The sequence below is a fragment of the Modicisalibacter xianhensis genome, assembly GCF_900113605.1.
In the GTDB taxonomy this organism is placed as follows: domain Bacteria; phylum Pseudomonadota; class Gammaproteobacteria; order Pseudomonadales; family Halomonadaceae; genus Modicisalibacter; species Modicisalibacter xianhensis.
Window position 1 is genome coordinate 1 of record NZ_FOPY01000017.1, and the last position, 57671, is coordinate 57671.

The 57671-nt window shown below is 61.2% G+C and carries 51 protein-coding genes and 1 pseudogene; 45 read left to right on the top strand and 7 right to left on the bottom strand.

Translation table 11 applies throughout. The features are described from left to right. Window positions 1-136: 136 nt before the first annotated feature. The gene (locus tag BM194_RS17385; RefSeq protein WP_092849456.1) at window positions 137-1135 is read right to left on the bottom strand and encodes an IS5 family transposase; all 999 of its coding nucleotides are present in this window, start codon (window positions 1133-1135) and stop codon (window positions 137-139) included. A 49-nt stretch (window positions 1136-1184) separates the two neighbouring features. Between BM194_RS17385 and BM194_RS20510 the strand changes: the two genes are divergently transcribed. Continuing rightward, window positions 1185-2012 (top strand): hypothetical protein, encoded by an 828-nt coding sequence (locus tag BM194_RS20510; RefSeq protein WP_143097620.1) that lies wholly within the window; start codon window positions 1185-1187, stop codon window positions 2010-2012. Window positions 2013-2037: 25 nt separating this feature from the next. Further along, a pseudogene (locus tag BM194_RS17390) lies at window positions 2038-2220 on the top strand (fructose-1,6-bisphosphate aldolase); the annotation flags it as partial. Between the two features lie 67 nt (window positions 2221-2287). Here the strand turns inward: BM194_RS17390 and BM194_RS17395 are convergent. Then, a complete protein-coding gene (locus BM194_RS17395; RefSeq protein WP_092849459.1) occupies window positions 2288-3208 on the bottom strand; it encodes a D-2-hydroxyacid dehydrogenase family protein in 921 nt (306 codons plus the stop codon). A gap of 138 nt (window positions 3209-3346) precedes the next feature. Between BM194_RS17395 and BM194_RS17400 the strand changes: the two genes are divergently transcribed. Beyond that, the gene (locus BM194_RS17400) at window positions 3347-4744 is read left to right on the top strand and encodes an SLC13 family permease (RefSeq protein ID WP_092849462.1); all 1398 of its coding nucleotides are present in this window, start codon (window positions 3347-3349) and stop codon (window positions 4742-4744) included. Between the two features lies 1 nt (window position 4745). Here the strand turns inward: BM194_RS17400 and BM194_RS17405 are convergent, their stop codons facing one another. Continuing rightward, entirely contained in the window at window positions 4746-5033 is a 288-nt protein-coding gene (locus BM194_RS17405; protein WP_092849466.1) for a DUF4235 domain-containing protein, read from the bottom strand. Between the two features lie 160 nt (window positions 5034-5193). On the opposite strand from BM194_RS17405, the gene BM194_RS17410 reads away from it, so the two are divergent. The 4 genes from BM194_RS17410 to BM194_RS17425 all read left to right on the top strand — a co-directional run bounded on the left by BM194_RS17410 (window position 5194) and on the right by BM194_RS17425 (window position 7445). Continuing rightward, window positions 5194-5553 carry a hypothetical protein gene (locus BM194_RS17410; RefSeq protein ID WP_092849470.1) on the top strand — a complete coding sequence of 120 codons (360 nt, stop codon included), beginning with the start codon at window positions 5194-5196 and terminating at the stop codon, window positions 5551-5553. 106 nt (window positions 5554-5659) lie between these two features. Further along, on the top strand, window positions 5660-6241 hold the full coding sequence (locus tag BM194_RS17415; RefSeq protein ID WP_177223458.1) for a COG4315 family predicted lipoprotein: 582 nt from the start codon (window positions 5660-5662) through the stop codon (window positions 6239-6241). A 114-nt stretch (window positions 6242-6355) separates the two neighbouring features. Further along, window positions 6356-6718: a CidA/LrgA family protein gene (locus tag BM194_RS17420; protein ID WP_092849574.1), complete on the top strand. Its 363-nt coding sequence runs from the start codon at window positions 6356-6358 to the stop codon at window positions 6716-6718. Continuing rightward, window positions 6711-7445, top strand: coding sequence for an LrgB family protein (locus tag BM194_RS17425; protein ID WP_092849476.1), 735 nt, complete (start codon window positions 6711-6713; stop codon window positions 7443-7445). The genes BM194_RS17420 and BM194_RS17425 overlap by 8 nt, the downstream gene beginning before the upstream one ends. Here BM194_RS17425 and BM194_RS17430 read toward each other — a convergent pair. Next, window positions 7439-8239, bottom strand: coding sequence for an HpcH/HpaI aldolase family protein (locus BM194_RS17430; protein WP_092849478.1), 801 nt, complete (start codon window positions 8237-8239; stop codon window positions 7439-7441). The two genes, BM194_RS17425 and BM194_RS17430, sit on opposite strands and share 7 nt — an antisense overlap. Window positions 8240-8409: 170 nt before the next feature. Between BM194_RS17430 and BM194_RS17435 the strand changes: the two genes are divergently transcribed. The 12 genes from BM194_RS17435 (at window position 8410) to BM194_RS17490 (ending at window position 19462) form a co-directional block, all read left to right on the top strand. After that, complete coding sequence (locus BM194_RS17435) at window positions 8410-9441, top strand: LacI family DNA-binding transcriptional regulator (protein WP_092849480.1); 1032 nt, start codon at window positions 8410-8412, stop codon at window positions 9439-9441. Between the two features lie 28 nt (window positions 9442-9469). Then, entirely contained in the window at window positions 9470-10261 is a 792-nt protein-coding gene (locus BM194_RS17440) for a sugar phosphate isomerase/epimerase family protein (RefSeq protein ID WP_092849482.1), read from the top strand. Window positions 10262-10295: 34 nt separating this feature from the next. Then, on the top strand, window positions 10296-11264 hold the full coding sequence (locus BM194_RS17445; protein WP_092849485.1) for a sugar kinase: 969 nt from the start codon (window positions 10296-10298) through the stop codon (window positions 11262-11264). Between the two features lie 25 nt (window positions 11265-11289). Continuing rightward, a complete protein-coding gene (locus BM194_RS17450) occupies window positions 11290-12279 on the top strand; it encodes a 2-hydroxyacid dehydrogenase (RefSeq protein ID WP_092849487.1) in 990 nt (329 codons plus the stop codon). Window positions 12280-12467: 188 nt separating this feature from the next. Beyond that, window positions 12468-13559: a LacI family DNA-binding transcriptional regulator gene (locus BM194_RS17455; RefSeq protein ID WP_092849489.1), complete on the top strand. Its 1092-nt coding sequence runs from the start codon at window positions 12468-12470 to the stop codon at window positions 13557-13559. A 35-nt stretch (window positions 13560-13594) separates the two neighbouring features. After that, complete coding sequence (locus tag BM194_RS17460; protein WP_092849491.1) at window positions 13595-14620, top strand: TRAP transporter substrate-binding protein; 1026 nt, start codon at window positions 13595-13597, stop codon at window positions 14618-14620. 58 nt (window positions 14621-14678) lie between these two features. After that, entirely contained in the window at window positions 14679-15263 is a 585-nt protein-coding gene (locus BM194_RS17465) for a TRAP transporter small permease (RefSeq protein WP_092849493.1), read from the top strand. Continuing rightward, window positions 15260-16567, top strand: a complete 1308-nt coding sequence (locus BM194_RS17470) for a TRAP transporter large permease (RefSeq protein ID WP_092849495.1) — start codon at window positions 15260-15262, stop codon at window positions 16565-16567. The genes BM194_RS17465 and BM194_RS17470 overlap by 4 nt, the downstream gene beginning before the upstream one ends. Window positions 16568-16787: 220 nt before the next feature. Further along, window positions 16788-17462: an HAD family hydrolase gene (locus BM194_RS17475; protein WP_092849497.1), complete on the top strand. Its 675-nt coding sequence runs from the start codon at window positions 16788-16790 to the stop codon at window positions 17460-17462. Between the two features lie 84 nt (window positions 17463-17546). Beyond that, window positions 17547-17921 (top strand): translation initiation factor Sui1, encoded by a 375-nt coding sequence (locus BM194_RS17480; RefSeq protein WP_092849499.1) that lies wholly within the window; start codon window positions 17547-17549, stop codon window positions 17919-17921. Between the two features lie 50 nt (window positions 17922-17971). After that, the gene (locus BM194_RS17485) at window positions 17972-18385 is read left to right on the top strand and encodes a YbaY family lipoprotein (protein WP_177223459.1); all 414 of its coding nucleotides are present in this window, start codon (window positions 17972-17974) and stop codon (window positions 18383-18385) included. A gap of 78 nt (window positions 18386-18463) precedes the next feature. After that, on the top strand, window positions 18464-19462 hold the full coding sequence (locus tag BM194_RS17490) for an aldo/keto reductase (protein WP_092849503.1): 999 nt from the start codon (window positions 18464-18466) through the stop codon (window positions 19460-19462). A gap of 125 nt (window positions 19463-19587) precedes the next feature. On the opposite strand, the gene BM194_RS17495 is transcribed toward BM194_RS17490, so the two are convergent. Then, on the bottom strand, window positions 19588-20460 hold the full coding sequence (locus BM194_RS17495) for an NAD-dependent protein deacetylase (RefSeq protein WP_177223460.1): 873 nt from the start codon (window positions 20458-20460) through the stop codon (window positions 19588-19590). 158 nt (window positions 20461-20618) lie between these two features. Between BM194_RS17495 and BM194_RS17500 the strand changes: the two genes are divergently transcribed. Continuing rightward, entirely contained in the window at window positions 20619-21530 is a 912-nt protein-coding gene (locus BM194_RS17500; RefSeq protein WP_092849505.1) for a nuclease-related domain-containing protein, read from the top strand. On the opposite strand, the gene BM194_RS17505 is transcribed toward BM194_RS17500, so the two are convergent. Next, window positions 21527-22306: a ribonuclease T2 family protein gene (locus BM194_RS17505; RefSeq protein WP_092849507.1), complete on the bottom strand. Its 780-nt coding sequence runs from the start codon at window positions 22304-22306 to the stop codon at window positions 21527-21529. The genes BM194_RS17500 and BM194_RS17505 overlap by 4 nt on opposite strands. Before the next feature lie 152 nt (window positions 22307-22458). Between BM194_RS17505 and BM194_RS17510 the strand changes: the two genes are divergently transcribed. The 3 genes from BM194_RS17510 (at window position 22459) to BM194_RS17520 (ending at window position 25146) form a co-directional block, all read left to right on the top strand. Beyond that, on the top strand, window positions 22459-23265 hold the full coding sequence (locus BM194_RS17510; RefSeq protein WP_092849509.1) for an ATP-grasp domain-containing protein: 807 nt from the start codon (window positions 22459-22461) through the stop codon (window positions 23263-23265). A 265-nt stretch (window positions 23266-23530) separates the two neighbouring features. Continuing rightward, the gene (locus BM194_RS17515) at window positions 23531-23839 is read left to right on the top strand and encodes a helix-turn-helix domain-containing protein (RefSeq protein WP_092849511.1); all 309 of its coding nucleotides are present in this window, start codon (window positions 23531-23533) and stop codon (window positions 23837-23839) included. Next, window positions 23839-25146 (top strand): HipA domain-containing protein, encoded by a 1308-nt coding sequence (locus tag BM194_RS17520; RefSeq protein ID WP_092849513.1) that lies wholly within the window; start codon window positions 23839-23841, stop codon window positions 25144-25146. Before BM194_RS17515 ends, BM194_RS17520 begins: the two co-directional genes overlap by 1 nt. A gap of 9 nt (window positions 25147-25155) precedes the next feature. Here BM194_RS17520 and BM194_RS17525 read toward each other — a convergent pair whose 3' ends face one another. Next, window positions 25156-26493 (bottom strand): deoxyguanosinetriphosphate triphosphohydrolase, encoded by a 1338-nt coding sequence (locus tag BM194_RS17525; RefSeq protein ID WP_092849515.1) that lies wholly within the window; start codon window positions 26491-26493, stop codon window positions 25156-25158. A 550-nt stretch (window positions 26494-27043) separates the two neighbouring features. Here BM194_RS17525 and BM194_RS17530 point away from each other — a divergent pair. The 22 genes from BM194_RS17530 (at window position 27044) to BM194_RS17640 (ending at window position 57493) form a co-directional block, all read left to right on the top strand. Then, window positions 27044-28231 carry a hypothetical protein gene (locus BM194_RS17530; protein WP_092849517.1) on the top strand — a complete coding sequence of 396 codons (1188 nt, stop codon included), beginning with the start codon at window positions 27044-27046 and terminating at the stop codon, window positions 28229-28231. A gap of 181 nt (window positions 28232-28412) precedes the next feature. After that, complete coding sequence (locus tag BM194_RS17535) at window positions 28413-29237, top strand: PRC-barrel domain-containing protein (RefSeq protein ID WP_092849519.1); 825 nt, start codon at window positions 28413-28415, stop codon at window positions 29235-29237. Between the two features lie 469 nt (window positions 29238-29706). Then, the gene (gene tssB / locus BM194_RS17540; protein WP_092849521.1) at window positions 29707-30213 is read left to right on the top strand and encodes a type VI secretion system contractile sheath small subunit; all 507 of its coding nucleotides are present in this window, start codon (window positions 29707-29709) and stop codon (window positions 30211-30213) included. A 34-nt stretch (window positions 30214-30247) separates the two neighbouring features. Continuing rightward, the gene (gene tssC / locus BM194_RS17545; RefSeq protein WP_092849523.1) at window positions 30248-31729 is read left to right on the top strand and encodes a type VI secretion system contractile sheath large subunit; all 1482 of its coding nucleotides are present in this window, start codon (window positions 30248-30250) and stop codon (window positions 31727-31729) included. Window positions 31730-31744: 15 nt separating this feature from the next. Beyond that, window positions 31745-32176: a type VI secretion system baseplate subunit TssE gene (gene tssE, locus BM194_RS17550; protein ID WP_092849524.1), complete on the top strand. Its 432-nt coding sequence runs from the start codon at window positions 31745-31747 to the stop codon at window positions 32174-32176. A gap of 55 nt (window positions 32177-32231) precedes the next feature. Further along, on the top strand, window positions 32232-33995 hold the full coding sequence (gene tssF, locus BM194_RS17555; protein WP_092849526.1) for a type VI secretion system baseplate subunit TssF: 1764 nt from the start codon (window positions 32232-32234) through the stop codon (window positions 33993-33995). Then, window positions 33959-34960 carry a type VI secretion system baseplate subunit TssG gene (gene tssG, locus BM194_RS17560; RefSeq protein WP_092849578.1) on the top strand — a complete coding sequence of 334 codons (1002 nt, stop codon included), beginning with the start codon at window positions 33959-33961 and terminating at the stop codon, window positions 34958-34960. Before tssF ends, tssG begins: the two co-directional genes overlap by 37 nt. A gap of 18 nt (window positions 34961-34978) precedes the next feature. Beyond that, window positions 34979-36307 (top strand): type VI secretion system-associated FHA domain protein TagH, encoded by a 1329-nt coding sequence (tagH, locus tag BM194_RS17565; RefSeq protein WP_092849528.1) that lies wholly within the window; start codon window positions 34979-34981, stop codon window positions 36305-36307. Further along, window positions 36304-36828 carry a type VI secretion system lipoprotein TssJ gene (gene tssJ, locus BM194_RS17570; protein ID WP_092849530.1) on the top strand — a complete coding sequence of 175 codons (525 nt, stop codon included), beginning with the start codon at window positions 36304-36306 and terminating at the stop codon, window positions 36826-36828. The genes tagH and tssJ overlap by 4 nt, the downstream gene beginning before the upstream one ends. Next, the gene (gene tssK / locus BM194_RS17575) at window positions 36828-38159 is read left to right on the top strand and encodes a type VI secretion system baseplate subunit TssK (protein WP_092849532.1); all 1332 of its coding nucleotides are present in this window, start codon (window positions 36828-36830) and stop codon (window positions 38157-38159) included. The genes tssJ and tssK overlap by 1 nt, the downstream gene beginning before the upstream one ends. Window positions 38160-38161: 2 nt before the next feature. Beyond that, entirely contained in the window at window positions 38162-38956 is a 795-nt protein-coding gene (gene icmH / locus BM194_RS17580) for a type IVB secretion system protein IcmH/DotU (RefSeq protein ID WP_092849533.1), read from the top strand. A gap of 9 nt (window positions 38957-38965) precedes the next feature. After that, on the top strand, window positions 38966-41635 hold the full coding sequence (tssH, locus tag BM194_RS17585) for a type VI secretion system ATPase TssH (protein WP_092849535.1): 2670 nt from the start codon (window positions 38966-38968) through the stop codon (window positions 41633-41635). Between the two features lie 6 nt (window positions 41636-41641). Beyond that, entirely contained in the window at window positions 41642-43195 is a 1554-nt protein-coding gene (locus BM194_RS17590) for a sigma-54 interaction domain-containing protein (protein ID WP_092849537.1), read from the top strand. After that, window positions 43192-43836 carry a type VI secretion system-associated protein VasI gene (gene vasI / locus BM194_RS17595; protein WP_218155421.1) on the top strand — a complete coding sequence of 215 codons (645 nt, stop codon included), beginning with the start codon at window positions 43192-43194 and terminating at the stop codon, window positions 43834-43836. The genes BM194_RS17590 and vasI overlap by 4 nt, the downstream gene beginning before the upstream one ends. Window positions 43837-43843: 7 nt before the next feature. Next, window positions 43844-45283, top strand: coding sequence for a type VI secretion system protein TssA (gene tssA, locus BM194_RS17600; protein WP_092849539.1), 1440 nt, complete (start codon window positions 43844-43846; stop codon window positions 45281-45283). 29 nt (window positions 45284-45312) lie between these two features. Further along, window positions 45313-48990, top strand: coding sequence for a type VI secretion system membrane subunit TssM (gene tssM / locus BM194_RS17605; RefSeq protein ID WP_092849541.1), 3678 nt, complete (start codon window positions 45313-45315; stop codon window positions 48988-48990). Further along, entirely contained in the window at window positions 48974-49576 is a 603-nt protein-coding gene (locus BM194_RS17610; protein WP_092849543.1) for a GNAT family N-acetyltransferase, read from the top strand. The genes tssM and BM194_RS17610 overlap by 17 nt, the downstream gene beginning before the upstream one ends. Before the next feature lie 39 nt (window positions 49577-49615). After that, the gene (locus BM194_RS20805; protein WP_218155422.1) at window positions 49616-50500 is read left to right on the top strand and encodes a type VI secretion system PAAR protein; all 885 of its coding nucleotides are present in this window, start codon (window positions 49616-49618) and stop codon (window positions 50498-50500) included. Then, the gene (locus tag BM194_RS17625) at window positions 50494-50970 is read left to right on the top strand and encodes a hypothetical protein (RefSeq protein WP_092849545.1); all 477 of its coding nucleotides are present in this window, start codon (window positions 50494-50496) and stop codon (window positions 50968-50970) included. The genes BM194_RS20805 and BM194_RS17625 overlap by 7 nt, the downstream gene beginning before the upstream one ends. A 57-nt stretch (window positions 50971-51027) precedes the next feature. Next, the gene (locus BM194_RS17630) at window positions 51028-53091 is read left to right on the top strand and encodes a type VI secretion system Vgr family protein (protein WP_092849547.1); all 2064 of its coding nucleotides are present in this window, start codon (window positions 51028-51030) and stop codon (window positions 53089-53091) included. A gap of 8 nt (window positions 53092-53099) precedes the next feature. Beyond that, window positions 53100-54002 (top strand): DUF4123 domain-containing protein, encoded by a 903-nt coding sequence (locus tag BM194_RS17635; protein ID WP_143097621.1) that lies wholly within the window; start codon window positions 53100-53102, stop codon window positions 54000-54002. 11 nt (window positions 54003-54013) lie between these two features. Further along, window positions 54014-57493 (top strand): toxin VasX, encoded by a 3480-nt coding sequence (locus BM194_RS17640; RefSeq protein WP_092849551.1) that lies wholly within the window; start codon window positions 54014-54016, stop codon window positions 57491-57493. Window positions 57494-57671 lie beyond the last annotated feature (178 nt).

Below are 57671 nucleotides of genomic sequence, written 5' to 3' on the forward strand. Positions count from 1 at the left end.
AGGAACCGCTGAACAATTCAGTTCTGTTCAGCTGAACCGTTCAGCCTGACCAGATTATCGTCTCAGCAGTCTTTACATGACCGCGTCAAGTGGCCTGTTTTCCTGGCAACCGGGTTTTCCGGCTGCCAAGCCAAATTCAAGACGCACTAGCCCCGTTAGCATGCCCCTGACATCTTCCCGCTAGCACCAGGTTGCCGAGGGCGAACAGGGTGAACAACTGCGCCTGGTTCTTGGCCAGCCCCCTGTAGCGAACCTTCCGGTAGCCGAAGAGGTTCTTGATGACATGAAACGGGTGCTCCACCTTGGCTCGGATGCTGGCCTTGGCCTTCTCAATTGCCAGCAACAGCGTCTTCACGGAGCTATCCTCCATCTTCTTGAGGGTGCCGCGCTTGGCAGCGATACAGCATCGAGAGTCCGGGGCATCCTTCTCTTCGTCCAGATACTTCCACAAGCCGGTGTAACCCGCGTCGCCGTATACCCGCTTGTCATCCTCCCGGACCAGAGCACCGGCCATGGTGACATCGGCAACGTTGGCCGAGGTGGCGGCAACACTGTGGGTCAGTCCGGTGACTGCATCGACGCCGATATGGGCCTTCATGCCAAAGAAATACTGGTTGCCCTTCCTGGTCTGCTTCATCTCGGGGTCACGCTGCCTGGCCTTGTTCTTGGTGGAATGCGCGGCTGCCACAATGGTGGCGTCGACGATGGTGCCCTCGCGCATGAACAGGCCTTGCTCAGCCAGGCTGGCGTTGATTTCCTCGAAAATCCGCTGGGTTAGAGCATGCTTCTCCAGCAGGTGGCGGAAGCGCAGCAAAGTGGTTGCGTCCGGCACGCTCTCGACGGCCAGATCGATACCAATGAAGTCACGCATGGCCTGGCTGTCGTAGATGGCATCTTCGAGGGCCTCATCGGCAAGTGCGTACCACTGCTGCAGGAAGTAGATCCGCAGCATACGCTCCAGGCCGATGGGTGGCCTGCCGCGCTTGCCCGCTGCGTTGGGGAAGTAGGATGACGACAGCGCCTCGATCAGCTGTTGCCAAGGCACCAGGGCATCCATCTGGGCCAGGAACCGCTCGCGGCGGGTAACCTTCTTCTTGTTCTGATGCTCTGCCTGGGCGAACGAGATCTGCTTCATCGGGTGGCTCTGTCAGACGGTGGCGGTGTGGCCAGATTTTACCCCGTCGGTGTTGATCAGGCAGCTGCAGTGGGATTTATGCAGCGTTTCCTATAAAACCAGTCATCCTCACCCAACTATACCTGACACTCCGTACTTTTCTTTCAGATCAGAAACCCATTTTATCTTAAATTCCTTACACCTCTTAAAAAAAGGTGGATATCTTTGCGCCATCCTTCCTGAAACCCTTTTCACAGGTGTAAGAAACGAATGGTTTACTTCGTTAATAAAAAAGAAACACACTATTGAAAAAATTATTTTTTGCGAGGAAAAGTTTTTAAAAACCGAAGCAAAAGTGTGCATTGCGTATATAAAGAACTCCCTTCCCAGCAAACACAAAAAAACAGAAATAAAAAATATCTCCATCAACTCAGTGGGCTATATTAATCACCAAGAAATAAGCCCAAAAGTAATAACTGACGCCATGTGGAATTCGGCCACTTCTATGGTAAGAAATACCATACTAGGAGATATAGCCATTATTACACGCGGCAGGCTAAGCGCAAAAAAACTACATGAAGTTGGAAACCCTTTTTATCACTCTACTGGCTTAGTTGGCAGCATAAGTCAATATAGCAAAGTTCAATCTTCAAAAAATAAGATCCTTATTTGCCGCGTAGGTAAACGAAGCGCAGGAAAAATTGTAGAGACATCGCCTTACGAAATACCTACAAGCGATTGCATTTTCTCCCTTGATTTTAATGACAAAAGAAGCATGGATATTTTTATAAGGGCATGGAGTTCAAAAAAAGCAGATCAGTGGAAGAGCATATTTACAAAAGGAGTCTGTTCGCGATATTTAACTCTAGAAGATATAAAGAACTTCCCTATAGCCTAAATTGGTTGCGCAATAGCGTTAGCCACACCCGGCCGAGCTCGACCCGCGCAAGTACCTCAAGGAATCGGTCAGCGCGATGCGCGAGCTGTGTATCGCCCGCTACGAAGCCTTCGGCACCGCCGGCAATGCCAGCCGGATCAAGCCGCTCAGCCTGGATGCCATGTTCGAGCGCTACGCGCGCGGCGAACTGGACCCGCAGGTGAACTGAGCGTTCCCCAGGCTCGATTCCCAAGCCCCTTCATTTGAAGGGGCTTTTTTACCTGACAGGCTGTCGATCACTGCATCGCAGCCAGCAGGTTGTCGAAGGCATCGGCGAAGTAGCGCTCGTAGGTATCCTTCTCCACATAGCCCAGATGCGGAGTCGCGACGAGATTGGGCAGCGCCAGCATGGGATGCTCGAGCAGTGGCTCCCGCTCGAAGACATCGACCCCGGCGCGCCCCGGCCGCCCCTGGCGTAGCGCCGCTTCAAGCACGCCGGGGCCGATCAGTTCGGCACGGCTGGTGTTGATCAGCATGCCATCGGGCGACATCGCAGCCAGATCCTCGGCGCCGACGATGCCGCGCGTGTCATCGTTGAGGCGCAGGTGCAGGCATAGCACGTCGGCGCGTTCGAACAGGTCACGCTGACTGTCGGCCACATCGAGCCCCGCATCGCGTGCCCGCTCCTGCGAGCCCTCGCGGCCCCATACCAGCACCGACATACCGAACGCCTGCCCATAGCGAGCCACCAGGCTACCGATTCGCCCCAGCCCGAAGATGCCCAGGGTGCGGCCATGCAGGGCAGCCCCCAGCGTGCGCTGCCAGCGCCCGGCCTTGAGGTTTTCGACCTCCTGGGGCAGGTGGCGTGCCGTCGCCAATACCAGCGCCCAGGTCAATTCCGCAGCGGCGTGCGGCAGCCCGGTCCCGGTGACGACCTGCACGCCATGACGCTCGCAGGCCTGCCTGTCGATGTGGGCAGCGCCGCCGCCGGTCTGGCTGATTACTTTCAGGTCGGGCAGACGCGACAGCAACGCTTCGTCGATGCGCGTGCGCTCGCGAATCAGTACCAGCCCCTCGACGCCGACCAGCCGCTCGGCCAACGCTTGCGGGTCACGGCAGGTATCGTTGAAGACCAGCACCTCATGCCCGGCGAGACGAGCGAAGGCATCCAATGTACGTACCGCATCCTGATAATCATCGAGAATGGCAATTTTCATGGCGAACCTCATAAAGTCGGGGTAACGGGGCGGGGAAAACGCCAACTGCCTACGACACAGTACGAGCCGGATGGTTTGCCTGCTACACTTCGGCCCTTGCCGTTTCGCGGAGCCACCTTTCGATGCGTAGGACATAGCATGGTTTCATCTTCCCAGTCTCTTCATCCTTCGCTAACGCTGCGTCACGGTGCCTGTCTGGCCGCCATGCTCGCCGTTCTGGGCTACCTGCTGTTGGGTCCGGCAGAGCCTATGCTATGGCGGGCCAGCGTTATCATTGCGCTTTCCATTGCACTGTGGGCCACGGGCTGGCTACCCCAGTGGCTGACGGCATTCGTGTTCTTCACGCTGTGTACGGTCGCCGGCGTCGCTCCGGCCGGTACGGTGTTCGAAGGCTTCGCCTCGGCGGCGACCTGGCTGGTGTTCTCGGGGCTGGTTATCGGTGGGGCCATCCATCACACCGGACTGGGCAACCACCTGGCCAACCGGGTAGGGCCCCGACTCTCGTCGTCGTATACCACGGCGATCGTCGGCGTGGTAACGCTGGGGGTGCTGATGGCGTTCGTCATGCCGTCGGGCATGGGGCGCATCGTGCTGATGGTACCGATCCTGATCACGCTGGCCGATCATCTCGGCTACGCACCCGGCCGCCAAGGACGCACCGGCATCATCCTGGGCGGGATCATGGGTACCTTTCTGCCCACCTATGCCATTCTGCCTGCCAACGTGCCCAATACCGTGCTGATGGGAGCGGCCGAAGCCGTTCTCGGCGAGCCGCCGACCTACAGCGGCTACCTGCTGCTGCACTTCCCCGTGCTCGGCCTGCTGAAGGCGATACTACTGACGGGGCTGTTACTGAAACTCTATCCCGATAGCGATCCGACTCCCCTTTCCCGGCCCACGCCCGATAGCGACTCGCTGGGATGGCATGAACGTGCCTTGGCGCTGCTGTTGGGCATCGCCGTCGTACTGTGGTTCACGGATAGCTGGCACGGCATTTCCCCGGCCTGGATCGGCATGCTCGCCGCCCTGGCCTGCCTGTTTCCCGGTACCGGGCTGATGCCCGACAAACCGATGCAGTCGTTGAACTTCGAGCCTTTCGTGTATGTCGCCGGTATCGTCAGCCTGGGCGCACTGGCCCATGACAGCGGCCTTGGCGATCGGATCGCCGAAGGCGTGCTGACGCTGTTGCCGTTGTCGACGGCAACCGACTGGCAGGTATTCGGCATGCTCTCGGGCTTGGCCACAGCCTTGGGCACATTGATCACGCTTCCCGGTGTGCCGGCCGTCCTGACCCCGTTGGCCCCGGAACTGGCCAAGATCACAGGCTGGTCGGCAGACGCCATCTACATGACCCAAGCCGTGGGCTTCTCGACCGTGCTGCTGCCTTATCAGGCGCCCCCGCTAATCGTCGGGATTCTCATGGCCAAGCTGTCACTGCGCGAGGTAACACGGGTCTGCCTGATCATGGCAGCAGCAAGCATAGTCCTGCTCTGGCCGCTCGATTATCTGTGGTGGCAAGTGCTGGGCTGGGTATGATTCAAGGCTCCAGCTTTTCCAGCATTCTACGTGCCCGACTCGTGCCCTGGACCCGGCGCACGGCTTCCTGGCCGGCACGCCGACCGACAACACGTGCCACACCCGCCAGCAGGCCGGTCGCTGCGCCCCACACCAGGGCATCGCGCCATTGCACGTCGGGGTCGTCGGGATCCATGGGCGGCTTGCCCATCTGGCGTTCATAGGCCTTGACGGCACACTTGCGCGCCGTCACCCCGGCAGCGATTGCCACACCCGTGCTCAGTAATGACCAGAGTCTGTCTTCTCGCATGATTAGCTCCTGATTTAGTGAAAGGTATGCCAAGTCAGCGTAGACGTGTGTCGAGCATCATGCCGAAACCTAGGTTATTGCAGCGCAGCAAAAATTAGCCTAACAATGGGGCTAGTCTTGGCGTTTTACTATGATGTTCCCTTGTATCAGGAGCCAAACCATGAGCAAGTCCTCACATACTCACGCACTTACCGCGTTTTCACCGGCCGCTTTCTTCGATATCTGGAAAGTCGGAGTCATGTCGTTCGAACTGTGGACGACCTCGCTCGCCACCATCGCCATGCGCAATCAGCTCTGGTATACCCAGGCGCCGCACAGCGCAAAAATGATCAAGGAAAACCAGCGTATGGTGACCGAAAAACTCGAGGCGGGCATGGAAGTCGGCATGGCCCTGCAGAAGGCCATGTTCAACATGGCTGCCGGCAGCTACGCCCCTTGGTGGGTCACCGGCCGTAGTGCCTTGCTCCCCCTGCACCGCCGGACCACCGCCAATTCCCGTCGACTTTCCCGGCGTCGCTGAAGGGGCTAATCGCGTTCTTCTTGACCTGACGCTTGGTAGGACCTGCCACGCCTTCCTACAGTGAATACAGGTAATGCATCGCCATCACCATGGAAAGGAGAACGGCATGAGCCACGCTGCACATCGCAACCTTTTTGTCACGTCACTGGCCGCGGGCCTGCTGGCGCTTTCCGCCCTAGGTCAGGCCCAGGAGGATCCCGACGAGACCATGGTCCGGGCCGTGGAACAGAAAGCGTACGGCGCGTACCTGACCGACCATGAAGGCATGAGCCTGTACATGTTCGATCAGGACGCCCAAGGTGGTCAGAGTACCTGCCACGACGCCTGTGCCAATGCCTGGCCACCCTATACCACGAACCGCCCCCCCGAGGCCGGTGAAGGCATCGATGCCGACAAGCTCGGCATCATCCGGCGTGAAGGCGATATCCAGCAGGTCACGTATGCCGGCTGGCCGTTGTATTACTTCAAGGGCGACAAGCAGGCCGGCGATGCGCTTGGCCAGAACATTCGCAACATGGGAGGCCATTGGTATCTGGTCTCGCCCGAGGGCCAACCGATCACCCAAGGGCAGCGTAGCGGCGATTCACCCATGGAGATCGCGCCCGGCCGCGGAGAGGAGCCCGCCAGCCGAGGCCAGGAGGTTCACGACCGCACCGAGGACGTCGAAGGAGCGGATTACGACACCTAAGGTTTGATCGCGTGCCAACGTGTCGGGCATCACCGCCGTCCGACACGTTCCTTTCCCCATCGCTTCCGTTCGTCTGCTACCATTCCCGGCTTCGTTGACTTCCGTGGTGCTGCCATGTCGTTGCTTCGGGGCTTTCTGCTGCTTACCGGTTTCTATCTGCTCGGCGAATCGCTCGCCTTCATTCTCGACTGGCCCGTCAGTGGCGGCGTGGTCGGGATGATCCTGATGACGCTGTTTCTGATGCTGCGTGGCAGCGTCAACAAGGACCTCGGCATGGCTAGCCAATCGCTGATCGCCTTTTTGACCATGCTGATCATGCCCGGTGTGGTGGGTATCTATTTCCTGGGCGAGGAGCTTGCCGGGCAGTGGCTGGCAATTGCCGGCAGCCTGGTCGCCGGCACGTTGCTGAGCGTGCTGACAACGCTATGGCTGATGGCACGCTTCATGCCGACGCCCCAGGAGTCACCCCATGACTGAGCTGATCCAGCGCTGGCAGGCCCTGCCGGCACACCTGCTCGAGACACCGCTGCCGGCGATTGCCATAACCCTGCTGGCATTCATGCTCGGCACGCATGTGTTCCGCCGGCTCAAACAGCCCAGCTGGTGCCCACCGGTGCTGATCGCCAGTGCCATTGTCGCCGTGATCCTGTGGGGATTCGATATCGATTTTGCCCACTACCGGGAAGGGGCAGCCTGGTTGATGCTGCTGCTCGGCCCGGCCACGGTGGCGCTGGGCGTACCGCTTTTCCAACAATTCCACCACATCCGTGCGTTGTGGCGCCCCGTGCTTCTCACCCTGCCGCCGGCCGCGATGCTGGCGGCAACCTATGCCGCCGGGCTGGCCTGGGCCTTGGGCGCCTCGCGCGAGGTCATCGCCTCGTTAGCGCCCAAGTCGGTGACCGCACCCATCGCTCTTGGCATCATCGACCAGACCGGTGGCTCGGCTTCGGTGCTGATGGGAGGCCTGCTGGCCACCGGCGTGGTCACGACACTGGCGGTCAGCCTGTTCGCCCCGCGCCTAGGCGTGCGCGACGAACGCGTTCTCGGCTTCGTGCTGGGCATCAACGGCCACGCCATCGGCACGGTGCGTGCCTTCGAGATCAGTCCCACTGCCGGCGCCTTCGCCTCGCTGGGCATGGGGCTCACCGGTATCTTCACCGCCCTGTTCCTGCCGCTGGCCTGGGCGCTGATCGCCGGTCAGTAACCGGCCGACGGCTCGGTGGACGACGTGTCGCTGCGATAGCGCGCCAGGGTGTCCACCGCCGCCTGGCGCAGCAGGATGATATCCAGCGCCACGGCGATGAAGTGGCAGCCCAGCGCGGCATAGCGGCGGGCGTCTTCCTCGAGTGGCGCCAGGATGCCACAAGCCTTGCCCGCGGCCAGCGTCGCCTGGATGGCGTGTTCGATATGTCGCTGGACGTCGGGGTGGTTCGGCTCACCGGGAAAGCCCAGGGCGGCCGACAGGTCCATCGGCCCCACGAAGACCGCATCCACGCCCTCCACGGCGGCGATCGCCTCGACGTTTTCCACGCCCAGCTGCGTCTCCACCTGCACGATCAGACACAGTTCCTCATGCGCCCGTGCCATGTAGTCGACGACGTCGCCCCAGCGCGAGGCGCGCACAAGGGCGCCCCCCACGCCGCGCATGCCATGGGGGGAATAGCGCATGGCGCGTACCAGAGCGCGAGCCTGCTCGGCAGTTTCGACCATCGGCACCATTAACGTCTGGGCGCCCACGTCGAGCAATTGCTTGATCAATGCCGGATCATCGTTGACCGCACGCACCACGGGTGCGGTGGTATACGGCGCCACCGCTTGAAGTTGTGCCAGGATCGAGGGCACCGTGTTAGGCGCATGCTCGCCGTCGATCACCATCCAGTCATAGCCTGCCGTGGCGCACAGTTCGGCCGCATAGCCGGTGCCGAAACCGGCCCAGATGCCATATTGCGGGCCGCCACGCGCGACTGCCGCCTTGAACAGGTTGGGAGGCAATTCCATGGTCTCGTTCTCGCTGACTGTATGAAAGGATACCAGCTTCAGTGTGTCCGCTATGGCTGTGAATGGCGAGAAAATCCCGCACGACACGACTAACGTCTACCTCAGCTAAATTGCCCACACTCGGCGATATGCCTAGGATGGGAACGGTTCCATAGATCTCTGGACTCCACATGTCGTCGTTACCTGCTGCCTCGCACTCCACCATTCTCGAAGTCGCGCGCGATGCCGGTGTCTCCAAGACCAGTGTGTCCCGCTACCTGGGTGGGGAGCGCCATCGTCTGTCACCGGCCATGCAGGCGCGTATTGCCGCCGCCATCCAACGGCTGGGCTATCGTCCCAACCAGATGGCACGTGGGCTCAAGGGCGGTCGTTCGAAGCTGATCGGCATGCTGGTGGCGGACATTCGCAATCCGTTCTCAGTGACTGTACTGCATAGTGTGGAGCAGGCCTGCCGTGCCCGCGGCTTCTCGCTGCTGGTCTGCAATACCGACAACGATCCGGACCAGGAGCGCAATCACCTGGCCCTGCTGGCGTCGTATCGTGTCGAGGGCGTGGTCATCAACGCCGCCGGACGGCCAAGCGCCGAACTCAAGGCCCTGGCCGAGCAAGGCACGCCGATCGTGCTGCTCGACCGCAGCCTGAGCGACGTCGACGCCGATGTGGTGGGTCTCGACAATGCTGGTGCCATCGACATGGCAATGGATCACCTGCTGGAGCGGGGCTATCGCAACGTGCTTTACGTGAGCGAGCCGCCCGAGGGTGCCAGTTCGCGTCAGCGACGGCTGGAACGCTTCCGTCAGCGCCTGGCCCAGGCGCCGGAACTCACCGGCGAGACGGCCTGCCTTGCCATGCAGCGCGATAGCGACGCACTGCGCCAGGCACTGCACGGGTTTGTGTCCCGAGAAAGCCCGGCGCCGCGAGCCATCCTGTGCGCCAACGGCAACGTCACCCTGCAGGTGGCGCATGCCTTGAATGCCCTGGGGGTGAGCCTGGGCGAGACCGGCCTGCTGGGTATCGACGAACTCGACTGGTGCGCGTTGGCCGGCCCCGGCATAACCACCCTGGCCCAACCGACCGAAGCCATCGGCCAGGCTGCGGTGGAAAGCTTGATGCAACGTCTCGCGCCCCCAGGCCGCCAGGCACCGCCGCGACGCACCGAATATGCCGCACGCCTGATCGCGCGTGGCTCGACGCACCGATAACGCACTCATCAGGAGTCGAAGGTAATCCATGCAAGATGCAATGGTAACGTTCCCATACCGTCCCGGACGCCCTTCCCTCGGGGTCGCTGCTTCGGCCTACGGGCACGATGTGATCCTGCGCCATGGCCAAGCGGGCATTCTGTCATGGCTGGCGGAGGCCGGCGCCGATGCGGTGGAGATCCGCCGTGAGCTGCTGACCGACGGGTTCGACGATTTTGCCGGCCTGGGCCGGGCCTGTGCCGACCATGGCCTCGGCGTGGTCTACTCCGCCGCGGATGCGCTCTGGCAGGACGATACCCCGCATCCGAACATCGCCCTCCGCCTGGCCGAAGCCGGGGCGCTGGGCGCCAGTGCCATCAAGTTCTCGCTGGGTCGTTACGAGCTTGGAGAAACCAGCGCCTGGAGAGCCATGAATCGCGTTCTGGGCGCAGCCGCCGTCTCGCTGGTCATGGTCGAGAACGATCAGACGCCGGAGGGCGGGACACTGACACCCCTGGCTGCCTTTCTTACCGACGCCGAGCGTGCCGATTGCCCGCTGGCAATGACGTTCGATATCGGCAACTGGCGCTGGACCGGGGAGCACGCCATACCAGCCGCCCGACGACTGGGGCGCCATGTACGCTACGTTCATTGCAAGGGAACGCACGCGCAAGGCGACCGGTTCAGTGCCTGCGTGCCGGACGACGCGACATTGGCCGAATGGCAACCGCTCATGGCACAGTTTCCTCCTAGCGTTCCGCGTGCCATCGAGTACCCCCTGCAAGGCCCTGACCTCATCGCGCTGACCCGTCAGCAGCTCGAGCGCCTGGCCACCCTATAGCAGGCACGAATACGTGCCATCTTCAGGAGTTCCCATGACACGACAGACCGCCCCCGAGATACTGACCTTCGGTGAAGCCATGACCCTGTTCGCCGCCGAGACGACCGGCGACCTGGCCGAGGTCGAGCGCTTCCGGCGCGGTATTGCCGGCGCCGATACCAATGTCGCCATCGGCTTCGCCCGCCTGGGCTTCCATGTCGGCTGGCTCAGCCGTGTCGGCGACGACAGCTTCGGCCGTTTCATCCAGCGTACCCTGGAAGCCGAAGGCCTCGATTGCCGACATCTGCAGCACGACCCCGACCATGCGACGGGCCTGGTCTTCAAGACCCGCGCCGAGCGTGGCGAGGACCCCCACGTGGAATACATACGCCGCGGCAGCGCAGCCAGCTTCCTGTCCACGGCGGATGCCGCCTCGGTGGCGTTCCCGGCGGTACGCCACCTGCATGCCACCGGCATTCCTCCTGCCCTGTCGGCCTCGGCGCGCGAACTGTCAGTGCATATGCTCGAGCGCGCCCGCGAGGCCAAGGCCAGCATTTCCTTCGACCCCAACCTGCGACCCAGCTTATGGAAGAGCGAACGGGAAATGTGCGAGACCATCAACGACCTCGCCGCCAAAGCGGACTGGGTACTGCCGGGACTCGCCGAGGGCCGCCGTCTGACCGGGCTGGAGAGCGCACATGACATCGCCGGCTTCTATCTCGACCGGGGCGCCAAGGCAGTGATCATCAAGCTCGGCCCCGAAGGCGGTTTCTATCGCAGTCACGACGAAAGCTTCACCGTCGAGGGCTTCAAGGTCGATGAGGTCATCGATACCGTGGGGGCCGGTGATGGATTCGCCGTGGGCATGGTCAGCGCACTGCTCGACGGCTTGTCGGCGCGCGCCGCGGTACGTCGTGGCAACCTGATCGGCTCGTTGGCGGTGCAGGTACCCGGCGACATGGAAGGCCTGCCCCATCGCGACACGCTGACTGCACTCGAAGCCAAGCTTCCAGCACTGGACTGAACCGACAACAACCTGGACTCCCACAATGAAAAAACGCATCGTCGCCTTTCGCCGCCTCAACGAACAGCAGATCGCCCAGTTGCGTGAGCAGTTCCATGTCGACTACTTTCCCTCGCTCGAGGGCGTCGACGATCCCGGCTTCCGCGAGGCTCTGGCGGAGGCTCACGGCCTGGTCGGGGCCAGCCTGAAGATCACGCCCGAACTCCTCGACGAGGCGCCGCATCTCGAGGCCATCGCCAGTATCTCGGTGGGCTATGACAACTATCCTGTCGACGAACTGACCCGGCGCAGTATCCTGCTCTGCAATACCCCCGACGTGCTCACCGAGACCACTGCCGACACCGGTTTCTCGCTGATCATGGCCACAGCCCGGCGCGTGGTGGAACTGGCAGAATTCGTCAAGCGGGGCGACTGGAAGGAAAGCATCGGCGAAGCCCAGTTCGGCTGCGACGTGCATGGCAAGACGCTGGGCATGGTCGGCATGGGACGTATCGGCGCGGCCGTGGCACGGCGTGGCGCCCTGGGCTTCGGCATGAATGTGCTTTACAGCTATGCCTCGCCCAAGCCCGAGCTTGAAGCATCGCTCGGTGCCCGCCGATGCGAGATGGAGGAATTGCTCGAGCAGGCCGACTTCGTCTGTGTCACCGTGCCGCTGACTGCCGAGACCACCCACCTGTTCGGTGCCGAGCAGTTCGCGCGCATGAAGTCGAGCGCAATCTTCATCAACATTGCTCGTGGCAAGGTGGTCGATGAGCCGGCCCTGATCCAGGCCCTGGACGATGGCCAGATTCGTGGGGCGGGCCTCGACGTCTTCGAGCAGGAGCCGCTGCCTGCCGACTCGCCCCTGCCGCACATGGCCAACGTGGTCGCGCTGCCGCACATCGGCTCGGCAACCCACGAGACGCGCACCGCCATGGCCCAGCGAGCCGTTGACAACATTACTCTGGCCCTCACCGGCGAGCGCCCGATCAGCCTGGTAAACGAACCTGCCTGGGACTCACGTCGGCAAAGCTAAAGCCACTCCCATCCCTGTCAGCTGGCCGGGGCGGTGACGCTCCGGCCATGCCAGCAACTTGTTCCCGCGCGTCCCCGTGCAATACGACCACAGCGCACCAGCCTCTATGCCACTAAAGGCGCATTGGTTAATCCAAGCCTCTCACCTAGATTTAGACCCATCCAAAAAATCTCGGCTCCGGAGCTTAGATGGCCCAGGACAACGACAATTCGCAAGCCGCTTCTCTGCGCGATGGCAGTGTGACCTTGCAGGACATCGCCGCACATGCCGGCGTCTCCCGTTCGACGGTCTCGCTGGTGTTGCGCGAAAGCCCGCTGGTGGCCGAGCGTACGCGTGAAAAGGTGCAGGCATCGATCAAGGCACTGGGCTACGTCTACAATCGCGGAGCCGCCGCCCTGCGCGGCAGCCGCACGCAAACCCTGGGCGTCGTGGTCTACGACATCGCCAATCCGTTTTTCGGCGCCATGGTGGCCGGCATCGATGCCGTACTCAACCGCCAGAACTATGTCTCGTTTCTGACCAATAGCGAAGACTCCCCGGCCCGGCAGCAGCGCTTTCTGGAACGCATGCGCGAACATCGTGTCGACGCCATCCTGTTGTGCCCCGCCGAAGGCACCGAGCCCCAGCTCATCGAGACCCTGCAGGAGTGGCGTCTGCCCTGTGTCCAGGTACTACGACACGTGGGGCAGCCGCCTTTCGATTATGCCGGTACCGACTTCGAGCAGGGCGTCCGCCAGGCGGTGAACCATCTAGTGGCGCTCGGTCATCGCCACATCGCTTTCCTCGGCGGCCAGGCCGAGCACTCCGCCACCCGCGCACGCTGGCAGGGCTATTTTGCCGCCATGGCCGATCACGGCCTGGAGCAGACCCGCTGCCTGCGCACCGCATTGACCCGCCAGGCCGGTTTCGACGCTATCCTGGCCCTGATGGACGAACCGACACCGCCCACGGCGGTGATCTGCCACAACGACCTGATGGCGTTCGGCGCCATGCTCGGCCTCAAACGCCTGGGCTTGAGGCCCGGTATCGATTGCGCAGTGATCGGTACCGACGATGTCGAGGAAACGGCGCTCAGCGATCCGGCCCTGACCAGCGTTGCCACCCATCCCCATGCCATCGGCGAAGAGGCCGCCCGCCTGGCGCTTCGCCGTATCGCCAATCCCGACGGGGCGCGGGAGCAAGTCGTGCTGTCGCCCCGACTCCAGGTACGGGAATCCTGCGGAGCCCATCGGCCTTCTACGCACTCCCGTCACGCCAAGCCACTCGTCACGCAAGACTGATCTGCCAAGCGCAGACAACAACAAGAGGTGCTCTCATGTTCAGAAAATGGATCGATCCAAATCAGCTCAAGCCATTTACCCACCTGGCCAAGGGGCTGCTGGCCGGAAGCGTTCTGGCGGCCGGCCTGGGCCTGGCCTCCACTGCCCAGGCTGTAGAGTTGCGATTCGGCCACGGCGGTACCGAGGACACCGCCTATCAGGCAGGTGCGGAGAAGTTCAAGGCGCTGCTCGCCGAAAAGACCGATGGTGATGTCGGCGTCACCATCATGGGCAACTCGGTACTCGGTCACGAAACCGAGATGTTCGAGCAGCAGATGGCCGGCGCGCTGGACCTGTCGATCATCAACCCCGGCTTGATCACCGACTTCTCACACACCGCCAACGTGTTCTCGATCCCCTTCATGTACCGTGACGTCGACCATTGGCGCACCGTGCTTGATGGGGAGGTAGGTCGTGAGATCGCCGACCGTATCGAGGAGGAAACCGACGTCAAGGTGCTGGCCTTCTTCGGGGGCGGCAAGCGCCAGATCGTCAGTACCCGCCCACTCGAGAATCTCGACGACCTCGAAGGCATGAAGCTGCGCACCAATCCCACCGAGCCCTTGATCGTGGCCTGGAAGGCCCTGGGCACCGAGCCGACGGTCATGGCCTGGAAGGAGATCTACACCGGGCTACAGCTCGGTGCCATCGACGGCCTGCTCAACGAAGCCGAGTGGATCGAACGCATGGGCTTTCATGAGGTGGCGCCACACATCGGCCTTTCGGAGCACGACATCACCGTTCGCCTGCTGACCATGTCGCAGATGAGCTGGGACCGGCTCGACGACAGCCAGAAGAAGGCCGTCATGGCCGCCGCGCAGGAAGCGGCCAGCTATGCTCGCCAGGTCCAGCTCGAGCAGGACGCCGAGGCCCTCAAGACCCTCGAGCAGGAAGGTGCAACGCTGTACCCGCTGGATCGCGAACGCATGAAGGAGATCGTTTCCGAGCCGCTGCAGCAGGTCATCGACGACATGGAGCTCAACGAGCTGCATCAGATGATCGTCAACGCCGGTCAGGCGTAACCACGTTGCGGGGCGCGCTTGCGCCCCGCTCCCTTCACTCGCCATGAGGAACGACGCCATGGGTTCCCTGCTTGCCGGCCTTTCCCGGCTCAACCGCGGACTGGAACGCGTGCTCCACCTGGTACTGCTGGCGTTGCTGATGGGCTTCATTGCGCTGATCATCTACCAGATCGTCAGCCGCAACCTGCCACTGCTGCCCCGGCTCTACTGGACCGAGGAATTCAGCCGCTTCGCCTTCCAGTGGCTGATCATGCTGGGTACCGCCATCGGCGTGTACCACGCCGATCACTTCGTGCTCGAGGCCTTCCCACGCGGCTCGCGCCCCGACACTGCCACCCGTCTGTTTCGCGACTTGGCCTGCCTGGCAGTGGGCGTGATCTTCATAGTCTACGGCAAGGACTTTGCGCTTTCCGGCCTGCGCCGCAAGGCCACCGCCTCGAAACTGCCGATGATCTATGTCTACTCGGTGTTCGTCGTTAGTGGCGTGTTCATCGTGCTGTTCAGCCTGGAGCGCCTGCTGCATACCGCCCTGCACGGCATGAAGTCCATGGAATCCGCCCTGAACACCCCCAACGAGTTGGATGAAGTCACCCATATCGACGACGCCCGACTCGACACCATCGAGAGAGGAACGTCGTCATGATGCCGATGGATTGGGTCTTCATTCTGCCGTGGCTGCTGTTCGCCCTGCTCGGTGTGCTGATCGTTGCCGGTGTGCCCATCGCCATGTCGCTGGTACTCACCGCCTTCGGCGTGATCCTGCTCGATCCGCGCCTGACCTTCTGGGTCATGTTCCAGCGCATGTACAACGGCATGGACTCGTTCGTGCTGCTCGCCGTACCGCTGTTTCTGCTGGCCGGCAACCTGATGAACTCGGCGCATATCACCGACCGGCTGATTACGTTGTGCATGCGCCTGGTCGGCCACTTCAAGGGCGCATTGGCCCATGTCAACGTGCTGGTCAGCATGCTGTTCGCCGGGGTCTCGGGCTCATCCACTGCCGACAGCGCCGGGGTTGGAACGGTGCTGATTCCCGCCATGAAGCGCGAGGGCTACCCAGTACGCTTTGCGGTAGCGGTCACTGCCGCCTCGTCGGTGATGGGCATCATCATTCCGCCCTCGATCAACATGATCGTGTGGGGAGCACTGACCAACACTTCGATTGCCGGCCTGTTCCTGGGCGGCATCGTGCCCGGCGTGATGATCGGCGTTGCACAACTGTTGCTCAACTTGATCTACGTACGCCGCTACGACGTGCCGGTGCGCCAGCGCGCCTCATTCTCGCAACTGATGAGTTCGGGCAAGGACGGTCTGCTCGCTGCGGGAATTCCCATCGTCATCATAGGCGGGATCACCCTGGGCCTGGTCACCCCCACCGAAGCCGCGGTGATTGCCGTGCTCTACGCCATGGCACTGGGCTTTTTCGTCTACCGCGAACTGACCGTCAAGCATGTGCTGGACGCCTCGACCAGCACCGTCCGGCTGTGTTCGCTGTCGCTGTTCAGCCTGGTGGGGGCTGCCATTTTCGGTTACCTGATCAGCTTCTACCAGATTCCGCCCAAGCTGATGGCCGGGGTCAATATCACCGACCCCATCGTCTTGCTGGTGATCATGGCCGCAGTGATGCTGCTGGTCGGTACCTTCATGGATTCGCTGCCGGCCATGGCGATTCTGGCCCCGATCTTTCAGCCGCTGGCAATGCAGGCCGGCGTACACCCGGTGCAGTTCGGCGTGATCGGCGTCATGGCGCTGGGTCTGGGTCTGATCACGCCTCCCTATGGCCTGTGCCTGATGATATCGGCCAAGATCGGAGGTATTCCGCTGCTCAAGGCGTTGGCCACGACGCTGCTCTACCTGGCCGTGATGCTGGTAGTCATCGTGCTGCTGATCCTGTTCCCCGAACTGATTCTCTCCGTACCACGCTGGCTGACCCCGGACTTCGTCTGAACCGATGCTGGCATGCCCCGGGCCCCGCGCCCGGGCGCTTCCTTTGAATCGAACTTGCTCTTAGACTTTCGGTCTAGATGTGAGAAGCGCGACGAGATAAGCTACGCTGTTAGTGAACGCTGTTCGTAAAGTCGTGAAATTCACCCTCAATGCTGGGCTTCGCCCGCCGATAACAGAAGAACAAGGCTAGTAAGCTCAAGAAAGACCGTAAGAGGTCACCATGTCACAACCCCTGTGTCTGTTATTCGACTGTGACGGAACACTCGTAGACAGCGAACCCCTGCTCGGCCAGGTCATGGCCGATGTCCTGCCCCGTGCCGGCCTGCCCTTCTCGACCGATCAGTACATGGAAGAGTTTCGTGGCGTACGCTTCATGAACATCGTCGCCGAGCTTGAACGCCGCCATGGCAGCGTCGATGACGATATCCGCTCCGCCGCAGAGACCGAGATGCGCAGCACCTTGGCCGAGCGCATGAAACGCGAGTTGCAGATCATTCCCAACGTTCGCGAGACCCTGGACCTGCTTGCCGATCATCCCCGCTGTGTGGCCTCCAACGGCCCAGAGCACAAGATTCGTACTGCTCTCGATAGCACCGGCTTGCGCCCTTACTTCGAGGATCGGCTGTTCAGTGCCTATACCCTGAACGCTTGGAAGCCCGAACCATTCCTGTTTTTGCACGCCGCTCGCAGCATGGGCTACGAGCCCGAACAGTGCGTGGTGATCGATGACGCCGCCGTGGGTGTCACCGCCGGACTGCGTGCCGGCATGCGCGTGATCCATATCAACCGTTTCGGCGAGTCGACGCCACGGGGCGCGATCCGCATGACCGACATGGCTCAACTGCCGGGCATCATCGCCAGACTCGACCAGCTCGAAGCCGTGGCCGCCAAGTAATGCCAAGCGACGCCTTCGGGCGTCGCTGCCTGTCACCAGCTACGCTATCATCGCGTCGATGAACCGCTAGTGACAGGAGTTGTTATGGCTTCCCTTCAGGACCAGCTGCGCGGCCTGGTCTACTCCACCGAGCATGGCGAGACCTGCCCCAAATGCCGCCAGCCGCTCGCCGAATGCGAATGCAGCGCGCGAGCCGATGCCGAACGCATCGCCAGCCTCGATGGCATTGTACGTATCCGCCGCGAGACCAGCGGACGCAAGGGCAAGGGCGTGACTACCGTCAGCGGCGTGCCAATGGCCGAGCCCGAACTCAAGGCCCTGGCGAAGGAACTCAAGAAGCGCTGCGGCACCGGAGGCGCCGTCAAGGAGGGCGTGATCGAGATCCAGGGCGACCATCGCCAGGTACTCAAGGCCGAACTCGAAACCCGTGGCTACACGGTGAAGCTCGCCGGCGGCTGAGCCCACGCATGACCGGCACGCTACCCGGCGAAACCTCAGGAGCCCAAGACATGCCTTTTCGTGTTCGTAACGCCTGGCTGCTCACGCTGGCTGTTGTCCTGGCAGTCATTCTCAGTGCTTGCGCGAGTGGCCCACGCCTTGCAACGCTCGACGCCCAGGTGGTTTCGGATTCCCTCCTGACGTTGCCACCCGATGCCGAACTCAGCGTACAACTGGAAAACGCAAGCCAGGTCGGGGCCAACCTGGTGGCCGAAGCCAACTACGTACGCCTCGGTGACGGTCCCATTCCGGTCATCCTGCGCTACGATGCCGAGGCCATAGACCAAGGCAATATCTATTTACTGCGTGCCGACATCCGTAGCGGTGGGCGCCTGCTCTATACCACGCCCGAGCCTGTGCCCGTGCTGACCGGCGATGCGCCGGACAGCGACATATCCATCGCCATCGAACGGGTCGACCGTTAGCGGCTTAACTTGTCAGACAGCCCGAATCTGGCCACGCTTGTGTACGTTATTCATCGACGTCATGGAGCGAGACAAGACATGCAGACCCTGGAAATAGCGAATACCGGCATCAACACTTCACGCATCGGATTGGGCACGTGGGCCATGGGCGGACGCCAATGGGGAGGCACCGACGATGCCCAGGCCATTCGCACCATTCATGCCGCGCTGGATCGTGGCATTACGCTGATCGACACGGCACCGGCCTATGGCTTCGGCCATGCCGAGGAAGTCGTCGGCAAGGCGCTTGCCGAGTCCGGCCAGCGTGACAAGGTGGTTATCGCCACCAAGGCCGCACTGGAATGGGGTGAAGGCATTGCAGCCGTGGTACGCAATGCCACCCAGGCCCGGATCGAGCAAGAGGTCGAGGATTCGCTACGCCGGCTGGGCGTCGAGGCCATCGATCTCTATCAGGTACACTGGCCCGATCCCAAGACGCCGATGGAAGAGACCGCCCGCACCATGGATCGGCTATACCGCGACGGCAAGATCCGCGCCATCGGGGTCAGCAACTTCTCTCCCGAGCAGTGCGATGCCTTTCGGGAAGTCGCCCCGCTGCATACCGTCCAGCCTCCCCTGAACCTGTTCGAGCGCGAGGCAGAACGCGACATCATTCCCTATGCCAAGCGCCAGGGGCTGACCATGCTGACCTACGGGGCGCTGTGTCGCGGACTGCTGTCGGGCAAGATGCACCGCGATTCCGCCTTCAATGGAGACGACCTGCGCAACAACGATCCCAAGTTTCAGCAACCGCGTTTCGATCAATACCTGGCTGCGGTCGATGCCCTGGATCGCTTCGCCCAGGAGCGTCATGGCAAGCGTGTACTGGAACTGGCGGTACGCTGGCTGCTCGACCGCCACGACAACGGCATTGCCCTGTGGGGCGCACGCCGCCCGGATCAGGTCGATCCCGTGTCAGGCATTGCCGACTGGCAATTGAGCGCCGAGGATGTCAGCGAGATCGAGCGCATCGTCGACGAGCACGTCACGGACCCGGTCGGCCCCGAGTTCATGGCACCGCCAACCCGCGACGTCTGATACCGCGCTCTGAAACGCAAACGCCCGGCCAGTCAGTGGCCGGGCGTTTTTGACTGGAGGCCGCTCAGAGCGTGGTTTCAATGCCGATAGCGACATGAGTCGGGAAAACGTGAATCACAGTGGCATCATAGCCGCATCATCAACTGCTCGAGCGTCTCACCCACCGAAGCCTCGACCTTGAGATCGTACAGTTCGTCCGCCCGGGTGCGCCCCAGGTTCAGACAGGCGATGGGCTTGCCGTCGTGGGCTGCCTGGCGGGCGAAGCGGTACCCTGAATAGACCATCAGCGATGAGCCGACGACCAGTAGCGCATCGGCGGCATCGAGCGCTGCGAACGCCGCCTCGACGCGATCGCGCGGCACGCTGTCGCCGAAGAACACCACGTCCGGCTTGAGCACACCGGTACCGCAACGCGTGCAGTCGAGCACTCTGAATGTCGAGAAATCCAGGCCATCGAGGTCAGCATCGCCATCGGGGCCGACGGCAGCATCGAGACCGAGCCAGGCGGGATTGCTGGCGGCCAGCTCGGCATGTACGTGGTAACGCATACGCTGACTGCCGCAGCCCATGCAGCGCACCATCTCGGCACGCCCGTGAAGGTCGATCACCCGGCGCGAGCCCGCACGCTGATGCAGGCCATCGACGTTCTGGGTGACCAGTGCCGTGACATGCCCCAACGCTTCCAGGCGTGCCAGGGCATGGTGGGCCGGTCCAGGCCGGGCTTCTTCGATGGCCCGAAACCCCACCAGGCTGCGCGCCCAGTAACGCTGACGTGTGGCCAGGCTTCCCATGAATGCCTGATGCTGCACCGGCGGTTTACGCTTCCACTCGCCACGAGTGTCGCGATAATCGGGAATGCCGCATTCGGTACTCACCCCGGCCCCGGTCAGCACCATCAGGCGGGGATACTGCTGGAGAAAATCGTGCAGCGCCTGGCTACCGGCGCCCGGCAAGGCGATGGGGGCACCCTGCGGCGAGGAATCGTTGGTCGAGAGCATGCTGATCTTATCGGCTGAATCACGGTATGAGCGCAGCGTGCGCTCGAGGTCTTGAGACCACAATAACCTAGAGTAGTTTGCCGTCGTCGTTACGCATGGCCCCTGCCCGTGCGCTTGGCTAGAATGAGCGTTCGATTCACCTCGGGCAAGGATACGCGATGGCCTGGCTGGAATACCTGTTACCGCTGATCTTCCTGGCCCCGCTCGGGGCCGGCACGGTCGTCGTGCTGGTCCTGCGCAACCTGCATGATGCCCGGGTGCGCTCGCCGTTCGATGCCCACCTGCTGCGCGAGCCGGGCCAGGCGTTGCGCAACCGGCTCGACCGCGCCTTCGCCCGCCTGTTCCTCAATGGCGCCCTGGGGCCAATCGCCGTGCTCACGCCCATGGTCTACGGCATGGGCCGCATGCTGTTCGCCCCACACCAGAACTGGCTGGAGTGGATGCTCTATGGCCTGCTGACTACCGTATTGGCCCTGCTGTTCAGTTTCCTGCTGATGCGCGACTATCAGCACATCCGGCGTATCAAGCTCGGCCTGGCCTGCGAACTGGCCGTCGGGCAGGAACTCGAGCGCCTGATCCGCCCCGAAGCCCATCCCTACTTCGTCTTTCATGACATTCCCAGCGATACCTTCACCATCGACCACGTCGCGCTGACGCCACACGGCGTCTTCGTGATCGAAACCCGGGCGCGCACCCATCCGCTCAGCCCCAGCGGCGAGCCCCAAAGCACGGTGGCGGTGGAAAGCGAACGCCTGCGTTTCCCCGGCTGGAGCGAGCGCCAACCACTGCGCAAGACGCGCCAGGCGGCCTGCTGGATGCAACATTGGCTGGCTCGCGAGTGCGGCGTTGACGTCCCGGTGCGCGGCGTCCTTGTTTTACCGGGTTGGCAGATCGACAACGAGCATTCGCCTGCCGATCTGGTCGTGGTCAGCGGTGAAGGCTTGGCCAAGCTGCTGGCCGAAGCGCGCCTGGGCCAGCTCAGCGACACCATCCACGACCGTATCGCTCGTGCATTGGAGCGCCGGGGAGCGCTGTTGGACAATCGCCGCCTCGAGCGCCCCTCCATCTAGTGACTCAACGCCGAAATGCCGACCCGGGGCGCGCAACGCCCGCGCCGCAGGGGCACCAGGCTTGACGACTGAGGAAAGTCGTCGAGTCGCTCGGCATCGATACCGATGCGCACTTCGGTCAGCACACGATTGCCTCGGCCATTGCATTGCAGGCTCAAGGCCCGCCCGGTGCCCTCACCGAATGCCGCCTCGAAAGCCTGGATCAAGGCGTTGCGCGGCACCTCGCTACCACGGTGGATCATCACGTAGTCGACGAAAGCGCTGGCATTGACGAGTTCGAGCAGATCGAGCGCCTTGTCGAAATAGGCCTCGGCGGGCAGCGACAGGCAAGCAGCATGCTTGGCGTACTCGTAACGGTCCAGGCAACTGGCACGCCCCGGCATGGCGCGGTCGAGTGCATCATCGAGCGAATCCTCGAAATCGAACGGGGCATGGGCGCGGCAGAAACCGCCATCGGCGCGCGGCCGTTCGAGAAAACAGCCCTTTTCCCACCAGCGCTGGCGGGTCACTCCGTCGTCGGCAAAGCGCTCGGGCAGCGACGGCCACAAGCCATGCAGCACGAAGCCATCGTCCGCACCCGCCTGTAGCGATGGCTCGCGGCATTCCCGTGGCGGGTTACCCTGGGTCTGGCAGAAGCCGGGATGCCAGGTCAGCGCCAATGTATAGTGCGCGACCCCCTCGGCCGCGAGTGTTGTCTCGTCAGCCGTCACCGGGCCGCTCAGCAAGCTCCATAGCACGAGCCCCACGCCGCCCAAGCCGTATTTCCAACGCATCATTTCAGGTTGCTCCTCGTTGTTACCGCCTGGCCTTCGTGCCGCGATAACCCTCGAAAAAAGTCGACTCTTCGAGACTTGTCGCCGGCGCGGCGCTCGCTATAATCCGCCGCGTCGTAGCTATCAGGAGACGGCGCTTTCGCCACCCGCTGCCGATGAATATCGTCTCATTCGATGCATTTCGCACCCTGGGCCTGCCCAGCGTCCGCTATATCAAGCCCGAGCGCATGTACGAGCATCTCGACGATATCCAACGCGCCGACTGGGTGCTGTTTCCTGAATACTGGCAGATCCACACGTTGGTCTATGCGCTCAAGAAACGCATCTTCCCCAGCCTGGCCAGCTACCACCTGGGCCATGACAAGGTCGAGCAGACCCGCGCTTTCCTGGCGCTATGCCCGGAACATGTTCCGCCGACGCAGATCCGCGCCAGCACGCCGGAAAACATCGCCGATATCGACAGACGTTTCGCCTATCCGATGATCGCCAAGCGCATCAAGAGCTCGATGGGCGACGGCGTATCGCTGATCGAGAATCGTGCCCAGCTCGCACGCCACGCCGAGGCGGAGCCGGTACTCTACGTCCAGGAGCGCCTGCCCATCGACCGCGACCTGCGCATCGTGCTGGTCGGTGACGAGGTACTCACCGCCTACTGGCGCGTCACGCCGCTGGGCGGCTATCGCTCCAATGTCAGCCAGGGCGGCCAGGTGGACTACGACGCCATTCCCGACGAGGCTATCGCGCTGGCACGGCGCCTGGCCAGGGGGCTTGGAGTCAACCATGCCGGCTTCGACATCGCCATGGCCTGGGGCCACCCTTTCGTCTTCGAGTTCAACCGCCTGTTCGGCAACCAGGGCATTCCCGACAGCGCCCGGCGACTGGGCCAGGCCATACTGCGTACCCTGCAGCGCGAGGACGACATGGGCCCCGGCAGCCGCCCGCCGTTCGGCCTGACCGGCTAGTCAAGACTTTCAGCCCTAGTCGCCCTTGAGCCGCCCGCCCATCTCCTGGGCCAGATCCACCGCGTAGTGATCGGTCATACCGCCGATGAAATCGAGCATGCGCCGGTATGGCGCAAGAGGAATAGTCTGTTTTAATCAATAATCCTTGCGTTCGTGAGGATTACTTGGCCAGTCGGAAAATTTTGGTGTTATCCTCACGTTCTTAAGGATTTCTAGCCTTCCAAAATGCCAGGATGCCTATATCCTCAAGTACGTGAGGTTTCGCATGGAATACGTGATCGACTCTCCCAAAACCCTTGGCAAACTCATTCGTGCCAGCCGCAAGGCGATGATGCTTCGTCAGGATGATGCCGCCGGAAGCATCGGAGTCAGCGAAAACTTCCTCGGCAAGGTGGAAAGCGGCAGCGACACCGTACAGTGGGGCAAACTATTTCAGGTCATGACCGAATTAGGCCTGACGATGAGTGTGGATGTGCCGGATGATTTTGCCGAGCGCACGGAAATGTACCTGAAATCGCTTCGTGACAAAGAACAACGCCTACCCCGTTCGCGCACCACGCGTGAGGCTGAGTGATGACTCGGCATCTCAATGTATGGATTAACGACACGCAGGTCGGCGTACTGATCGATAGAAATGGAATATGGTCTTTTACCTACAGCGAGGCATGGGTAAAACACCCCGAAGCCTACCCGTTGTGCCCTAACCTGCCATTACAGGTCGATACTCACTTGGATGGCTCCACGCATCGCCCGGTGCAGTGGTACTTCGACAATCTGTTACCAGAAGAGGGCCAGCGTGTTCTCCTGGCCCAAGCGGCGCGCTTGGGAGGAGCCGATGCATTCGGACTGCTCAGTCATTATGGTGCCGAGTCGGCTGGCTCTCTCACGCTTCTCCCGCCAGGGGCTACCCCTGCCCCTGGGTCATGTATCGACTTATCCGAGCAGGAACTGTCACAGCGTATCCGAGAAATGCCTAGCATTCCCCTCGCCGAACAGTCGGCGAAGCGCATGTCGTTGGCGGGTGCCCAACACAAGGTAGCCGTTATCTTCGCAGATGGAGCGTTGCGCGAGCCTGTCGGTAGCCTGCCTTCCACCCATATTCTCAAGCCCGATCACCCTGGCGACGCCTGGCCACATTCGGTAATCAACGAATGGTTCATCATGACCCTGGCAGGACGGGTTGGCCTTCCCGTACCAACGGTGCATCGGCGCTACCTGCCCGAGCCGGTGTACCTGATCGAGCGTTTCGATCGCCGACATGACGGTAACGGTTGGCAGAGAATGCACTGCATCGACGCCTGCCAACTGTTCGGGATTGATCGGGCTTACAAGTATGCCGAAGGAAGTGTAGGACGGCTGGCCGAGCTGAGTCGGCACTGCCTACCCTCCGCCAAGGCGCGCTTATTGCTGTTCCAATGGTTGGTATTTAATGTCCTGGTGGGCAACGAAGATGCACACTTGAAGAATCTTAGCGTCCTGCCCCATGGAAGTACCTTCAGACTGGCGCCTTTCTATGATCTCTTGTGTACCGCCGTCTACGGGACACGTGCATACGGCCAAGACAGATGGCCTGACTTGGCAAGTCTGGCTTGGCCCGTGCAAGGAACGCAGCGCCTGAACGAGATCGATAAACTGACTCTCATTGCTGCTGGCGAGTCCTTGGGCATCAAGGCGGCTACCGCCCGCAACGCCATAAACGCCTTGGTCTCTTCCGTACCTCAGCAAGCACGGTTACTGCTGGACGAGACGACCCAGGAAAATACCTCGCTTGGTCAGGCCTCGTCCGATCTTCAGGCCACCTTGGCGGGCGAATCGCGTCTGTTGCGGGCCATTGTGAATATCGTTATTAACGAAATGGCCAACCAACTGACAAAGGCTTGACCAGCCAAGCTAGTCGCCCTTGAGCCGCCCGCCCATCTCCTGGGCCAGATCCACCGCGTAGTGATCGGTCATACCGCCGATGAAATCGAGCATGCGCCGGTAACTGTCGTAGAGATTCCAGGAGGGGCGCGGCGTATTCTCGCCGATCAGCGCCAGCACACGTTGATGCTTGAACGACGAGCTGCCGTGGTAATGCAGTTCGTGGGCCGCGCCGATAAAGGCTTCGAGCAGGATCCCCAGCGTGGTGTAGGCGCCGATTTCCAGCTTGGCCTTGCGCTCGTTCTGAAAGATACGCTCGCGAGCCAGTTGCTTGGCGGCCTTCACGCCCCAGCCCAGATCGGGATGGCAGAGCTCCAGCAAATCTTCCTGCAACGCGCCGTTGAGCAGTTCATGCTCATGCTGGACGAACACCGCACCGGCCTCATTGACTGCGCGCTCCATCGCCGCACCGCGCAGCGCCGCAATGCGCCGCCGCTGGGATACGCCGTCCTGTACCATGCGGGCGTATTCCACAGGCTCGCCCCCGGCGATCTGGATCAGCACTTCCGCCACTTCGTCGTAGCGCAGGATGTCCATCTCCAGGCCATCCTCCAGATCCAGCAGCGCATAACAGATATCGTCAGCGGCCTCGACCAGGTACGCCAAGGGATGGCGGCACCATGCCGACTCCCCGCGTGAGCACATGCCCAGCCGCTCGGTGACTTCGGCAAGCATGTGCTTTTCCGACTGATAGGCACCGAACTTGCCCATCGTGCCGCCGTGTTCGACGGTCCACGGGTATTTCAGCATCGTGCCCAGCGTGGCGTAGGTCAGGCGCATGCCGCCACGGAACTGGTTGTATTCGATCTGCGTGACGATGCGAAAGCCTTGGGCGTTGCCTTCATAAGTGAGCAGGTCGGCGCGCTGGGTATCGGTCAGTCCCTCCAGCAACCCGCTGCCGTCCTTCTCGGCACGCTTGAACCAGTCGCGGATCGCGTACTCCCCGGCATGGCCGAATGGCGGGTTGCCGATGTCGTGGCCCAGGCACGCCGCCTGGATGATCACCCCCAGGTCGGCCGGGGTAATCCACGCCGGCATCCGCTCGCGCAGCCCTTCGCCGACGATCATTCCCAGGCTGCGACCCACGCAGCCCACCTCCAGCGAATGGGTCAACCGGGTGTGGATATGATCGTTGTCAGTCAGCGGGTGGACCTGGGTCTTGCGGCCCAACCGCCGGAACGAGCCGGCAAACACGATGCGGTCGTGGTCCTTGTGAAACGGGCTGCGCCCGATTTCATCCCGCGAGCCGCGGGGTTTGTCGTTGAGGCGATGCGGGTCGAGCAAGCGCTCCCAGTGCATCTGCGTCATGGAGCATCCTCGGTCGAGGCGCGAAAGCGCATTGGCGAATGATGGGGTAGTTTACGCCAAGCCATGGCGATCCCGGGAAGGATAGGCTAGCAGCTGTGTATTAATTTTAACTAATCTAATGAGACTGTTGCGACTCGATAGGCCATGAGCCTCGTGAAAGCGCGACAGGCACAGACGCATCAGAAACTTTTAATATAATCCTCTAAAAGAATGCTAATCAGCATCGCTTTACAAAGAGCATGAAAAACACTGTTCATTCATAAACAGTGTCCGTCTCTTTTATACAAGTCACCTTGACTCACGCGGCATTCAAAATACTTACATGTCAGCCAACATAACCACACATCATTTTTCATGAAATCATGTGGCGACAATTTGCCGGCATTAAACAAGCACACTACTCTCCTCCCTGTAAGCTAATTTTATACTTATTAGCCAATAGCTACCGCCGCATGTTGAATTCAGGCCGGCGTGGCAAACACTTATCACGCTATGGATATATAAAAACGACTCGACCTGAATTCAGCGATATGCCAATAAGGGAGATGTTATGAAGGATCATAAGCTATTAGGTAAGCTGGGCTTGCCTCTTGCCACGATTGGCGCAGCCAGCACTTTTCTTCTCATTTCTGCCGCGCAAGCGCAATCGGATATGGCCAGCCGGGCCCAGGCCGAATTTCAGGAACTGGACCAGAACACCGACCAGTTGTTGCAGTGGAATGAGCTCAGCCCGCGACTCGAAACCGCTCAGATACAGCAAGGCCGCGAGGAGATCTTGGGCCGGTACGATCAAGACAACGATCAGGCCTTGAATCAGGAAGAGTACCAGCGTCTGCTGGTATTCATGGTCGAACAAGAGCGTGCCGGCGGCGGAAATGTGGTTGTTCAGGCGCAACAGCCTCGTGTGGCCGTGGATACCGACCCGCCCAGGGTAAACGTCGATCCCGCCGAGCCACAGGTCTCCGTGCAGCAGGTCTCGCCCAAGGTGAGCGTCGAACCCGCCGATCCCAACGTCACGGTCGACCAGAAGCGGCCAAAGGTGATCATCAGGCAGCCGCGCCCAGAAGTGACGGTGAATATTCCCAAACCGGAAGTCGAGGTGATCCTGCGCGACCCCAATGTCGACGTCGAAACGGGCCGGCCCGATGTCTCGGTCGAGCTACAGGAGCCTCAAGTCAACGTCTCCCAAGGGCGCCCCGACGTGTCCGTCCAGCGCTCCGAGCCGGAAGTGGCAGTCAAACCGGCAAAGCCCCGCGTAGTGGTGGATGAAGAAGGGAAAGCCCGTGTCGCCGTGCAGGACGAGGGGCAAGCCCAGGTGCAGGTAGAGCAGGCCCAGGCCGACGTTCAGGTCGCTGATAGCGGCAATCCTGACGTCGAGATCGAATCCGCAGAAGGTGCCAAGGTTCGTATTACCAAAGCTCAGCAACAAGCCTTGGATAATCTGGAAGTCGCCGCTGTCCTGGATACGCTGGTCTTGAACCAGGAAGGCAACGAACTTGGTTCCGTGGCGCAGATCGTCATAGACAAGAATTCGAACATGCCTGCCCTGGTGGCCGAGTCAAACAACAAGCGAGTAGCCGTTCCGCTTAATGAAGTCCGGGTTAATTCTGACGGACAGCTCGTTTGGGTAACAAGCCAGACGCTGGATCAAATGTCCGCTTATCAGGCGCAAAACTATACCGAAGTGTCACCGCAGCAATACGACACGCTTGGCCAGTTGAGGACCGCTCAGCAATAACGTCAATCGTGATAAGTGCTCCCCTTCCTAGTTATCGAGACGGAAGGCTCTGAAGGGGAGCCAGTAAGTCGCTTTAATGAATCACATATTCCATGTTCGTGGAAGCCAGCTGTTAGCGGCCAGGGCGGCATCGCCCAGTCGCGTCTAACGGAGTTAGCGGACAGCAAAAAAGGGAGACATCATGACGGATCATAAGCTGGCAAGAAAACTACGAATCGCGACGCTGGGGGCAGCTAGCGCTCTGCTACTGGCGCCATTGGCAAATGCCCAGTCGGAAGACACGGACCAAGCCCAGGTGTCGGTAGAATCTTCAGAACCGCAAGTGTCGGTCAAACAGGCCGAACCTGAAGTGACCGTCGATGACTCCGCAGAGCCCAACGTCAACGTCACCAACGACCAGGATGACGCTGAAGTCGTCGTGGAGCGGCCAGAGCCTGAGGTGAAGGTCAACATGCCGGAGCCGGAGGTCAAGGTTATTCAGGCTGAATCCGCGAAAGGCAGCGATGCCGCCCAGCCTGATACCGAGGCTCAGGACGCTCAGCCAGAACAGACCCAACCCAGCGCTCAAACAGCGCAAGAGCAACAGGCACAATCTGGCACCCAAGCGGATCAGCAGGAGTCACCCACCCAAGAAACGGCTGGCCAGGAAACCACTCAGCCTGCCGAACCGCCAGAGCAAAGCCCGTTGGACAAGATGCGAGTAGCCGACCTTGAAGGCCAGACCATCTACGGGACAGGCGGCGAAGAACTAGGCGACATTGATAACGTGGTGATGGCCAATGATGGCAGCAACGCAGGCGTTGTCATCAGCATGGGCGGCTTCTGGGGACTGTTTGAAGATCAGGTCCTGATACCCTTCAACCAGTTGCAACTCAACGACGACCAGCTCGTCTGGCAAACCGACAAATCGACAGAGGAAATGGAGGAGACAGGCTACGACGAGCAGAACTATACCGAGGTCTCTCCCGAGGAGTATGAACACGTGGGAGATTTAAGGGACGCGTAAGTTGGGCGGACTCAATCCCAGGCCATGCCTACCCTACCGCATACTGGGTTGCCATGGCCTTTTCCACCGGCCACCTCACCGCTGAAGGTCTGGCTGTCATCATGATGATGTGAGCTACCCGTTCAAGCCTGGCCATCGCAAGGTAGGCCGGCCAACCTTGCGTTAACCTTGGCTAATTGAGCCTCAATTAATGTAAGAAATAGTAGACATTTACATGTAGGTGATAACCGCTCTCATCTGTCATCCTGACACAAACCTGCATGTAGACTAAAAATTTTCCTTTTGCAAATCATCTAGATAAAAAGCGCAAATCATAAAAAGCGCTCTTTTTTCTTACGCCTAGCCTTTCCCCCACGGACTTTTCCTGCCCCCTCTGGCAATGGTACTTATGCGCGCCCCGGACACGGACGCACTCGCTTCCGCTTCCTTATCGACCACCGCATGCCTCGCCTTCGCAAAGGAGTATCAGATGGCAAGAGAAGGAACCGTTGCGCCCAAAGAGCGCATCAACATCAAGTACGTCCCTGCGACTGGTGATCAGCAGGCGGAAGCTGAGTTGCCGCTAAAGCTGTTGGTCGTCGGCGACTTCAAGGGGAACAGCGAGGACACGTCCATTGAAGAGCGCGAGGCCGTGTCCATCGACAAGAACAATTTCTCAGCAGTCATGCGCGAAGCCGGTATCGGCATGCAGGCCAGCGTACCCAATCGGCTTGGTGATGATGACACGACGGACGATCTCACCGTCAACCTGGCCCTCGGCTCGCTGAGCGACTTCGAGCCCGACAGCGTAGCACGCCAGGTACCTGAGCTACGCAAGCTGGTCGAATTGCGCGAAGCCCTGGTCGCGCTAAAAGGCCCGCTAGGCAATGTGCCGGCATTCCGTGAACGTCTTCAGCAACTGTTGGGAGACGAAAATGCGCGAAGCCAGTTGCTCGCCGAACTCGATCTGCTCGATGCAGCCGATCGCCCTTCCTGACTTTCGTTTTACGCAATCGAACGAGACATAGCGCATGACCGACACGGCACAGCAGCAACCCGGCACCCGCGAGAGCGTAGCAGACGTTTCTCTGCTCGATCAGGTAATGGCCCAGACTCGCCTGGCTCCCGTGGACGAAGGCTATGACGTTGCCCGCCAAGGCGTGGCGGCCTTCATCGCCGAACTGTTGAAGGGCGACGACACCTCCACACAGGTCAACAAATCCGTGGTCGATCGCATGATCGTCGAACTCGACCGCAAGATCGGCGCGCAGGTCGACGAGATCCTGCATGACGAGAATTTTCAAAAGCTGGAGTCTTCCTGGCGTGGGCTGAAGCTGCTGGTCGACCGCACCGACTTCAAGGAGAACATCAAGCTCGACCTGCTGCATGCTACCAAGGAAGAACTCCTGGAAGACTTCGAGTTCGCGCCGGAAATCAGCCAGAGCGGCCTGTACAAGCATGTCTATGCTGCGGGTTACGGGCAATTCGGGGGTGAGCCGGTAGGCGCCATTATCGGCAACTACGATTTCTCCCCTTCGACCCCGGATATGAAGCTGCTGCAATACACCGCCTCGGTCGGCGCCATGGCGCATGCTCCGTTCCTGTCCTCGGTGGCCCCCTCGTTTTTCGGCATCGACAGCTTTCAGGAACTGCCCAACATCAAGGATGTAAAGTCCATTTTCGAGGGTCCGAAATATACCCGCTGGCGTAGCCTGCGAGAATCGGAGGATGCCCGTTATCTGGGGCTGACTGCACCGCGCTTTTTGCTGCGCATGCCTTACGATCCGGTCGAGAACCCGGTCAAGTCATTCAACTATCGCGAAAACGTCAGCGAAAACCACGAGCACTACCTGTGGGGCAACACGGCGTATCTGCTCGCCGAACGCTTGACCGACAGTTTCGCCAAGTGTCGCTGGTGCCCCAACATCATTGGCCCCCAAAGCGGCGGCGCGGTGGACAATCTTCCGGTTCACCTCTACGAATCTTTGGGCCAGCTGCAAGCCAAGATTCCTACCGAAGTGCTGATTACGGACCGTCGCGAGTTCGAGATCGCCGAAGAAGGCTTCATCTCGCTGACCATGCGCAAAGGCAGCGACAACGCAGCATTCTTCTCAGCCAATTCAGTGCAGAAACCCAAGAAGTTCCCCAATACGCCGGAAGGGCGTAACGCCGAGACCAACTTCAAACTCGGCACCCAATTGCCCTACATGTTCATCATCAACCGTCTGGCGCACTACATCAAAGTACTACAGCGCGAACAGATCGGGTCCTGGAAGGAGCGCCAGGATCTGGAGCGCGAGCTCAACACCTGGATACGCCAGTACGTTGCCGACCAGGAGAACCCCCCCGCGGACGTTCGCAGTCGCCGCCCGCTGCGCGCTGCCTCGATCCAGGTTTCCGATGTCGAAGGCGATCCAGGCTGGTATCAGGTCTCGATGGCTGTCCGTCCGCATTTCAAGTACATGGGAGCCAACTTCGAACTGTCACTAGTCGGCAGGCTCGACAAGGAATGATCGGGTTGACTCGGAATGCGTGACAGCAACGTGATTCATGGAAACCGCCTTTTCGAACGCCTGGCCCAGCCCGCCGTGACAACGCTGTCCGCTGGGCAGGCCATGGCCCTGGCGGAGACGGTGGAGTCGATAAAACGCCATCTTGTCGACCTGCTCAACAGCCACCCGGGACACAGTGAGTGCGTTCCGGAGCTGGGCCTGCTCGATTTCAACGATGCCACCATTGGCGTACTTGATCTGGAGCTCAACATTCAGCGAGCGATTCGTCACTGCATCGAGCGTTACGAGCCCCGGGTTCTCCGGGTCTCGGTCGAGTCGCTACCCAATGGCAACGACCCGCTGCAGTTGCGCTTCCAAGTTCACGCCACGTTGGCGCTGGGCCGTGAGCAGACCGAAACCACCATAGACCTTCTACTCAACGACAAGCGCTATCAGTGCCTGAACTGAATCGCCTTTGCCAGGATACAGCAGTGAATCGAGTCATGACCGAACCGAGGGCAACATGCTGAATCGCTACTATCGCGAGGAGCTCAACTTCCTGAAACTCCAGGGACGTGAGTTCGCCGCCGGCAATCCTGGCCTCAGCCGGTTTCTATCAGAGCGCAGTACCGACCCTGATGTCGAGCGGCTGCTTGAAGGCTTCGCTTTCCTGACCGGTCGCCTGCGCGAAAAGGTCGAGGACGAATTTCCCGAACTCACCCACTCGCTCATCGCCATGCTGTGGCCCAACTATCTACGTCCGGTGCCCAGCATGACCATCCTGCAATTCACGCCGAAATGGCACGCACTCAGCGAGACCCAGTACATCCCTCGGGGTACCTCGGTCCAGAGCATCCCTGTCGAGGGCACGCAGTGCCGGTTCCGGACCAGCCATGGACTGGCACTGCATCCCCTCGAACATGCCGGCATCGAGTCGCAGCATTCGCGTGACGCCTCGGTCATTGAACTGGCCTTGAACGTGCACAGCGACCAGCCTCTGAACAGCCTCGGTATCGATGGTCTTCGCCTGCACCTGGGAGGCGACGACTACACTGCGCGCACGCTTTATCTCTGGCTGAGTCATCATCTTCGTCGGCTCGAACTTGAGGTCGATGGGGAGCGGCGTGCTCTCTCACGGGATAGCCTTCGCCCGGTCGGCTTCGCTCCCGAACAGAGCCTGCTGCCCTACCCCCGCAACGCCTATCAGGGCTACCGAATACTGCAGGAGTATCTCTGCTTTCCGAGGGCCTTCCACTTCTTTGACGTGATGGAGCTTGGTCGTCAACTGCCCGCCCGGCCAGGACAGCGCCTTATCCTGCGTTTCGTGCTCTCACGCACACTGCCCAGTGATATTCGTGTACGCGATGAGCATGTAGTCCTGCATTGCACACCGGCCATCAACTTGTTCCAGCACGATGCAGACCCCATCGACTATACCGGGGAGCGCAGCGAGTACCGGATTCGCCCGGACAGTCGCCAGCCATCGCACCATGAAGTATTCAGTGTCGACCATGTGACCGGTTGGCTCGAGCAGCCGACAGGTAAACAACGCGGCGAGCTGCGGCGTTACGTCCCCTTCGAGAGTTTCGAGCATCAGATCGAGCGGGGTCGCGACCGCATTGCACTCTATTATCGGTTACGTACACGCCATAGCCTGCGCGGCGATGGCTTCGATCATGACATCGCCTTCGTCCGTGGTGACGAGCAGGCCTGCCTCGGCGCGCGTGAAGCCGTTTCCCTGTCATTGACGTGTTCCAACCGCGACCTTCCGGAGCGTTTGGCTGTTGGCGATATTTGTCAGCCCCGTGAAGACACCCCGGCCTTTGCTGACGTCACCAACCTCACCCGTCCAACCCCGGCATTGCGCCCAGCCCTGGACGGCAGTCTGCTATGGACGCTGATATCGAATCTGTCACTCAACTACCTGTCGCTGCTTGATCGTGATGCCCTATGTGCCGTGCTGCGAGCCTACGACTTTCGTGCCTTGCTCGATCGTCAGTCAGAGCGTGTCGCCCAGCGTCGCCTCGAGGGTATTCTGGCCATCGACACCCAGCCCATCGATCGGCTCCATCGGGGACTGCCCGTACGCGGCCTCCGCTCGGTGATGACTCTCGATCCCGATGCCTTCGGTGACGAGGGCGCGCTGTATCTCTTCGGCAGCGTGCTGGCACGCTTCTTTTCGCTCTATGCCAGCATCAATTCCTTCCATGAGCTGGAAATCATCAACCAATCCAACCGCGAGCGTTACACATGGACCTCTCAGCCGGGCCAGCAGCCTCTGATGTAACGCTCGCGCCCCTGCTGGACGGGGCCCGGCGTTACGATTTCTACCAGTTGGTCGATCTGATCCATCGCCATTACGGTGACGACGTCGAATGTCCCGCCGATGCCGAACGTATCCGTTTCCGTGTCAGTGCCTCACTTGGTTTTCCGGGATCGGATGTCGTTTCTTTGGAGGCACCGCGTCCCGCAACTTACGAACTCCAGGTGAGCTTTCTGGGACTGCAGGGCGCCCAGTCGCCCCTGCCCGGCTATTACCTGGAGACCCTCGCCCATGCAGCAGCCCATCGCGAGGGCACCGCCGGCGACTTTCTGGATTTCTTTCACCATCGTCTGCTGACTCTGCTCTATCGCAGTTGGCGCAAATACCGTCATTACGTGCGCCATCAGGATGGAGCCAATGACGGGTTTTCCGCTGCCGTATTTGCCTTGGTAGGGCTGGCTGACAGTGGGCTTCGCGGCGAGACCGCCATCAACTGGAGCAAGATGCTCGCCTATGCCGGACTGCTGGCAGGTCGCTCGCGCTCCTCTCAGGTGGTCACCAGCATCATCGCCCATTGCTTCGACCTCGAGACGGTAACTCTCCGCGAATGGGTCATGCGCTGGGTTGAGATACCCAATGATCAGCGTAGCTGCTGCGGACTGGGCAACATGACGCTAGGTAGTGACATCGTCATCGGTGAGCGTGTCGCCGATCTCGGCAGCAAGTTCGTCCTGCACGTCGGCGGGCTCACCCTGGCGAGATTCCGGGACTTTCTACCCGATGGAATCGAACACGCCCCGTTACGCACGCTGGTCGACTTCGTTCTTCGCGAACCGCTGGCTTATGACCTCGAACTCGAGCTCATGGCCAGTGAGGTCAACCCCATGCGCCTTGGCGAGGCCAACAGTTGCCAGTTGGGCTGGACCACCTTTGTCAATCCCGGCGAGGCACCCTGCCATCGCCAGGTCACTATTCCCATGACTCGCTGATTCTTGCAGGACAATGCCATGCCACCAACGACTCCTGTCTCCGCCCTCACCATGGTCGTCACCAATAGCGAGCGTCTCGAGGGCCGCTCGACCGGCAGCCATGTCTTCCATAGCGAGGGAGGCACACTTGGCAGCGGCCAAGGCGATCATTGGCTACTGCAGGACAGCCATGGCCAGATACGCCCGGCTCACGCCGAAATTCGCCTGTTCGATGGCCGCTTCTGCCTGATCGACCGCAGCGGCCATACTTTCATCAACCACGCCACGCTACCCATCGGTCGTGATCGTCAGGTTGCCCTGCGCGATGGCGATGAACTCAGCATCGGCGAGTACCGGGTACGTATCCATTACGGTGACCGGCAGACCGATCCTTCCAGGCAAGCACTCGATGCGCTGGTACAGCTGAAGACGCCATTGCTCGAGGACGTGTCTCCCACCGGCCGGATGACACCGCCACGCCCTGATCATGATCCCCTCACAGCATTGGGCGAGGCCACACCCGGGGCTGTACAGCAGGACCCGATCACAGCACTCGATAACTGCGAATTCACTTCAAATCAGAAGGCTACCTCGCTCATCGACATGGCACCGAGCGAGACGCTCACCAGTACTACCGGTCAGCAAATCAAGTTCCCTTCATCACCGGGACGCCCCCACGAGGAGAATGACATGGACCCAAGCCTGCTGGACGACCTGGAGCGCTCCGTCGGTGAACAACTGGAAGACCGCTGGCAGACCGCATCGCGGCCAGCGACAACTCATGCCGGAACTGCACCGCTGTTGCGTGGCCTGGGCTGTGACTTGCCCATGCGCGACAGCGAGGCACAGCAAGCCTTTCTGGAAGAAGCCGGCCGCACCCTACGTGCCACGCTGGAGGGCCTCCTGCAACTGCACCAAGAACAGAGTCAGGGCCGCTACCCACTACGCGATCGTCGCCTGCAGCCCATCGAGGACAACCCACTTCGCCTGGACCAGAACTATACCGACACCGTCGGCACCCTGTTCTCGAACCAACGAAGCCCCGTCCACCTGGCCCCGCCTGCGGCCGTGGGCGAATGCCTGGCGCATCAGCGCCAGCACCAAGTCGCCATCGAAGACGCTATCGGTCAGGCACTGTCGGCGATTCTCGACGCGTTCGCCCCAGAGACGATGCTCAAGCGCTTCCACGCCTATCGCCGCAATGATCACTGCCCCGAAGACGAAAGCGGCTGGGCCTGGAACATGTATCACCACTATTACCGCGAGCTGAACTCGGACCGCCAGCGTGGTTTCGAGAAGCTGTTCTGGGAAGTCTTCGAGCAGGCCTATGACGGCTCGATCCGTCGCCAGCAGCGGGAGGGCGCATGACCCGTCTGCTTATGGCGCTTGCGCTGGCTGCTGTGCTTTCCGGCTGCGCCTCGGCCTATCAGGCTGTCACCAAGTCGGCCCAGGTGATATGGGACCCGTCCATCCCGGTCGGTTATCCCGAAGACCGCCCCAGCCAGGTCGATCTGGCCATGGTCGCCGAGCCTGACGTCAACCCCAATTACAGCGGCATCGGAACACCATTGGCCTTTCAGATCCTGCAACTCAAGGATGACTCGATACTTATGGCGGCCGACTTTGCCGAGCTGGAGGCCGACCTGGAGCAAGCCCTGGGGACCAATTACCTGGGCCATGACGACTTCACGCTGCTGCCCGGCCAATTCAAGTTCTATGCGCCGTTCGAGATCGATGAAGATACCCGCTACATCGGCATCATTGCGCTATATGCCCGTCCCGACATGGCGCAATGGAAGAAGGTCGTGCGTGTGGATGCGCGTGGCCATGACTACCACCTGCTCGTGCATCTGCGCGATCACGACGTGGAATTGAGGAAGGAAAACTGATGGCCAGTCGCAACCGGGTCGTATGGAGCGAAGGGCTGTTCATCAAACCGCAGCACTTCCAGCAGCAGCAACGTAGCCTCGAGGGACTCCTCGACATGCGCTTGCAGGGTGTCGGTGGCCACCTTTACGGCTTCCTCACGCTTGAACTCAATGCCGAGTACCTCGGCTTCGGCCGAGTCGCGCTGACACAAGCCAGTGGCGTGATGCCAGATGGGACGGCTTTTCAGTTACCCGAGCACGATGTCGAGCCGCCGGCACTGGAACTCGAGGCCGGCCTAGTCAATCAGATCGTCTACCTTGGCCTGCCCCTGACCAGCGAGGCCGTCAGCGAAGTCAGCTGGCCGGAAGACGGCCTGCCGTCCCGCTATCGTGTTACGCACCGGGACGTGAGGGACCTGCATTCCAGCGAAGGCAGCGTGGCTTCACTCGACCTGGCCAGCGTCACGCCCCGGCTGCTGCTCGAGCGAGACGACCGCAGCGGCTATACCTGTCTCGCGGTGGCACGCATCGTCGAGCGGCGCCCCGATGGCAGCCTTGTTCTGGACGAGCAATTCCTGCCGACATTGCTCAACGTACCGGCAGCCCCTTCGCTGCAACGCTTTGTCGGTGAAATCACCGGCCTGATGCGTGAGCGCGCCCGCAACATTGCCCATCGCCTGGCCACCCCGCATCAGTCCGGGGTCGCCGATGTCTCGGATTTCATGTTGCTTCAGTTGCTTAACCGCGCCCACCCGCACTTTCAGCACCTGTCCCGGCAAGGCCGACTACACCCTGAACGTCTGTTTACGGCCATGCTCGAGCTCAGTAGCGAGCTACTCACCTTCACCGATGAGTCACGGCTAGCGCCGGAGTTTCCGGCCTATGACCACGAACGTCCCTATCAGTCATTTCGTCCCTTGATGCGGAGCCTGCGCCAATCACTGTCGACGGTGCTCGAGCCCCGCGCCATGGCCATCCAGCTTCAGGAGCGTCGTTACGGTCTGCGAGTCGCGCCCCTGTCGGACACGGGTTTGCTCGACAGTGCCAATTTCATCCTGGCTGTACACGCCGACATGCCACCGGAGACGCTGCGCCAGCGTTTCATCCAGCAAACCAAGATTGCCAGCGTCGAACGTATCCGCGACCTGATCAGCCTGCAATTGCCGGGTATTCCACTGACGCCGCTGCCCGTCGCACCACGGCAACTGCCTTATCACGCCGGCTACCTGTACTTCCAGCTGGATAGCCAGAGCCAGGCCTGGCGCATGCTCGAGGGTGCAAGTGGCTTCGCGTTCCATGTTGCCGGTGAGTTCCCCGGCCTGGAAATGCAGTTCTGGGCGATCAGGAGTTGACCATGCAGGATCTTGCGACACGCCACGAGGATTTCATCGACGAAACCGGCCTGGACCGGCTTATCCACAGCCATGTCCAGCAGCTCGATGCCGATGAGGACTACTGGTTCCAACTACGTGGGCACAGCCTGAATCCGCTCGTCGATGCGGCGAACTCGCTACTGGGCATGGTGGTGAGGGTGCGCCAGCTCGAGACACTGGATAACGTGGAGCGGCTCTACCGCCAGGTCGTCGACGAGGTCACCTCGATCGATGTCGAACTCGCCGAGCAAGGCTATGAAAGAGCCACCCTGCTGGCCTACCGCTATGTGCTGTGTTCGTTCATCGATGAAGCCGTGATGAGTACCTCCTGGGGCCAACATAGTGCCTGGGCAGAGCACTCGTTACTCACCCGCTTTCACAATGAGACCTGGGGAGGCGAGAAGGTATTTTCCATCCTTTCCCGCCTTCAGCAGGAGCCACATCGCTATCGCGACATGCTGGCCTTCATTTACCTGTGTCTGTGCCTGGGCTTCGAGGGGCGTTATCGGGTGATGTCATACGGACGCGACGAGTACGAGCAACTGGTGCGCAACCTCGGCGATCAGCTTGCCGGACTCGGCGAGCCCCCTCAGGAAACGCTCACCTCCCCCTTGGATAATGTCATCCGTCATGGGCATCGGCGCCGTCGTGGCCTGCCAACCTGGGGCGTCTTTGCCCTGTTTGCGCTAGCCATGACCGGTACGTATGTCGCACTGGCCTGGTCACTCGGCCGGCAGGCCGATGCCGTCATCGCCCTCCTCGACCAGTTGCTCTAGGAAACCGCCATGCTCAGGATCGAACTTCCCTCGCTCATTGGCCGCCTCAATACCATCGCTCGCCAGAGTCTGGAGCAGGCGGCCAGTTACTGCGTCGAGCGTCAGGCCGCAGAAATCACCGTCGGACACCTGTTGCTGGCCTGGCTGGGCCAGCCGCTATGCGACGTGCGCGTTCTGCTCGACAGGCAGCAGATCGAGGCTAACAGCCTGCGCTTGGCGCTGGCCGAGGATGCCTCACCGAGCCGTGAACAGCATGATGTCACGCCCAGTTTCTCCCCGCTGCTTGTGGAGCTGCTGCAGGATGCCTGGCTACTCTCTTCCACCGAGCTCGAACAACCCCAACTACGCAGCGGCGCGATCTTCGTCACGCTGTTGCATGATACGTCTCGCTACCTGGGACCACGCAGTGTCTCGCTGCTCTCCACGTTCAACCGAGAAAGCCTGCGTCGCGACTTCTCGCGCCTGACGGCCGGTTCGGCAGAAGCCCCGCAGGCGGACAGTGAATACCAACCCGCCCAGCACAAACACTCCGCCACTGATAACAGCGCCCTGGCACGCTTTGCGACCTCGCTCACCGAACAGGCCAGGCGCCGTGAGCTCGACCCCGTACTGTGTCGTGACGCCGAAATCGATCAGATGCTCGATATTCTTGGGCGGCGGCGCAAGAATAACCCCATCGTGCTTGGCGAAGCCGGCGTCGGCAAGAGCGCCGTCGTCGAGGGGTTGGCGGCACGCATCGTGGCCGGCGAGGTTCCCCCGGCCCTGGTCGACGTCGAACTCTTGTCACTGGACCTGGGCGCCCTGCAGGCCGGCGCATCGGTCAAGGGCGAGTTTGAGAAACGCCTAAAGGCGGTTATCGACGAAGTACGTCATGCCCCGCGCCCGACGCTGCTGTTCATCGACGAGGCGCATACCCTGATCGGCGCCGGCAACCAGGAAGGCGGCGCCGACGCGGCCAATCTGCTCAAACCTGCTCTGGCGCGTGGCGAGCTACGCACCATTGCTGCCACTACTTGGCGCGAATACAAGAAACACATCGAGAAAGACCCGGCACTCTCCCGGCGCTTTCAGCCGGTAATGCTCAATGAGCCCAGCCCCGAGCAGGCACTGAGCATACTGCGTGGCCTGCGCGATACTTATGAACGCGCCCACGGCGTACTCATTGGCGACAGCGGCTTGCGCGCCGCGGCCCAACTCTCCGCCCGTTACCTTGCCGGACGTCAGCTACCCGACAAGGCCATCGACGTTCTGGATACTGCCTGCACCCGACTGGCCCAGGCGCTGGAGACACCGCCGCGCCGGCTTAGCCATCTGCGCAGCGAGCATGTCGCGGCTCTTCGTGAGCGTGACCAGCTCGATCGTGAAGCCCTGCTGGGTCGAGTGCCGGATACACGTCACGACACGGAACTCGATGCCAGGCTGACACGGATCGGCGAGGAACTCGCCGCACTCGAAGCCGCCTGGCAGACTCAGCGCGAGTGTGTCGATGCCATTCTTGTGCTGCACACCCAATTGCTTGGCGACGATACGCTACCGCCCGACGTGGCTGACCCTGAAGAGCTCGATGCCGCCATCGAGTCCGACGCCTACGGCGTGCCCCGTCACCCATTGCATACCGAACTGCTCGAACGCGAGGCAGAGCTTGACGCGCTGCAACGCGAGCATGCCCTGCTCAATGCCAGTGTCGAGGAGTCACAGGTCGCCCAGGTCATCGCCGATTGGACGGGAATCCCGGTCGAGCGCATGACCCGCGATGAACTGACCCGCCTCACCGAACTCCCCGAGCACCTGGGAACCCTGATCAAGGGACAGGACAGCGCCATCGAACGCCTGCATCGTCATCTTCTGACGGCTCGCGCCGACCTGCGTCGTCCGGGACGCCCGCTGGGGGCGTTCCTTCTGGTCGGGCCGAGCGGCGTCGGCAAGACCGAGACCGTGGTCCAGGTCGCCGAGCGCCTGTATGGGGGCCGCCAGTTCCTGACCACCATCAACATGTCCGAATATCAGGAAAAACACACCGTCTCGCGCCTGATTGGTTCGCCGCCAGGCTATGTCGGCTTTGGCGAAGGCGGCCTACTGACCGAGGCGATCCGCCAGCGTCCTTATTCCGTTGTGCTGCTCGACGAAGTCGAGAAGGCCCATCCCGACGTGCTCAATCTGTTCTATCAGGCGTTTGACAAGGGTGAACTCGCCGATGGCGAAGGCCGCCTGATCGACTGCCGCAATGTAGTGTTTTTCCTGACGTCCAACCTTGGCTACGAAATTATCGTCGAACATGCCGACGATGTGCCGCGCATCGATGCTGCGCTCTACCCCGTGCTGGCCGGATTCTTCAAGCCTGCCCTGCTGGCCCGCATGGAAGTGATCCCTTACTTTCCGCTGTCTCGCGAAACGCTGTCTGACATCGTCAATGCCAAGCTCGGCGCACTCGCCACCCGTATCCGCGAACGGCATCGTAGTGCCGATGTCAGCCTGACTCCGGCATTGACCGATGCTATCTGCACCCGGGCCACGCGCAGCGAGAATGGTGCCCGCATGCTCGAATCGATCATCGACGGCGAGGTATTGCCCGACCTCTCGCGCCAGTTGCTCGATACGCTGGCGCGAGGCGACACGGTACGCCGGGTATCGCTTGACGTATGTTCCGACAGCGGCCGTTTCCTGGCATCAGTGGAGTAAACGGCGATGAGTCTGAACGGCATGGATCTTGCCCTGGCCATGGTCAGTAGCCGCAATGTGCGCCAGCTCGGCGAACGTGGTTGCCAGGCCCTGCGTAACGCGCATGCCCTGACCTGGGTCAGCTGTCTGGAACTTGACGCCAATGGACGGCAACTGTGGATCGACGATGAAGAGACGCCGCTGGCCTGCGACGATTTCAGCCATCCCTATGCACACGCCATTCATCGCGGGGCACCGATCCGATTGACTCTCGGTGATGCCCGATCGCGCCTGGATCATCCCGCGTTCCAGGCCCAGGTAGCGACGCTACCCGGCCACCTACAGCTGGAGATCCGTCCGCTGCGCGCGGCGGACGGCGCCCGTGAATGGCTGGGTGTTCTAGCCCTGGCAGGCAGTGGCGGCATTCTCGACAATCTGCTTGGCGACAACGGTTTCGCGGCTTTCGAGACGCTGCTCTGCCAACTATGGGTGGGACGTACGCGCCAGCTCGACGAGAGACGCGACAAGGCCCGGTTGCGCGCCTCACTGGACACCCTCAACGATGGAGCGCGGCGGCGCTCGCTTAGCGAGCGGCTGGCCGATGACCTGCTTGGCCATTCATCCTGCATGACGGCACTACGCGAGCAGATCGTACGTGCCGCCGAGACCTCATTGTCAGTCCTGCTGCAGGGCGAGACAGGCAGCGGCAAGGATCGTGTCGCTCGCGCCCTGCATCGCCTGTCATCGAGGGCCAAAGGGCCTTTCATCGCGCTCAACTGCGCGGCCATTCCCGAAACGCTTCTGGAGTCCGAACTGTTCGGCCACGTCCGAGGCGCGTTTTCCGGGGCAGACCAGTCACGCCAGGGTCTGCTGGGCGAAGCGAATGGCGGCACACTATTCCTCGACGAGATTGGCGACATGCCGCTGACACTGCAGGCCAAGCTGTTGCGCGTTCTGGAAAGTGGGCGATACCGGCCCTTGGGCGATAGCGAGGAGCGCCGCGCCGACCTGCGCCTGGTCGCTGCCACTCACCAGCCTCTGCACGAGCGCATCCGTGAAGGGCGCTTTCGGGCCGACCTTTACTACCGCCTGGGCCAGTTTCCGCTGACCCTGCCACCGCTTCGCGAGCGGCGTGACGACATTCCTCAGCTCGCCGCCGCGTTCGTCGATGATTTCTGTCGTCGCGAGAAACGTCAGGAACTGGGGCTCACTCCGGCAGCCCTGCGTCTGCTGCGCGAGCGTGACTACCCGGGCAACGTGCGTGAACTCCGCAATATCGTCGATTACGCCTGCGCAGTGACGCCGCCGGGGCGGGATATCGAGCCATCCTGCCTGCTCGACATTGCTCCCGTACGTCAGGCGTCGGGGGACCCTGAAGAGACGCCCCATGACGCCAGGGAACGCCCCGTCAGCCGGAACATCTCCGATTTGCGCCAGGCCCTGCGAGACTATGAGGCCCACATCATCAGCGATTGCCTGAGCCGCTATGGCGGCAATCGAGCCCTGGCTGCCAAGCATCTGGGCTTGCCCAAGCGCACGCTGGCCTACAAGTGCCAACAACTGGAGCTGGCCGGCAAATGATGCATCGACTCGGATTGTCCGGTGTTCTCGGGGCAACACTCCTGCTTCTGGCTCCGCCTGCTCTGGCGCAGGAAAAAGATCGGCTGGACGCCGCCCTTGGCTGTGCCGAGACATCGTCGCGACTCGCGCGGCTGCACTGCTATGACGCCCTGTTTCGTGGCAACGACACCATCAACCAAACCCACGATCCCCGCCCAGCCCAATGGTATCGGGTCCAGGCGATGGAACGTCACCGCCAGGAGGACGATTTCTCCGTGCGCAGCGAAGTACAGGACAACGGCGACGTACTGATGAGCGCTCCCGCTCTGGGCACTGTCGTCCCACGTCCGCGACTGGTCATAAGTTGTGAAGACACCATTACCCGCTTCCAGCTTCACCTCGAAGCGCCACTGACCGAAGGACGCACCCGGCTGCGCCTGGATACCGGAAATGCCAGCCTCGAACAGGAATGGCGGATTCGCGATGGTGGCTACGTTGTCAGTGGAGGCCGCGGCCTGCCAGCCATCGACACCCTGCGTCGCCTACTCGATGCCGGCACGCTGACCCTCGGTAGCGACATTGCCTCCCTGGATGGGCTGCGCTTCGAACTACAAGCGCTGCGCACGCGGATCGCCCCGCTGCGTACGGCCTGTCACTGGTAGAAGAGCCATGTCATACATCACGACTCCATCCCAGCTCGAGCCGGTCCTCGCCCCTATCGGCGGTGACACCGGCGTGGGCCAGCGCATCGACGAACTGCCGGACTATGCCTGGCTCGATGAGGAAATGATGAAGGTCGGCTCGTTGCGTCACGGCGAGGTCGACTGGACCGGTGCCGAAGCGCGTGCCATCCGCCTGTTGAGCGAACATGGCAAGGACCTCAAGGTTCTGGGGCATCTGCTGCACTGCCTACAGCAGACGGGGGACGCCGTGCGCTTCATGCTGTCACTGCGACTGCTGAACGACGTGCTGGCTGGCTGGTGGCAGGATGCCTGGCCATTTCACGGGCCGCGCGGCGTACGTGCTCGTCAGCGGTTGTTCGTGCAGATCGCCCAGCGCAGCGCAAAACTGGGCAGCGCACTGGACTTCAGTGGCGGTGGCGACGCAGAGCGCGAAGCCTGCCAGGCAGCCTGCACACAGCTCATCGAGCAAGCCGACCGACAGGCGCTGCCGGTCGATGACCTGGCAAGCCTTCAACGTACCTTGAGCGAAACGCCCGTTGTTTTTCTTTCGTCGCCAGCCGCCGAAGCGTCGTCCACGGCCCCGCCAGCAGCCAGCCCCAGCAGCGATTCCTTCCCTGCCATTGCTTCCTCGGCCAAGGCCCCCGAGGTGCGCCTGGAGAGCGGTAACGAGCGCGGCAATCGCCAGGCCCTGCTCAGAATGGCCGACTTCCTCAACGAGCAGGCACCCGGCGACCCACTCGGCTACCGCCTGCGCCGCCACGCCATCTGGCAGGCCATACATAGCCTGCCAGGCACCCGCGACGGCCAGCGCACCGAGCTGGCCCCCGTATCTGCGGACCGCACCGCTGACTACCGGGAGCGACTGAGCCGCGATGTCGATGTTCCTCTCTGGCACCGCATCGAAGCCAGCCTGGCCGTCAGTCCCTATTGGCTGGAAGGGCACCAACTAAGCGCCAAGGCCGCAATGGCCCTTGGGGAATCACGCTGCGCCGAGGCCATTCGCGAGGAAACCTCACGCCTGCTCGAGCGTCTTCCGGGCCTGGCGGAACTGACCTTCAACGACGGCACGCCTTTCGTCGACGAGACCAGCCAGGCCTGGTTGAAGGAACCCGAGGCACGTTCCATCCCGCTGACGGGCGGACAGGGCGATCCCTGGCAAGCGGGCCTGGCAAGCGCTCGTGAACGGCTAGCCGATGCCGGGCTACAGGAGGCACTTGCCGTGCTCGACCGTGGCTTGGCCGAGGCGCACTCGCCCCGTGATCACGCCTACTGGCGCCTGGCCAGTGCGGAACTTCTCGAAGAAGCCGGCCTTACGGCCCTGGCACGACAACACTATCGGGCCTTGCAACAGGCCCTGGCGGATATCGACCTGGCGCACTGGGAGCCGGCCCTGCTGGCTCGTCTCGAGGCAGCACTGGCGACCTGACAGCGCAACGCAAGAACAAGGGAAACATCATGGGGAACATCATCAAGGCCGGTCTGAGCCGTTGGGTGCCGGGAATGTCTCGCGTCGAGAGCGGCGTCAACCAGGCCGGGATGCAGGCCAACCGGACGCAGTCACTGGCCAAGCGTGCACGCGGGCTGACATTGGCATTATGGGGGTTGCTGACACTGATCGCCCTCGCAGCGATCTGGTGGCTGGGCCCGGCATGGCAGGTCGGCGAAGCCCATCTGCTGGCCCCGTGGCTCAACCGCCTGCTGGTCAGCCTGGGGCTGGCAATCCTGGTGTGTATCGTCTGGGGAGTACGTCTTTCCCGAAGGCTGCGTGATCTACGCGATGCCCAGGCCCACCGCGAGCGGCTGCAGATCGACCCTGCAAGCGCAGAGATCGAGCTGCAGGAAGCCTCGCTCAATGCGACCCTCGCGCAATTGAACGATAGCCTCGGCGGCAGTCGGAAGGCCCGCTACAAGCTGCCCTGGTATCTGGTGATGGGCGTCGAGAACGCCGGCAAGACCAGCCTGGTCAACCGTTCGGGCCAGAACTTCGCCCTGACCCAGGTCATGAAAGCCTCCGGCCAAGGCAAGCGCACCCGCTATGGCTTCGACTGGTGGATTGGCGAGCAAGCCGTGCTCATCGACCCCGATGGCGAATTGCTGACCCAAGGCGCGCTCAATGGCGGTGCGCCCGGTGAACTGGAAACGCGGCTATGGGATCACTTCGTCGCCTGGCTGGAGCGCGAACGCACCCAGCGCCCACTGGACGGCATCGTACTGGTGCTCGACCTGTCCCGTCTCAGTCACGCCAAGGTCGGTGTGCGCAAGGCCTACGCTGCATTGCTGCGCGCTCGCCTGCGCGAACTCATGGAACGGTTTTCAGCGCGCCTTCCGGTCTACGTCACGTTCAGCAAGATGGACCTGCTGCACGGTTTTGACGATTTCTTCCGCCACTACTCGCGCTCGGCACGCCGTGCCCCGCTGGGATTCACTTTCAGCCCTGAATCGCTCGACACGCCTGGGCAATGGGAAACGGAATTCGCCGCCGCCTACGACTGTATGCTCGAACGCCTCAACGGCAGCCTGCCGACCCTGCTGGCCGAGTGCCGAGACGCGGAAGAACGCGAATCGGTTTTTCGCTTTGTGCGTCAATTGGCTGGCCTGCGTGACGTCCTGCTCGGCTTCCTCAAGGAGGCCCTGTCCAGCGACCGCTATTCCACCGCTGCCCTGGTACGCGGCACCTACTTCACGTCGGTCTATCAGCAGGGCGTCCCCGAGGACCCGTTCGTCGATGCTGCCGCCCGCCGCTACGGCATGAGTGACAGTGTGCATCCAGCGCATCGTGCCACACGTTCCGCGTTGTACTTCACCGAAGACCTCTTCGCGCAGGTCATCTATCCCGAGGCCGGCCTGGCCGGCGACAATGCTCGCGCCGCTCGGCGCCAGCGTCGGGTACGTCACATCAGCGCCCTGGCCTGCCTGTTTGGCGGTGCCATGCTGGTCGGCGGTTGGAGTCATTTCTACCAGAAGAATGCCCAGGCGTTGGCTGCCGTAGAGGCCAAGGCACAGGCCTTCTCCTCGCAACGGCCCAGTACCCTGCAAAGCGATGACCCGACGGGCTATGCCCTGCTGGAGCCGCTTGACCGCCTGCGCAGCGCCACCTTCGAATTCGAAGGGTATCAGGCGCAGTGGCCGGCCGTGGCCGACATGGGCCTCTATCAGGGCGACACCATCGGGCACGAAGTGGAACGCGCCTACCTCGACATGCTCGCCTATCGCTTCCTGCCTGCGCTGATGCTCGGTCTGGCCGATGACATGAACCGCGCGCCTGCCGAAAGCAACGAAAAGCTCGCCCTGCTGCGCATCGTACGCATGCTCTCCGATGCCAGTGGCCGACAGCCGCAGCGTGTGCACGATTTCATGGCCGAGCGCTGGCAGCAAGTCTTCCCGCATCGCGGTAGCATCCAGGCCCGACTGCTTGATCATCTCGACTATGCATTGGCCCACACTGACCTGGAAGGCGAGGCGATTGCCGGCCAGCAGCGCGCAGAACTGGCCATGGCGCCCGTGCGTGGCAGCATCCAGGCTGCCCAACAGGAGCTTGGGCGCATGCCGATGGATGAACGGGTCTACCGCACACTGGTCGCCGGCAGCGCCCAGCGCAGCGGGGCCCATCTCGATTTACGCCAAGGCGTAGGTCCGGCCTGGAGCACGGTTTTCATGCCGCGGGATGACGATCCAGCCGCTGTCATTCTACCCAGCCTGGTAACGCGCGATGGCTTCGAGCATTACTTCCTGCACAAGGTGGAAGACGCCACCGACCTGGCCCTGATCGACCTCTGGGTAATCGGCCGCCGTGACGACATCGATTTCAGCGAGGCCGACAAGCGTCGTCTGAACGATGCCCTGCGCGAGCGCTATGTCAGCGATTATCGCGTCACTTGGCGCGACGCCCTGGCACATGTCGATCTGGTACCGCTGCCCGATATCGACCAGGCCATTGTGGTAATGGACACCCTGCTCGGTACCAGCCAGCCACTCGACCGGCTGCTCGGCGAGGTCACGCAGCATACCCAGCTCTATCCCGAGCTGCCCGCGGATGACGCCAAGGCCCGCCAGGCCCTGGAGCAGTCGCCCCGCTATCGCCTGGCCGCGGATATCGACAAGCCGTTCAATGACCTGAGTCAGTTGCTCGTCGCCGATGACGACCGCCCGGCTGCCCTCGACGAAATCAAGACAGCCATCACCGCCCTGCGCGATTATCTGCGTCAGATCCAGACCGCCAGTGACCGCGGTGAGGCTGCCTTCGTTGCCGCTCGTGACAGGCTGGCGCTGGGCGGAGGCGACCCGATCCATGCCCTTGAGCGTATCGCCAAGGACGCCCCGACTCCGGTCGATCACTTGCTTGCCGATCTGGCCGACCAGAGCTGGCAACTGCTGCTGAACGATGCCGTGCGCCATCTGGAGCGCCAGTGGCTGGATGATGTCGTGACACCCTATCAGCAACGCCTGGCTGGCCGGTATCCGATCGACCCATCGGCTCAACGCGACGTCGCCCTGAAGGATTTCGAACGCTTCTTCGGCCCCAACGGCACGCTGGACATTTTCTACGAGGCCAACCTGCGCATTTTCCTCGAAGCGGCTCCCGAGCAGTTGCAGGACGCTCACGGCAATCCGCTGGTACAACCGGGCATTCTCGCCTCGCTGGAACGCGCGAAACGCATCCGTGAGGCCTACTTCGATGCCGACGGCCTGCTTGATGTCGAGTTCAGCCTCGAGCCGATCAGTCTGACCCCCGACAAGCGACGTAGCGTAATCAGTGTCGATGGCCAGCTCATCGAGTACCTGCACGGGCCACAGAATCGGGTGCCCATGATCTGGCCGAACAGCCTGCGCAACCTCAACGAGAGCCGGGTGACCCTGGTGCCCAGCCAGGTCAATCGCTCGCCTCGCAGCTTGCGCTACCAAGGCGCCTGGGCCTGGTTCCGCCTGCTCGACGACGCCGAGGTCACCGGCATGGGCGAACGCGAGCTTGAGCTGCGCTTCACGATCGATGGTGGTGCCATGCGCTATCGCTTGCATGCCGAGCGCTCGCCCAATCCGTTCACCCGCTCGCTCACCGCCGGATTCCGGCTGCCGACCGCCCTCTATAGCCAGAACTACGCGCGGGGAGACATCATCGATGCTAGCCGGTCTTGATCGCCTGTTCCGTCGACGCCGCGTCGCGTCCCTGCCTGACACCGAGGCATCCGACACCGCGACGGCAGCCGCGACTCCACCGTCGCTTAGCCTGGTACCGGCCTGCGCCGATGATATTCCACGCTTTATCGAGGCGGCACGGCATGCCGCCTCGTACGGCCATGCTCCCTGGGTACTGCGCGAACAGCGCCACATCGACACGCTGGAGCGTGCCGTGGCCTTTACCGTCCATCGCGGACGTTGGCTGCAACGCACCGATGACGGTGTCGAGCATTGGCAGGGCAAGCTACTCGCCCTGCGCCATGGCAATGCGCCGCCGCTCGGCCTGATGCTGGTCTGTCGCCCCGATGAGGAAGCCGCCTGGCAGGTGCGCTTCTTCTGCATCGAGACCGCCTGGCAGGGCCACGGCCATGGTGCCCGCCTTCTGGAAGCTGCCCGACAAACGCTGAGCGGCGCACCCCTGCATGTCCGCCTGCCACTGGCCTGCCATGCCGCTACCACAAGCCTGACTGCCGCCGGTTTCGAGCAACGCCATGTCGATGCGTTGGAGATTGCCAGCTTCGAGGCGCCGGCCCAGTGGGATTGATTCACCGAATTACGGATACACGCAATTAAGGACGACAGGATGGGACGCAAGATCGTACTCGTCGGTGACCTCGGTACCGACCATGATGGCTTTCCCCCCACACCCGTCACGGCCGGCAGCCCCACGGTGATGATCGATGGCAAGCCCGTGGCTCGCCTGGGCGACCCCCTGGCACCGCATGACAAGCCTAATCATGGCCCGCATCCCAGAACCATCGCAGAAGGATCGGGCAGCATTCTGATTGACGGCAAGCCCGCCGCACTCACTGGACACGCAGTGAGCTGTGGGGGCGTGGTGATCGGTGGGGCGAGTGCAGTCGGCGGGGAGTCCAATGCAGGTGCGTTGTCTTCACCGTTTTCCTCACCGGACTCTACGGCGGCACAAGCTTCTGCATCCTCGACTGCCGAAACAGTCGAAACCCAACCAATAGTTCTCGGCATGAGCGAGGCCGGTAAACGGTGGCTGATGGATGTCGAGCAGTTACGTTTGATGCCCTATGACGACCAGACTGGGCGCGAAATCACTTCATGGGTGGAAGGAGCCACGATTGGGTATGGTCATCTTATTCCAGTCTCCAAGTGGTCCGTGTATCGGAAGGGGATTGTTAAAGAGCAAGCCAAACTTCTCCTAGAGGGGGACTTGGAAAGTTATATCCAAGCAGTAAATAGTGAAATTACAACTCCCTTAACCCAACCGCAATTCGATGCCGCGGTCATCTTGGCATACAACATCGGCATTTATGGTTTTACAACTTCGTCCGCCGTCAAGCTGATAAACGACCCTTATGCAACAACGCCCTACCCGACTCTTGAGGCGGCTTGGAAAGCCTGGAATAAGTCGCAAGGCATTATCAATCAGGGCTTGATCAACCGGCGTGACGCAGAATGGGACATGTATGACAAGGGAGTTTATAGAACATGGTGAAGCGGTATTTTTCCATAGCGTTTTTCGCCCTCTTCTTCACGATGCCAACAGCTACGTTAGCAAACTGCAATTGTGCGCGCTTGCAAGACACATTTGCTGAATACCTTACGGTTGACGTCAGTCGCTATCAGGGAGGCCTGACGCCACGTGCCGAAGCCACCAGCCACATTGATGCAAAGGTTATTGTTTCTGAAGACGTATTCATTCTTTGGGACGAGGCACGCTATGACACACCTCATTATGAGGTGATCTGTCATCGTGTTCCTCAGGAAGAGGGGGAGGTTCCTCTGGCCTCCGAGAGGTGGGGGAATTTTTATGGCTTCGGAATTGATAGAGAAGTTATTAAGTTGCTTTATGTAGCATCATCCAGGGGTGAAGGCCCACAGTATCGCTTCGAAATTGTAGGTGATGAACTTTGGGCATTTCTCGATGGGTGGTTCTACCGAATGGAGCGCATTTCACATGATTGAGAATGCTTTCTTAAGCATGGCTTCTGGCGAGACAGAACTCACATCGGGGACCTGCTCATGAGTGGACTGCAATTTAGCCTTCATTTGGCGGGGACCGAAACCCTCGACTTGGCGGTCATCGAATTCGCCCATCGCGAAGCGCTCTCGTCGCCCTTTGAGCTGACCATCGACTTCGCCAGCCAACGCCACGACTTGGCACCCACCGACTGGCTCGACCGCGAAGTGACCCTGAGCGTGTGGCAGGATGGCCAGGCGCTGCGTCGCTTTCATGGCATCGTCAGCGAGTTCGCCCAGGGCGACCGCGGCCATCGTCGGACCCGCTATTCGCTCGTCGTGCGCCCGGCGCTGTGGCGCCTGTCGCTGCGCCATAACTCGCGTATCTTCCAGCACGTCTCGCCGCAGACCATCATCAACACCTTGCTTGCCGAGCGCGGCATCACCGATGTCGTCTTCGCGGTGACCCGCGAGCCCGCCGAGCGCGAGTACTGCGTGCAGTACCGCGAGACCGACCTGGCCTTCGTCGAGCGCCTGGCCGCCGAGGAAGGGCTGTTCTACTTCCATGAATTCGAGGATACCGTCGGCGGCACGCATCGCCTGGTCTTCGCCGATGCCCCGCAGGCCCTCGCCGCGCTGGGACCGCGCACCTACCACAGCCGGGCCGGCGGCACGGCCCCGACCCGCCACCTGCGCCGCTGGCGCCAGACCGCCCGGGTACGCCCGGCCAGTGCCCAGCTCAAGGACTATTCGTTCAAGCAGCCCGCCTATGCGCAGTTACATGATCAGCTGGCGGACGGCTTGAGCGAGCACGCCCAGCGCGACGACTATGAACATTACGACTACCCCGGGCGCTACAAGGCTGATGCCAGCGGCCAGGCCTTTACCCGGGTCCGCCTGGAACACCTGCGTCGCGATGCCGTCACCGCCGAGGCCCAGAGCGACCTGCCGGAGCTCTGCCCGGGCACGACCTTCACCCTGACCGACCACGACAACGCCGCGCTCAACCGCGACTGGCAGGTGCTCGGCGTGGTCCATGAGGGCCTGCAGCCCCAGGCGCTGGAAGAAGATGGATTCAACCAGGGCGGGCAGCCAGGCCTGCAGGGTCGGGCAGGCTCGGAAGCCATGACCCGCTACGCCAACACCCTGACCCTGGCCCCCGGCGATCGTGCCTGGCGGCCCACGCCGACTCCCAAGCCGCGCGTCGATGGCCCGCAGGTGGCCTTCGTGGTCGGCCCCGAAGGCGAGGAGATCCACTGCGACCCGCACGGCCGGGTCAAGGTGCAGTTCCCCTGGGACCGGTATGCCCAGGGTGACGACACCAGCAGCGCCTGGCTGCGGGTCAGCCAGGGCTGGGCCGGCGGCGGCTACGGCGCCATGGCGATACCTCGCATCGGCCACGAGGTGATCGTTTCGTTTCTCGAGGGCGACCCCGACCAGCCGCTGATCACCGGGCGCACCTACCATGCGGTGAATACCCCGCCCTACCCGCTGCCCGAGCACAAGACGCGCACCGTGATACGCACCCAGACCCACAAGGGCGAGGGCTTCAACGAGCTGCGCTTCGAGGACGAGAAGGACCGGGAACAGATCTGGGTGCACGCCCAGCGCGACCTGGAGCTGCTCACCGAGCACGACCGCACCGAGGAAATCCGTAACGACAGCTTCCTCAGCGTCAAGCGCGACCGCCTCGAGGAGATCGACCGCGACACGCACCTCACCGTGCATGGCGAGCGACGTACCCGGATCGACGGCAACGACCACCTCAGCATCGGCCAGACCCGCCACGAAAAGATCGGCCGTGCCCAACTGGTCGAGGCCGGCAGCGAAATCCACCACAAGGCCGGCATGAAAGTCGTGATCGAGGCCGGCGCCGAAATCACCCTCAAGGCCGGTGGCAGCTTTCTGAAGCTCGACCCCAGCGGCGTGACCATCGTCGGGGCCAGCGTCAAGATCAACTCCGGCGGCAGCCCGGGCAGTGGCTCGGGGCAGGCAGTCGAGATGCCGGCGTTGCCGAGGGAGGCGGAGGCCGCACCACAGTTCAAGCCGATCCAGGCACCGCAACACGCGGCTCTGCTACAGCAGCAAGCGTTATGCCCCGTATGTGAAAAGGATGACAGCGCGTGACGTATAGGATGCGTTGGTCATTCTCCCAAGAGCTAACGGGCGGTACGTGGTATTGGCCGGAAGAACAGCAGGCGTTCTTGCTGCTTGACGGTGTTCGAATAAAGGAGCTGCCACGGCGGCTCTATGAATGGTCCGACGGCCGACTGGAAGCGGATCTGCTCTATGCCGGCACGCCTTGGTCCAGCGTCAGTAACGTTTCGCCGTGGCTGGTGCAGCTATCGGGGTCCGACGATCCCATTCTGCAGCACTACCTTGCAGAGGGCCTCAAACCGGAATGGGGCTATCTCATCATCAGCGAGGCCAGTCTGCTGGAAATGGCTGACCATCTGCGACGCCTGATCCAGGTAGTGCATCCAAACGGTGCTCCGATGTTGCTGCGCCTAGCTGACCCCGCAGCCATAACGGCGCTACTCTCCCCTGAAAGCTCGCCCGCTCAAGCACCTTGGGGTCCTATCGGCAAATTGATCGCGCCTAATGCTGTAACCGAAGAGTGGGAATGTTGGTCACCTGTCCAAGATGAAGCCGCTCCACTTTTACCCGATATCGAGGGTTATCACCTTACGGATGCGCAGCTAAAACGGCTTCAGGGCTGCGATTTGCGCCGGGATACACGCCAAATAATGGCCTTCGTAGACCAGCACTGTCCTGGCTGGTTGCCCAATTTGGAAAAGTCTCAGCTATACGATCACCTCACCAACATTATTCAAGAAGCCCGTAGTCTAGGCTTTTCGGCACCAAGAGAGCTGGCCTTGTTATGCACTCTGATGGCCCGCCTCGGCATTACGACATGGCGTGGTCATACCAACTCTACCGCTTATCACAGCCTGATCGATACGCGCTTTAGCACGCTCGAACGACTCGAAGTCGCTCTGAATGCGGCAAATCCCCCTCAATCCCACGTTACGACATAGGAATCCACTACATGTCTGCGTTCGAGCGACTCACCGATGATCGAGAGGACGGTACGCTGGCCGCTTATGAACTCTCGCCTCGCAATAGCGAAGAAGGAGCGACCTGTCCATTAATCAGCGGCAAGGTACAACTACTCCCTTTACGTTATGGTCTGGTCGAGGAGTTGGAGCCGGGTTGCTCGACACCTTATACCTTAAACGCACGACCACTTGGCATACGCCTGCTGCGTAATGGCTTTCTCTATGTGCTGGATGGAGAAACCAACGAGCTTGCCGAATACGAGTTTTGCAATCAGGGCGATACGATTACCGGCGGTAAAATTGAGTACGAGACGGATCGGACACTTTATGTTTGCTTCTCGGAAGTGCAATGGACCGACGCCAAACGCGCCCAAGTGCTGGAAAGCGAGCAAGATCGCGAAGCTTATATGCAGTCAATCGATCTCTCGGGCGCCAACCCCCTTTTCGGTGGCGGAGAGCACCTGATTACCACGGCCCAGGCAGAAGAATGGGTGGCCGAATTCGCTGAAGATGCTGCGCTGGAAGCCCCCGAAGGCGGCCACGAGCAGGAAGGCGAGACATACCACTGGGAGAACGAGCCCTATTACTACAAGACACGACTGGGTAAATTGCTCAAACAGCATCAGGCCGAGGATCGCGACGAGTGCCTGTGTCTGGTTGTGCGCGACGATATCGGCGTGATGCGCGACCTGGCTAACTTCCAGGACAACGTGGTGGACTGGATTGCCGACTGGGCCAATGAGAATGAAGGAAGGACAGAAAGGGATTATCTGCTGGCCTGCTACATCGAGTCTCTTTCCCAGTTGAAGACGGCCTCACTGGATGACCTTCGTCAGGTATCGGAGAATCCCGATATCCAGGCCATGTGGGACGACGTTGCCGCGCTGGAGGAACCGCGGCAATCGGAAATTAAGCAGGCGTTACTCGACTTCCTGAATCAGGATAGCAACAGCGGCGATTTACCCGAGCCCTATGATCCGGACCTGCCCACGGAACTCAAGGAGCGCTTGGCAGCCATTCGCGAGGGAGCCAACCTCACCAATCCCTATGATATTGCTCGCCAGCTTCGCTCAGAAATCCATCGGTATTATGTCACGGAGAGTTTGAGCACGACGCTTGGCCCTGATTTTGTATCCCGCCATGGCGATGCCCTGCTGGAGTTGAAGAAACAGCACAATGAGAAACTCAAGGCATTGCTGGAAGGTAGCCAAATCGGCCAACGGGGTATCAATGAGTTGATCGATCGTGAACGCATGGATGCGTTTCTTGCCGAGCAACGGCCCAAGCTACAGCGCTGGAATGCCTTGCTGGATGCCATCTCCAACGATCGCGCTACTATGCTGTGCAATCATCGCTTCCACACAGCAGCCTGGTATTTCGATGCTCAGGACTCGCAGCAAGTTCATGATGCCTTTAGAGCGCAATATGGCTGCCTGAAGGATATTTGCCGCAGCGACGAAGTGACCGAAAGGCTCGCCGCGTGGCTCGAAAAAGTACCGCAGTTTGATCGGCCTTTGTTTTATACCCTACCGCTTGCCGATCAGAATGATCTTGCTGGGCAGTATTCGACCATCACCAATGCCGGCTATGGCACGCTGCTCAAGGCGCAGGATCTGATTGATACATTGACATCGATAGAATCAGGACGACTACCGGCGATAGATGAGCTGCCCGAGCACACCCAGGCCATCGCCGAGAGTGCCCAGCAGTCCTTCGCTCCAGCTATCTCGCGCGGTATCGCACAAGTCATGGATGAGCTTTACCAGAGTATCGGTAGCGACAGAATTCCCGATCTTGATGAGTTGTTCCGTCGCCTGCCCAAGGCTCTGCCAGCGAGAATCCTCGACGCCGCCCATCGCACGGGCGCCAGCTTCGTGGTGGCATCTCGTGAAGAGATCGAGAGCTTTCGTCGAACCCTACAGCGTGTCTTGGCGCTGCGGGAGGAACTCGACACTGTTCGCAGATGCCGTAATGCGGTCAAGGCGAGCGCCGGGCACCGCTCCCCCGAGGCGCAACGCCTGCTCAATGAGTTCAAGCACCTCCGGCAGGAACTGCAGATGGTGCATGAGCCGGCTCTCGCCCGCGCGCTAAGCCCAATCAAGGAGCTCCCCGAGAGTGGCGTGCGTATCGTCGGCGCCGCACCTGGTCGTGCCGGCCTGACCCTGGTACTGCCGGTGGCGCAGCAGGCCGAGGTAGGTGGGTTGATACGCAACCTGCGACAGGGGATTGCCGTAGCGCCCAAGGTGAATCTGGCGGGGGATGGGCTGGGCTTAGTGGTGTTTACGACCCAGTTGTCATTACTGATTAATTCAATATCAGAGGGATGGCAAAGTTACCGAAGTGATCAAGATGTGAAGTGGTTACCAATAATAAATGGCATTATCGCTACTGGCAGTGCAGGGTTTCTTTCTGCTCAGAGCATCATGGATACAGCTCTTGGTGCCCGGTCGAACGCTCTTGCCAGTGCCTTGAATGACACTGGCGCTCAGGGTGTGAACGCGTCCCTCGGAAGACTACATATTTTTCTGGGGATTTTTACATACACGTTTGGCGCAATTGCTTCGTACTCTAGTTTTACCAACCGGTACGGTACATGGCAGGAGGCTATCCGCAGTGGGGACCGTAGCGCTCAGAACGCTGCCATGGCGAGCATGGTCGGGGCGGGCGGAATGCTGGGGGCCAATATCTATGGGCTGGCCAACACGCTCCATACCGGTTACATGGTAGCTTTTCGCGGTGTTGAGTGGGCCGCCGCCGGTGCCCGCTTGGGAGGCGTATTCTGGCGTTTCAACCTTGCTGGGGCGCTATTTACGATTCTCGAGTTGGGTGGAAGCTGGCTCCATAATTATTACAGCACTAGTCGCCACGATGAGTGGCTGCTCACCACCCCCTGGAGTCAGGACATGGCTAAAACCCGTGATGATTCGCTGGAGGAGTATCAGACGCAGCTACAAGCCATTGCCCAGGCACCTAGAATCAATGTCACGATCACTGAATTTGATAATTGGTGGAGGAACCGCATGGAAGGGCCGGAGTCGGTCGGCTTTGGTCTCTCCTTGCCGACTATTAGCCTACAAGACCTCTCTGCACCTTTTGACGGCAAGGCGCCGGTGCGCCTTTTTCTGGGCGGCTACCAGGTACAGCCTGAGCATCGCGGGAGGGACTATCGTCCAGCTTATTGGGTTACTGCCACTGACAAGATCGTTGAAAACTTGACTCTCATCGATCCAGCGCCACTCGTACTTGGCTTTCCTCGCCCCGAACCACTGAGCTCAATAGCCAGGCGCGCCACCGATGCCGTTGTGGCAGTTCGGCTGGAAGTACTGGGCAGCGATGGCCAGTATCGAGCCAGCGATTACCATGTTCGCGTTTCTCCCTCTGGCGGCGCAGGTGCCTACACCCCATCAGACATTGATATTCGTGGTGAGCAGGCACCCTGGCAGCGCATCGACCCACTTCGTTTCACTTGAACCAAGGCACTCTTATGTCTGCCAAGCAGCCCCAAACACCGCGGCCCGATATGGCTCAGCCTCACCGTGCCGGCGATATAAAACCTTTTCCAGATGGCAAGGTCAGCTATCTGTCGCCGGCCCCCCTGCCCACAGGAGCTGCGCCATTGGATTTCAACCAGGCCATCGGTGAAGTGAA

Excerpts from the sequence above, each read along its gene's own strand:
- BM194_RS17410 (WP_092849470.1), top strand. The coding sequence starts at position 5,194 with ATGAGCAAGTCCTCACATACTCACGCACTTACCGCGTTTTCACCGGCC.
- BM194_RS17385 (WP_092849456.1), bottom strand. The coding sequence starts at position 1,135 with ATGAAGCAGATCTCGTTCGCCCAGGCAGAGCATCAGAACAAGAAGAAG.
- BM194_RS17455 (WP_092849489.1), top strand. The coding sequence starts at position 12,468 with ATGGCCCAGGACAACGACAATTCGCAAGCCGCTTCTCTGCGCGATGGC.
- BM194_RS17635 (WP_143097621.1), top strand. The coding sequence starts at position 53,100 with ATGCGTTGGTCATTCTCCCAAGAGCTAACGGGCGGTACGTGGTATTGG.
- tssA (WP_092849539.1), top strand. The coding sequence starts at position 43,844 with ATGTCATACATCACGACTCCATCCCAGCTCGAGCCGGTCCTCGCCCCT.
- BM194_RS17510 (WP_092849509.1), top strand. The coding sequence starts at position 22,459 with ATGAATATCGTCTCATTCGATGCATTTCGCACCCTGGGCCTGCCCAGC.
- BM194_RS17495 (WP_177223460.1), bottom strand. The coding sequence starts at position 20,460 with ATGCTCTCGACCAACGATTCCTCGCCGCAGGGTGCCCCCATCGCCTTG.
- BM194_RS17505 (WP_092849507.1), bottom strand. The coding sequence starts at position 22,306 with ATGATGCGTTGGAAATACGGCTTGGGCGGCGTGGGGCTCGTGCTATGG.
- BM194_RS17530 (WP_092849517.1), top strand. The coding sequence starts at position 27,044 with ATGAAGGATCATAAGCTATTAGGTAAGCTGGGCTTGCCTCTTGCCACG.
- vasI (WP_218155421.1), top strand. The coding sequence starts at position 43,192 with ATGATGCATCGACTCGGATTGTCCGGTGTTCTCGGGGCAACACTCCTG.
- BM194_RS17480 (WP_092849499.1), top strand. The coding sequence starts at position 17,547 with ATGGCTTCCCTTCAGGACCAGCTGCGCGGCCTGGTCTACTCCACCGAG.
- BM194_RS17515 (WP_092849511.1), top strand. The coding sequence starts at position 23,531 with ATGGAATACGTGATCGACTCTCCCAAAACCCTTGGCAAACTCATTCGT.
- BM194_RS17535 (WP_092849519.1), top strand. The coding sequence starts at position 28,413 with ATGACGGATCATAAGCTGGCAAGAAAACTACGAATCGCGACGCTGGGG.
- tssJ (WP_092849530.1), top strand. The coding sequence starts at position 36,304 with ATGACCCGTCTGCTTATGGCGCTTGCGCTGGCTGCTGTGCTTTCCGGC.
- BM194_RS17500 (WP_092849505.1), top strand. The coding sequence starts at position 20,619 with ATGGCCTGGCTGGAATACCTGTTACCGCTGATCTTCCTGGCCCCGCTC.
- BM194_RS17485 (WP_177223459.1), top strand. The coding sequence starts at position 17,972 with ATGCCTTTTCGTGTTCGTAACGCCTGGCTGCTCACGCTGGCTGTTGTC.
- BM194_RS17465 (WP_092849493.1), top strand. The coding sequence starts at position 14,679 with ATGGGTTCCCTGCTTGCCGGCCTTTCCCGGCTCAACCGCGGACTGGAA.
- tssC (WP_092849523.1), top strand. The coding sequence starts at position 30,248 with ATGACCGACACGGCACAGCAGCAACCCGGCACCCGCGAGAGCGTAGCA.
- tssE (WP_092849524.1), top strand. The coding sequence starts at position 31,745 with ATGCGTGACAGCAACGTGATTCATGGAAACCGCCTTTTCGAACGCCTG.
- BM194_RS17470 (WP_092849495.1), top strand. The coding sequence starts at position 15,260 with ATGATGCCGATGGATTGGGTCTTCATTCTGCCGTGGCTGCTGTTCGCC.
- tssB (WP_092849521.1), top strand. The coding sequence starts at position 29,707 with ATGGCAAGAGAAGGAACCGTTGCGCCCAAAGAGCGCATCAACATCAAG.
- BM194_RS17590 (WP_092849537.1), top strand. The coding sequence starts at position 41,642 with ATGAGTCTGAACGGCATGGATCTTGCCCTGGCCATGGTCAGTAGCCGC.
- BM194_RS17450 (WP_092849487.1), top strand. The coding sequence starts at position 11,290 with ATGAAAAAACGCATCGTCGCCTTTCGCCGCCTCAACGAACAGCAGATC.
- BM194_RS17400 (WP_092849462.1), top strand. The coding sequence starts at position 3,347 with ATGGTTTCATCTTCCCAGTCTCTTCATCCTTCGCTAACGCTGCGTCAC.
- BM194_RS20805 (WP_218155422.1), top strand. The coding sequence starts at position 49,616 with ATGGGACGCAAGATCGTACTCGTCGGTGACCTCGGTACCGACCATGAT.
- BM194_RS17445 (WP_092849485.1), top strand. The coding sequence starts at position 10,296 with ATGACACGACAGACCGCCCCCGAGATACTGACCTTCGGTGAAGCCATG.
- BM194_RS17520 (WP_092849513.1), top strand. The coding sequence starts at position 23,839 with ATGACTCGGCATCTCAATGTATGGATTAACGACACGCAGGTCGGCGTA.
- BM194_RS17405 (WP_092849466.1), bottom strand. The coding sequence starts at position 5,033 with ATGCGAGAAGACAGACTCTGGTCATTACTGAGCACGGGTGTGGCAATC.
- BM194_RS17525 (WP_092849515.1), bottom strand. The coding sequence starts at position 26,493 with ATGACGCAGATGCACTGGGAGCGCTTGCTCGACCCGCATCGCCTCAAC.
- BM194_RS17490 (WP_092849503.1), top strand. The coding sequence starts at position 18,464 with ATGCAGACCCTGGAAATAGCGAATACCGGCATCAACACTTCACGCATC.
- BM194_RS17630 (WP_092849547.1), top strand. The coding sequence starts at position 51,028 with ATGAGTGGACTGCAATTTAGCCTTCATTTGGCGGGGACCGAAACCCTC.
- BM194_RS17425 (WP_092849476.1), top strand. The coding sequence starts at position 6,711 with ATGACTGAGCTGATCCAGCGCTGGCAGGCCCTGCCGGCACACCTGCTC.
- tssH (WP_092849535.1), top strand. The coding sequence starts at position 38,966 with ATGCTCAGGATCGAACTTCCCTCGCTCATTGGCCGCCTCAATACCATC.
- tssG (WP_092849578.1), top strand. The coding sequence starts at position 33,959 with ATGGACCTCTCAGCCGGGCCAGCAGCCTCTGATGTAACGCTCGCGCCC.
- BM194_RS17430 (WP_092849478.1), bottom strand. The coding sequence starts at position 8,239 with ATGGAATTGCCTCCCAACCTGTTCAAGGCGGCAGTCGCGCGTGGCGGC.
- BM194_RS17625 (WP_092849545.1), top strand. The coding sequence starts at position 50,494 with ATGGTGAAGCGGTATTTTTCCATAGCGTTTTTCGCCCTCTTCTTCACG.
- BM194_RS17440 (WP_092849482.1), top strand. The coding sequence starts at position 9,470 with ATGCAAGATGCAATGGTAACGTTCCCATACCGTCCCGGACGCCCTTCC.
- BM194_RS17435 (WP_092849480.1), top strand. The coding sequence starts at position 8,410 with ATGTCGTCGTTACCTGCTGCCTCGCACTCCACCATTCTCGAAGTCGCG.
- tagH (WP_092849528.1), top strand. The coding sequence starts at position 34,979 with ATGCCACCAACGACTCCTGTCTCCGCCCTCACCATGGTCGTCACCAAT.
- BM194_RS17475 (WP_092849497.1), top strand. The coding sequence starts at position 16,788 with ATGTCACAACCCCTGTGTCTGTTATTCGACTGTGACGGAACACTCGTA.
- BM194_RS17395 (WP_092849459.1), bottom strand. The coding sequence starts at position 3,208 with ATGAAAATTGCCATTCTCGATGATTATCAGGATGCGGTACGTACATTG.
- BM194_RS17610 (WP_092849543.1), top strand. The coding sequence starts at position 48,974 with ATGCTAGCCGGTCTTGATCGCCTGTTCCGTCGACGCCGCGTCGCGTCC.
- tssK (WP_092849532.1), top strand. The coding sequence starts at position 36,828 with ATGGCCAGTCGCAACCGGGTCGTATGGAGCGAAGGGCTGTTCATCAAA.
- BM194_RS17640 (WP_092849551.1), top strand. The coding sequence starts at position 54,014 with ATGTCTGCGTTCGAGCGACTCACCGATGATCGAGAGGACGGTACGCTG.
- BM194_RS17415 (WP_177223458.1), top strand. The coding sequence starts at position 5,660 with ATGAGCCACGCTGCACATCGCAACCTTTTTGTCACGTCACTGGCCGCG.
- BM194_RS17460 (WP_092849491.1), top strand. The coding sequence starts at position 13,595 with ATGTTCAGAAAATGGATCGATCCAAATCAGCTCAAGCCATTTACCCAC.
- tssF (WP_092849526.1), top strand. The coding sequence starts at position 32,232 with ATGCTGAATCGCTACTATCGCGAGGAGCTCAACTTCCTGAAACTCCAG.
- BM194_RS17420 (WP_092849574.1), top strand. The coding sequence starts at position 6,356 with ATGTCGTTGCTTCGGGGCTTTCTGCTGCTTACCGGTTTCTATCTGCTC.
- icmH (WP_092849533.1), top strand. The coding sequence starts at position 38,162 with ATGCAGGATCTTGCGACACGCCACGAGGATTTCATCGACGAAACCGGC.
- tssM (WP_092849541.1), top strand. The coding sequence starts at position 45,313 with ATGGGGAACATCATCAAGGCCGGTCTGAGCCGTTGGGTGCCGGGAATG.